Genomic DNA, 57,171 nt, shown 5'->3' on the forward strand with positions numbered 1-57,171 from the left:
GTCGCGGCCAAACTTGCTGCCCATGGCGTCTTCGGAGAGGTAGGTAATGTGCCCCACCATGCGGGCGAGTTTTAGCCCTCGCTTGGGGACGGTGTCGTGCTCGGCATACCAGCCATCAAAAAACTCAGGGTCAGAGCGTATTGCTTGACGGGCGACTTCGTTAAAGGCGATGTTTTGTGCAGAAAGACGCGGCGTCGCTGCGATTACCACCGCGTTAGCAACGCGCTCGGGATAAGTGATCGTCCACTGCAGCACCTGCATGCCGCCCAGGCTGCCGCCCACCGCCGCAGCCCACCGTTCAATGCCCAGATGGTCGGCTAAACGTGCTTGGCTGGCCACCCAGTCACTGACGGTAACCATGGGGAAGTCCGGCCCCCATTGGCGGCCCGTTTCCGGGTTATGGCTCACCGGACCCGTACTGCCGTGGCAGCCGCCTAGATTATTGAGTGACACCACGAAAAAGCGGTTGGTATCGATGGATTTGCCGGGGCCGATATGAGCATCCCACCAGCCTGGCTTGCGGTCATCAGCGCTGTGGTAACCCGCCGCATGATGATGTCCTGACAGTGCATGGCAAATTAATACGGCGTTCGTACGCTCGGCGTTCAGCGTGCCGTAGGTCTCATAAATAAGCTCGTACTCGGGCAGTGCCTTGCCGCAGGCAAGCGACAGGGGGGTGTCAAACTTGGCCACATGCGGCGTGATAAGGCCAACGGAGTCCGCTGGCCAATCGCTTGATACAAGCGTGTCTGAAAGAGTGTCTGAATCAGGCATCGAAAGCGCTAGTCCTGCAAAAATAAGTCCCGCTGAAAATAAGTTCTGCTGAACTTGGCGTTAAATTTAAAGCCCTAACATTTAAAGCCCTACCAGTGTTCCAGGCATGCCAGCAGCGCGAATTAACGACCCCACCACGACGCCATCTACGATGTTAATAGCGATAAATACGACGATCGGCGATAGGTCTATCATTCCCAATGGCGGGATAACTTTGCGCACAGGCGCCATAATGGGCTCAACGAGTTGCATGACCAGCAGCGCACCAGGGTGACTAGCGTTAGGCGCTACCCAGCTCAAGATGATCATTACGATCATGGCAAAGAAGTAGATCTTCAAAATGGCATTGGCTAAAGCGGCGACGCCTGCAATTAAGACCCCGGCGATGGGTGGCATTCCCATGCCAATCACCATGAAGATACCTATAATACTGGCTATTTTAAGCACAAAACCCGCGGCCAGCGTTGCCAAATCAAACCGACCGCCAACGGGGCCTAAAAAACCTTGGAATAGGCCTACCACTGGCTGGGTGATTTTCACTACCGATTGGCTTAGCGGATTGTAGTAATCCGCTCGCGATGCCTGCAGCAGAAAGCGCAGCATTAATAAGAATAAATAAATGTTGATCAGGGTGTTCACTAACAATAACCCGGCACTACCCACTTGGCTGCCCATGGCGGCGTCTCCGTTGCGTTAAATTTGGCTTAGCTTGCGCTGAGTTCCTTGGCCATTGCTTGGGCACGGTCGGCGCAGGCCTGCATGGCATCGGCAATGGTGGTGCGCAGCTGCGCATCTTCCATGTGTTGTATGGCGCGTTCGGTGGTGCCGCCCGGTGACATCACATTCTGTTTAAGCGTAGCGGGATCTTTGTCGCTCGTTTGTGCCATGGTGGCGGCACCCAGGGCGGTTTGGATCGCTAGGCGTCGTGCCGTGGCAGCAGGCAGACCAAGTTTAACGGCGGCTTCTTCCATCGCCTCAAACATCAAAAAGAAATAGGCGGGCGCGCTACCTGATACCGCGGTGACGGCATCCAGCAGGTGCTCGTCGTCAACCCATTCGGCAATGCCAACCGCTTCCATTAGCTGGGTAGCCAGTGTGCGCTGCGTATCGCTTACCGCCGCGTTCGCATAAAGGCCGCTAGCGCCAATGCCGACAAGTGACGGGGTGTTGGGCATGCAGCGTACCAGTGCGTTACCGCCGCCTAGCCACTGGTCAATAGTGTCGGCATCGAGACCTGCTGCAATAGAAATAATCAGCGGGGCTTGTTGCTGCACGCTGTCGCGCATGGCGTCACACACGTCGTGCATAATTTGTGGTTTGACCGCGAGGACGACCACATCAGCCTGTTCAATAGCAGCGTTATTGTCAGTCTGAGTATTTATCCCCAGGCGCTGCTTTAACGCGGCCAGTTCACTCTCGTTAGGGGCTGTGGCGGTAATGTCTGATGGGGCAGCGCCGCTTTCGATGAGTCCGCCGATAATGGCACTGGCCATATTGCCTGCGCCAATGAAGGTGATCTTGCTCGCCATATGGGTATCCTATGTTGAAAGTGGGCCGCACTCAGCGGCTGTGTTGTAAGCGTAACGGTTGCGGCTACCCGAGTGCACTAAGTGCTTCACCGGGCACCAAAAATAGCCGTTCCTAAGCGTACCAGAGTCGCGCCCTCAAAAATGGCCGCTTCCAGGTCATCGCTCATGCCCATAGAAAGCGTATCCAGAGGGGCTTCAGGCAGCACGGTTTGCAGTTCTATGAGGAGTTGACGCAGCTCTGCAAAGGGTGCCCGTTGCGCAGAGAGGCTATCAGCGGGAGCAGGAATTGCCATTAAACCTCGCAGCTGTAGCCGAGGCAGGGCGGCAACCTCGCGAGCCAGTGCGACAACCTCTTCAGGCATAACGCCTGACTTGGAAGCCTCGCGACTGATATTAACCTGTAGGCAAATATTGAGCGGCGCGAGATGTTCCGGACGCTGTTCGCTCAAGCGTTTGGCAATTTTTACGCGCTCGACGCTGTGCATCCAGGCAAAATTTTCGGCGACTGAACGGGTTTTGTTAGACTGCAGTGGGCCGATGAAATGCCACACAATATCGTCTAGGTCGGCGAGTTCAGCCTGTTTCTCCAGCGCTTCTTGAAGGTAGTTTTCACTAAACTCCCGCTGACCAAGCTGCCAAGCCTGCCGAATCAACGAGGCCGGTTTGGTTTTGCTCACTGCCAGTAACGTCGCGCTATCAAGCGGGCGGTTAGCGTTTTCTAGTGCCTTCTGTAGGCGCTCGCGCGCAGCGGCGAGTGTTTCGGGGAGCGCGATGTCTGTCATACTCAAGCACCTTAACGCAGCTGGGAAAGAGAGATGGATATTACCGAACTGCTGGCATTCTCGGCAAAGCAGAATGCATCCGACCTGCACCTTTCTGCGGGTCTCCCCCCCATGATACGTGTTGATGGCGATATTCGTCGGCTTAATGTGCCGGCGATGGACAACAGCGAAGTAAGGCGGTTGATCTACGACATCATGAACGATCAGCAGCGCCGCGACTATGAAGAGCACTTGGAAACCGACTTTTCATTTGACGTGCCGGGGGTGGCGCGGTTTAGGGTCAATGCGTTTAACCAAGCGCGCGGCGTGGGCGCGGTTTTTCGTACTATCCCGAATGATGTGCTTTCTATGCAGGCGCTGGGCCTTGGTGAGGTGTTCGAGCGCCTGGCGATGCTGCCCCGTGGGTTGGTGCTTGTGACGGGGCCAACTGGGTCGGGTAAAAGCACGACGCTCGCCGCGATGATTGATTACATTAACGATCATCGCTTTGAGCACATTCTGACCATCGAAGATCCGGTGGAGTTTGTGCATGCCAGTAAGCGCTGTTTAATCAATCAACGCGAAGTGCATCGCGATACGCGCAGCTTCAACAGCGCACTACGCAGCGCCTTACGTGAAGACCCGGACGTTATCTTAGTAGGCGAGCTGCGCGATTTGGAAACGATTCGCCTAGCGCTGACCGCTGCAGAAACGGGGCACCTCGTGTTTGGCACGCTGCATACAACCTCCGCTGCCAAAACCATCGATCGGATTATTGATGTGTTCCCAGGTGAGGAAAAATCCATGGTGCGCTCGATGCTGTCGGAGTCGCTTCAGGCCGTTGTGTCGCAGGCGCTATTAAAACGCCAGGGCGGCGGGCGCGTGGCGGCCCACGAGATATTGATTGCGACCGCTGCCGTTCGAAATCTCATTCGTGAGGATAAAGTGGCGCAGATTTATTCGGCCATTCAAACGGGGGGCAACCTGGGTATGCAAACCTTAAATGCCTCGCTGGCTAAATTGGTCAAAGAGGGGGTAGTGAGTATGGAGGATGCTCAAGCACGTGCAAAAGGGACGCTTTCGTTAGGGGACGAGTAACGCATGAGTGAGCCAACAAACGGTATGACAGCCTCCCAGTGGTTGCATCAACTGCTGGCCATTATGATTGAACAGCAGGCGGCGGACCTATTGATTTCGGTAGGCGCGCCGCCAAGTTTGAAAACCTCCCAGGGGCTGGTGCCGTTGGGCCGGCAACCGCTTTCGCCCAGCCAAGTACGCAGTCTGGTGATAAGCGCAGTACCGGACATGCAGCGGGAGCGGTTTGCGTTAGAGCACGAGGCAAATTTCGCCCTAAGCCTTGAGCACAAAGGCCGCTTTAGGGTCAGCGCTTTTCAGCAGCGTAATGAACCGGCCATGGTGGTGCGCCGAATTGCTCAAGAAATTCCCACACTCACGGCACTGGGTGTGCCCAGTAAGCTCGCTGAACTCGCTAACGCCAAGCGCGGGCTGGTGCTGGTAGTGGGGGGAACAGGCACGGGTAAATCAACCACGCTAGCGGCCATGATTCAAGAGCGCAACGTCTCGGTGGGTGGACACATCATCACCATCGAAGACCCTATCGAGTATTTGCATCCGCATCAGCGCGGTATCGTTAATCAACGTGAAGTGGGGGTGGATACGGAGTCCTTCGAGGTGGCGCTGAAAAACACACTTCGCCAAGCGCCGGATGTGATCTTGATTGGCGAAGTGCGTACTCGGGAAACCATGGAGCACGCCCTTACCTTTGCTGAAACGGGGCATCTTTGCCTTGCCACGCTGCATGCTAATAATGCTAATCAAGCGTTAGAGCGCATCCTCCACTTTTTTCCTCATGAGCGGCATGAGCAAATACGCATGGATCTATCGCTCAACCTTCGTGCAGTGGTGGCACAGCAGCTGTTACCGACTCAGCAGGGAGGGCGCTGCGCAGCGATTGAAATTATGCTCTCTTCCCCTCGTGTGGTGGACCTCATACGAAAAGGCCGTATCGATGAGCTGAAGTCAGCCATGGCAGCTTCTCAAGATGCGGGGATGCAAACGTTTGATCAAGCCCTTTACGCGCTTTACCAAGCGGAGCAAATCAGTCAGCAGGTCGCGCTGGCGCACGCGGACTCTGCCAATGACCTGCGGCTGATGATTAAGCATGGCGATGCGGCGACCAGCGGTACATCGCTGGCCGCGCAGGTATCCCCCCATTTGGCGTTGCGCGACGGCGATGATTATTAACGCGTGACGCTGCTAGGGAGCGTAAATGCCGCCTAATACGCGCGGGCCACTGGCGCCGGTTACAGACGGTAAATTGCCCGGCAGTCCATGCAGGCGCTGGTGAGCTAGCCAGGCAAAAGCCCCGGCTTCAATCCAGTCTTCCGGCCAGCCCAGCGTAGCAGGGGAAAGTAGCGTTAATTGAGACAGGTGCGCGGCTAACCTTTCCATCAAATACGCATTGTGAGCACCGCCGCCGCATACCAAAAGGGCCGCGGAGGGCTGGCTAAGCGGCAGCTGCGTAACGCCCTGTGCCACGCTGACCGCAGTGAGTTCAGCCAGTGTGGCTTGAACGTCCTGTGGGGTCTCGTTACCGCTTAAGTGTTGCTCTAACCACGCCAAATGAAAGAGTTCACGACCCGTGCTGCGGGGTGGCGGCTGATGGAAGAAGGGTTCCTTCAGCAGGCGGGCGAGCAGCGCTGGGTCAATGTGGCCGCTGGCAGCCCATGCGCCGTTGTCATCAAAGCGCCCTGGGTAATGCTTGGCAAACCAAGCGTCGAGCAGCACGTTCGCTGGGCCGGTGTCGAAGCCTACCACGGTGCGCTCCTGCTCCTGAGGAAGCCAAGTGAGATTGGCAAAGCCGCCTAAATTCAGCACCAGTTGCTCACCTGGGCGCTGCCCAAACAGCGCTTGATGAAAGGCCGGGGCCAGCGGTGCCGCCTGGCCGCCAGCGGCAAGATCGCGGCGTCGAAAGTCGGCGACCACGGTGCAGCCGGTGAGCTCTGCCAAAAGGCTTGGGTTATCTAACTGTAGGGTATAGGCAGGGCCACCTTGGTGACCTTGAGGAGCGTGCTCAATTGTCTGGCCGTGGCTGCCGATTGCCGTTATCTGTTTCGGGGTCAGCTTTTGTTCCGCTAATAGCGTTTGAACAGCCTTGGCTTGCACTCGGCAAAAGGCATCCTCGGCGTCAGCCAGCTCGGCAAAGCTTGCAGAGGGTGCGTGACAGAGGTGCAGCAGCTTCTCATGCAATGTGTCTGGCATAGCGATGGCCGCGGTGGCCAAAAGCTGAGGCGTATGATCAGGTGCGATGGCAACCAGCGCTGCATCAATACCGTCCAGGCTAGTGCCAGACATTAAACCAATATAGTAGGCGGGTGACGAAGGGTGCGAGGTTTTCATAGTCCGGGTTATCCAAAACGGAGTGAAGGCTCAACCAAGGCGGTAGGGCGTGGTAATATCGCCCACCAGTCATCATTTAAATGTTTTTAACGGCACATAGTACATGGAGAGAGGCAATGAGTGAGGTGGATCAGGCGTTAGCGCTGCTGTCGCGGGGTACGCATGAAATCCTGGTAGAAGAGGAGCTGCGTAAAAAGCTCGCGTCCGGTCGTAAGCTGCGTATTAAAGCTGGGTTCGATCCCACGGCACCTGATTTACACCTGGGTCACAGCGTACTGCTGACCAAAATGCGTCAGTTTCAAGACCTCGGCCACACCGTCATCTTTCTGATTGGTGATTTCACCGGCCGCATCGGTGACCCAACCGGTAAAAATGTGACCCGCAAGCCGCTGACAGAGGCTGACGTCAAAGCGAATGCGGAAACGTATAAAGAGCAGGTGTTTAAAATCCTCGATCCAGAAAAAACCGAGGTGCGCTTCAATGCGGAATGGTTTGGCGAGTTAACCGCGGCCAAAATGATTGAACTGGCAGCGCAAAGTACCGTTGCGCGTATGCTGGAGCGTGATGACTTTGAAAAACGCTACAAAGCCAATCAGCCGATTGCGATTCATGAGTTTCTTTACCCGCTGGTGCAGGGCTATGACTCCGTCGCACTAGAAGCCGATATCGAATTGGGCGGTACCGATCAGAAGTTTAATCTGCTCATGGGTCGTGAGATTCAAAAGCACTTTGGCCAGGAGCCCCAGGTGGTGATTACGATGCCACTGCTGGAAGGTTTGGACGGCGTGCAGAAAATGTCCAAGTCACTGGGTAACTATGTCGGGGTCGATGAAGCACCGGGCGCTATGTTCAATAAGCTGGTCTCTATGCCGGACAGCTTAATGTGGCGTTACTTCGAACTGCTCTCGCTGAAATCAAACGAAGAGATTGAGGCGCTTAAGCAGGGCGTTGAGCAGGGGACTAATCCGCGCGATGTGAAAATGGAGCTGGCACGCGAACTTATCGCCCGCTACCACGGCGATGAAGCCGCTGCGAATGCGCACAAGTCGGCGGGCAACCAGCTGGCCGACGGTGAGCTGCCGGAAGACCTGCCAGAAGTAGACGTCGATTTTGAAGGCAGTGAGCAGGCTCCGATTGCGACGGTGCTTAATCGCTCAGGCTTAACCAAGAACAGCGCCCAGGCGAAAGACATGCTGAAAAACGGCAGTGTCAAAGTGGATGGCGAAGTCGTTGCTCAAGACACTATGTTGGCGACCGGTAAGGTGTACGTTATCCAGGCAGGTAAGAAACGTTACGCCCGTGTGACGCTCGCTTGAACCTTTTAAAAACTTTTTCACAAAAGCCCTTGCCAACCCGGCCGCGAATCCGTAAAGTACGCATCCGCTGCCGGGGACGCCAAGCGTTACCAGCGGTGCATGAAGGTGAAAACCTTCGGTTTGTCAGTAGGTTAGAGTCGTTAGTTAGCTCGCCTCGTTCGCTGAATTCAGTCACTGAAAACAGCGGTTGACAACCACCAGGAAATGCGTAGAATACGCCTTCCTCGCTGAGGCAACACGGTTCAGGTCATCGAGCCAGCACAGCGAAACAGCTCTTTAACAATTTGATCAGGTAATTCATGTGGGCGCTTGCCGATGAGGGTGGTAAATCACCAAATATCAAGGCAAGCGCACAAGAAAGATGTTCACATCTTTTGAATTCGTTTGAACCTTGAGCCAAGTTTGATGCGCTTCTGTTGCTTTCGAGTGACAGGTAAGCATCACAATGATTTTAAACTGAAGAGTTTGATCATGGCTCAGATTGAACGCTGGCGGCAGGCCTAACACATGCAAGTCGAGCGGTAACAGGTCTAGCTTGCTAGATGCTGACGAGCGGCGGACGGGTGAGTAATGCATAGGAATCTGCCCGGTAGTGGGGGATAACCTGGGGAAACCCAGGCTAATACCGCATACGTCCTACGGGAGAAAGGGGGCTCCGGCTCCCGCTATTGGATGAGCCTATGTCGGATTAGCTAGTTGGTGAGGTAATGGCTCACCAAGGCAACGATCCGTAGCTGGTCTGAGAGGATGATCAGCCACATCGGGACTGAGACACGGCCCGAACTCCTACGGGAGGCAGCAGTGGGGAATATTGGACAATGGGGGCAACCCTGATCCAGCCATGCCGCGTGTGTGAAGAAGGCCCTCGGGTTGTAAAGCACTTTCAGCGAGGAAGAACGCCTAGGGGTTAATACCCCCTAGGAAAGACATCACTCGCAGAAGAAGCACCGGCTAACTCCGTGCCAGCAGCCGCGGTAATACGGAGGGTGCAAGCGTTAATCGGAATTACTGGGCGTAAAGCGCGCGTAGGTGGCTTGATAAGCCGGTTGTGAAAGCCCCGGGCTCAACCTGGGAACGGCATCCGGAACTGTCAAGCTAGAGTGCAGGAGAGGAAGGTAGAATTCCCGGTGTAGCGGTGAAATGCGTAGAGATCGGGAGGAATACCAGTGGCGAAGGCGGCCTTCTGGACTGACACTGACACTGAGGTGCGAAAGCGTGGGTAGCAAACAGGATTAGATACCCTGGTAGTCCACGCCGTAAACGATGTCGACCAGCCGTTGGGTGCCTAGCGCACTTTGTGGCGAAGTTAACGCGATAAGTCGACCGCCTGGGGAGTACGGCCGCAAGGTTAAAACTCAAATGAATTGACGGGGGCCCGCACAAGCGGTGGAGCATGTGGTTTAATTCGATGCAACGCGAAGAACCTTACCTACTCTTGACATCCTGCGAACTTGTGAGAGATCACTTGGTGCCTTCGGGAACGCAGAGACAGGTGCTGCATGGCTGTCGTCAGCTCGTGTTGTGAAATGTTGGGTTAAGTCCCGTAACGAGCGCAACCCTTGTCCTTATTTGCCAGCGGGTAATGCCGGGAACTCTAAGGAGACTGCCGGTGACAAACCGGAGGAAGGTGGGGACGACGTCAAGTCATCATGGCCCTTACGAGTAGGGCTACACACGTGCTACAATGGCCGGTACAAAGGGTTGCCAACTCGCGAGAGTGAGCTAATCCCGAAAAGCCGGTCTCAGTCCGGATCGGAGTCTGCAACTCGACTCCGTGAAGTCGGAATCGCTAGTAATCGTGAATCAGAATGTCACGGTGAATACGTTCCCGGGCCTTGTACACACCGCCCGTCACACCATGGGAGTGGACTGCACCAGAAGTGGTTAGCCTAACGCAAGAGGGCGATCACCACGGTGTGGTTCATGACTGGGGTGAAGTCGTAACAAGGTAGCCGTAGGGGAACCTGCGGCTGGATCACCTCCTTAAACGATGCATCATCCTCGCGGTAAGCGCTCACAATGAATTACCTGATCAGAATGCTGTTGATACGCAGTGATAAGCGAATGCTTTTTTCACATTAAAAGAAAAGAAAGGTCTTCTCTCTTTTTTTAACGTGAAAGAACGCTTATCACTGCGCATAGCAGTCGCTCTTTAACAATGTATATCATGCTGACATAAACACTTCTAAGAAGTGTTTATACGTAAATTGTTTTGTGATACGTCTCAAGCGTATCCGGCAATCGTTATCATTGTGAATCCCAGACTCCTTCGGGTTATAGGGTCAAGCAATGAAGCGCACACGGTGGATGCCTAGGCAGCCAGAGGCGATGAAAGACGTGGTAGCCTGCGATAAGGCTCGGCGAGGTGGCAAACAACCTGTGACCCGGGCATCTCTGAATGGGGAAACCCACTCAGCATAAGCTGAGTATCTTGCGCTGAATACATAGGCGTAAGAGGCGAACCAGGGGAACTGAAACATCTAAGTACCCTGAGGAAAAGAAATCAACCGAGATTCCCCTAGTAGCGGCGAGCGAACGGGGACCAGCCCTTAAGCATGAGACTGATTAGGCGAACACGCTGGGAAGCGTGGCCGTAGCGGGTGATAGCCCCGTAGTCGAAAATCTGATCATGTGAAATCGAGTAGGTCGGGGCACGAGAAACCTTGACTGAAGACGGGGGGACCATCCTCCAAGGCTAAATACTCCTGGCTGACCGATAGTGAACCAGTACCGTGAGGGAAAGGCGAAAAGAACCCCGGAGAGGGGAGTGAAATAGATCCTGAAACCGTGTGCGTACAAGCAGTAGGAGCAGACTTGTTCTGTGACTGCGTACCTTTTGTATAATGGGTCAGCGACTTATATTCAGTGGCGAGGTTAACCGTTTAGGGGAGCCGTAGGGAAACCGAGTCTTAACTGGGCGACACAGTCGCTGGATATAGACCCGAAACCGAGCGATCTATCCATGAGCAGGGTGAAGATTGAGTAACATCAATTGGAGGCCCGAACCAGGATCTGTTGAAAAAGATTTGGATGACTTGTGGATCGGAGTGAAAGGCTAATCAAGCTCGGAGATAGCTGGTTCTCCTCGAAAGCTATTTAGGTAGCGCCTCACGTATCACCGCCGGGGGTAGAGCACTGTTTCGGCTAGGGGGTCATCCCGACTTACCAACCCGAGGCAAACTCCGAATACCGGTGAGTGCGAGCGTGGGAGACACACGGCGGGTGCTAACGTCCGTCGTGAAAAGGGAAACAACCCAGACCGTCAGCTAAGGTCCCCAAATCCTGGTTAAGTGGGAAACGATGTGGGAAGGCTCAGACAGCTAGGAGGTTGGCTTAGAAGCAGCCATCCTTTAAAGAAAGCGTAATAGCTCACTAGTCGAGTCGGCCTGCGCGGAAGATGTAACGGGGCTAAACCAGGTACCGAAGCTACGGGTGCATTCTTAGGAATGCGCGGTAGAGGAGCGTCGTGTAAGCCGATGAAGGTGAATTGAGAAGTTCGCTGGAGGTATCACGAGTGCGAATGCTGACATGAGTAACGATAAAGGGAGTGAAAAACTCCCTCGCCGGAAGACCAAGGGTTTCTGTTCGACGCTAATCGGAGCAGAGTGAGTCGGCCCCTAAGGCGAGGCCGAAAGGCGTAGTCGATGGGAAACGGGTCAATATTCCCGTACCGGACATGATTGCGATGGGGGGACGGAGAAGGCTAGGTGAGCCAGGCGTTGGTTGTCCTGGTGAAAGTGAGTAGGCTGGGGTCTTAGGTAAATCCGGGACCCTTTAAGGCCGAGACACGAGACGAAGACACCACGGTGTCGAAGTCATCAATGCCACGCTTCCAGGAAAAGCCTCTAAGCTTCAGATCATGTGCGACCGTACCCCAAACCGACACAGGTGGTCAGGGTGAGAATCCCAAGGCGCTTGAGAGAACTCGGGTGAAGGAACTAGGCAAAATGGTGCCGTAACTTCGGGAGAAGGCACGCCGGCGTAGGGTGACGAGACTTGCTCTCTCAGCCCGAACCGGTCGAAGATACCAGGTGGCTGCAACTGTTTAGTAAAAACACAGCACTCTGCTAACTCGTAAGAGGACGTATAGGGTGTGACGCCTGCCCGGTGCCGGAAGGTTAAATGATGGTGTTAGCCGTAAGGCGAAGCTCTTGATTGAAGCCCCGGTAAACGGCGGCCGTAACTATAACGGTCCTAAGGTAGCGAAATTCCTTGTCGGGTAAGTTCCGACCTGCACGAATGGCGTAATGATGGCCACGCTGTCTCCACCCGAGACTCAGTGAAATTGAAATCGCCGTGAAGATGCGGTGTACCCGCGGCTAGACGGAAAGACCCCGTGAACCTTTACTATAGCTTCACACTGGACGCTGATGTTGCCTGTGTAGGATAGCTGGGAGGCTTTGAAACCCGGACGCCAGTTCGGGTGGAGCCAACCTTGAAATACCAGCCTGGCATCATTGGCGTTCTCACTCAGGTCCGTTATCCGGATCGAGGACAGTGTGTGGTGGGTAGTTTGACTGGGGCGGTCTCCTCCCAAAGAGTAACGGAGGAGCACGAAGGTACCCTCAGCACGGTCGGACATCGTGCAATGAGTGCAAGAGCATAAGGGTGCTTGACTGCGAGACAGACACGTCGAGCAGGTGCGAAAGCAGGTTCTAGTGATCCGGTGGTTCTGTATGGAAGGGCCATCGCTCAACGGATAAAAGGTACTCCGGGGATAACAGGCTGATACCGCCCAAGAGTTCACATCGACGGCGGTGTTTGGCACCTCGATGTCGGCTCATCACATCCTGGGGCTGAAGTCGGTCCCAAGGGTATGGCTGTTCGCCATTTAAAGTGGTACGCGAGCTGGGTTTAGAACGTCGTGAGACAGTTCGGTCCCTATCTGCCGTGGGCGTTGGATGTTTGAGAAGAGCTGCTCCTAGTACGAGAGGACCGGAGTGGACGACCCTCTGGTGTTCCGGTTGTCACGCCAGTGGCATTGCCGGGTAGCTATGGTCGGACAGGATAACCGCTGAAAGCATCTAAGCGGGAAGCCCCCTTCAAGATGAGACATCCCTGAGGCCTAGAGCCTCCTAAAGGGCCCAGCGAGACCAGCTGGTTGATAGGCACGGTGTGGAAGCGCTGCAAGGCGTTGAGCTAACGTGTACTAATGGCCCGTGAGGCTTGACCCTATAACACCCAAGGGGTCTGGTCGCAGTGATAACGAAAACCGGATACGCAGCAGCAAGCCACGCCGCTTGCTGACAAGAGACGATCACAAAACACGCATTACCTGTTCAGCATGATATGCATTACCTGTTACGCCTGACGACCATAGCGAGCGTGAACCACCTGATCCCTTGCCGAACTCAGCAGTGAAACCGCTTAGCGCCGATGGTAGTGTGGGGTCTCCCCATGCGAGAGTAGGTCATCGTCAGGCACTTATACCGCAAAAAACCCAGCCATCCGGCTGGGTTTTTTGTTGCGTGCTCGATAAGTGCGCCATCACGTTCAAGCCCCGTACGCAGCCAGCGCGGGGCTTTTTGCTTTTTCTGATCTATGTAAGGATATACGCGAAGCTGCCAATTTTTCTTGAAACAGTCGTTTTAAGAAATTAAATAACAAGAGGTTACTAGGCTGTGGTGGCAGTAGGCGTGTCGAGCAACTAATATGAGAAGGTACCTATTATCGAAGTAATATCTCAGGAGGAGAGGCAATATGAGTACCCCGTTAATGAAGAAGCTTGCACTAGCATTGCTGATGGTTGCGATGATGGGCGGGTTGGCTGCCTGTGATAACCAAGGCCCTGCAGAAGAGGCTGGCGAAAGTATTGATGAAAGCATGGAAAGCGCTGGTGAAAGTATTGAAGAGATGGGCGAAAACATTGAAGAGGCAGCTGAAGAATAACCTGTCTGGCCGAACGCGTACCCCCAAGTAAAATTTTGTGTGGTGTATAAGCAAAACAGCCGCTAAAGCGGCTGTTTTGCGTTTAAAGCATTAATTCGTTTACATGCCTGCACTATGCGCCGGGGTTTTGCTCAATCCCTTGTAAGTACCAGGGCGCCTGGTCGCGCATTAAGCGGGTTAAGTGCCAAGTCTCATTGAACTCTGTTTGCTCGCCGTTTTCCTCTAAAATGCCGTGGAAAATAACAGTGGCTTCGGCAGTGTCATCGTACTCATTGATATCACCAAGCTCAGCGAATAATTTAACGACCATTGTGCTGTTATTAGCGGGCTCTTCAGCACGCTCCTGGCGTAATAGGTTATAAAGCTCAGGCGTTACGTACTCCTGGATCTGAGTGAAGTCGTTGTTATCCCAGGCACGCTGAAGCGTCATAAAGTGCTCTTTAGCACCGCCGAGAAAACGCTCTTTATCAAACCATGCAGGGGTGCTCTGTAAGCCGCTAGCCAAGCTGCCGGGGGCAGCGGCGAAGTTGTGAGGTGCAGGCTGGGTCTCTTGATGCTCACGTTGATAGCCTGCCGCAGTGGCCGAGGCAGGGCGTCGCTGCCGCATAAAGACGCGAAAAGCGAAAATGGCTAAGGCGGCCACGCCTACCATCACCAATAAGTCCATGATGCGCAGCTCATCGAAGGCGCCGCCAAAGAAGAGCGCCGCTAGCAGGCCACCTGCGAGTAGGCCGCCCATCATGCCCCCCATACCGCCTCTACGTGCCGCTGCTGTACCCGCTTGGTTCTGTTGTTGCTGTACCTGCTGCTGTTGAGCAGGAGTGCTCGCAGGACGATCCGCTGAACGAGACATGCTTCCTGTGTTGCCACCACCGCCCAGGCGGCGTGCTTCTGCGTGCTCAATAGCGGCGCTGAAGCCTATAACGCTGACCAGCAGCATAGCGAAAAATTGTCGTAACATTTTGATTCTCCAATGAGCTCGGTGGAGTTGGGGGGTATGCGCCAAGAAGCGCTAGGTGGAAAATAAGGAGTGGCTAGTTTACCGTGTAACTTGGTAAGTAGGTTATGCTGCATAACATTTATAAAGACAAAAACAAGGTGAAAAAGTGCGCTTACATCATCAACAAAGTCTGCTGTTAATTGTCGATTTTCAAGCGGGCCTATTGCCCGTTATTGAGGGTGGCGAAGCCGCTATAGAAGAGGCTGCCTGGTTGGCAGGCGTTGCCGAGGCGCTGCAGGTGCCAGTATGGTTAACCGAGCAGTATCCAGAACGGTTAGGAAGCACGGCGCCTGCGTTATTGAGTGCGCTAGGCGAGCAGCAGGTGTGGCAAAAACGTCATTTTTGCGTAATGGAAGAGCCTGAGTTTGCCAATGCTTTACAAGCCCAGAAAGCACGGCAGATAGTGATATGTGGAACAGAAGCGCACATCTGTGTATTACAGAGTGCGCTTGGTTTGCTGGAAGCGGGCTACGAGGTGTTTTGGCTCAGTGAGGCGACGGCTAGCCGTCGTAAAGACGAAGCAAGGTTAGCCCGAGAACGCGCCTGTGCCCGCGGCGCCGTAGCGGTCACGGCTGATATGGTCGCTTATGAGTGGCTGAACCGTTGCGACACAACCACTTTTAAAGAAGTGCACCAGCGCTTCTTAAAGCCTCGCTCACCGCGTGACGTGACATTTTTCTGATATTAGCGGTCAGCTTCTTTGCGTATAAATACCAGCGTATCGCCTTCTGAGGCTGCAGCATCAAAACGATAGCCTTCGATATCAAATCCAGTTAACGCATCGGGGTCATTAATTTGCTGCTGAATAATCCAGGCGCTCATTAAGCCGCGCGCTTTTTTGGCATAGAAGCTGATGATTTTGAAAGTGCCGTTCTTCTCATCCTTAAATACCGGTGTAATGACCCGGGCATTCAGCTTCTTCGCATCCACGGCTTTAAAGTACTCATTTGAGGCTAGGTTAACCAGCACGTTCGAGCCACTGTCTTGAATAGCGCTATTGAGCGCGGAAGTTAGCGTGGGCTTCCAGTAGGCATACAGATCTTTGCCCGCCTTGTTAGGCAGCTTGGTGCCCATTTCCAATCGATATGCCTGGATAAGATCCAGTGGACGCAGCAAGCCATACAGCCCCGACAAAATACGTAAATGCTGCTGGGCGAACTGGTTATCCGCTTCGCTAAAGGTCTTCGCTTCAAGCCCGGTATACACATCCCCCTGAAAAGCTTGAACCGCAGGTTTGGCATTTTCAAGCGAGAAGGGCGGCTGCCAGTCGGCAAAACGGGCGGCATTCAGCCCCGCCAGCTTATCGCTAATACCCATAAGCTCGCTCAGCTGCTGTGGCGAGTAGCCACGCAGAATATCGATCAACGGCTGGCTATGGCCGAGGAAGTCAGGTTGGGTAACGTTCTCGGTGGTGGAGGGCGTTTCAAAATCTAGCGTTTTGGCAGGGGAAATAACGCTCAGCATGGCGTGCTCCTAAGGCCGTGACAAAAAAAGAATTGTCGATGGGGCGATTATATCAAGCCTCGGCAATGGCCGAGGCTATCGGTGCGATAGGAGCCGTTAAGGGCAGGGGGTGGGCATGCGACGATGGATGTCGTCGATAGCGGTTAAGACCTCCTCATCCAGCTTCAGGCTCTCACTGGCTAGGTTGCTTTCCAGCTGATCCATGGTTGTCGCGCCAATGATATTGCTGGTGAGGAAGCTTCGTGAGTTAACAAACGCTAGCGCCATTTGCGCCGGGTCGAGCCCGTGCTCTTTGGCCACATCAACGTACGCCTGGGTCGCTGCTTCAGCCTCTGGTGAGGTGTAGCGCTTAAAACGTTCGTACAGCGTCAAGCGGCCTTTGGGCGGCTGGGCACCGTTAAGGTACTTACCGGATAGCACACCAAACCCCAGCGGCGAATAGGCCAGCAGACCCACATCTTCACGGTGGGCAATCTCCGCCAAGCCCACCTCAAACGAGCGGTTCAGTAGGTTATACGGGTTTTGGATAGAAGCGACGCGAGGCAAGCCCAACTGATCAGAGAGCTGCAGCATGCGCATCACGCCCCAAGGCGTGTCATTGGAAAGGCCTACGGCGCGAATCTTACCCGCCTCTACCAGCTCTTTAAGCGCAGAGAGTGTCTCTTCAAGTGGCGTGGCATCTTCTTGCTCTGAGTGGGTATAGCCCAGCTTGCCGAAAAAGTTAGTGTTACGGTCAGGCCAGTGCAGCTGGTAAAGATCAACATAGTCAGTGTTCAGCCGTTCAAGGCTTGAATCGATGGCCTGATGAAGATGATCCCGGCTCATCTTGGGGCCACCACGAATATGATCTAAGCCCGGTCCAGCGGCTTTGGTGGCGACGATGACATCATCGCGTGACCCGCGAGCCTTTAACCAGCTGCCAATATACGCTTCGGTTAAGCCCTGAGTGTCTGCTTTTGGCGGAACCGGGTACATTTCAGCGGTGTCGATGAAGTTGATGCCGAAAGCCACTGCTCGATCGAGCTGTTCATGGGCTTCTGCTTCACTATTTTGTTCGCCAAACGTCATCGTGCCTAAGCAGAGTCGGCTGACCTCCATCCCAGTTCTACCCAGTGGGCGAGTTTGCATATTGATCTCCTTAATAAGGCGAAATCGCCTCAGGATAAGCGTTATTTCCGCTGGAAATATCAGCGCGTGAGAGGCATGTTAGCGAGGCTCTCCTAAAGCAGCAAATCAATGGGGTTGAGTCATTGCGAAGGCAGGCGTATGCTTGCCAGCCCATCGACCAGCCGAGCGCTGGTTAATCGTAGGGTTAGCGGTCCAAAAGTGTCATCGATTGCTAGCCGAAAATCTCAACAGACAGGCAGGGTGGTTTGCCATGCCGCAGGCATCATCATTGTTTACTCGTCTAGAATTTCGTCTTGCTGAGCAGCTGTTCCATACGCGTTGGTTACTGCCGCGTTCTCCGCGTACACAACGTTTAACAATGCAGTTATTCAAACGCTGTGCCGAGGCGGGGCATCCCGATGCGCTGTCTATTTATGGCCATATGCTGTTTCATCGTAGTTTGTCACCTCACGACAAGGCACGTGGAGCGCGCTATGTGTTAGAAGCTGCTCAAGCGGGCGATATTAAGTCACAGTTCCAAGCCGCCCAAATTCATGAGCATGGCTGTGTGCAGTATCCGCGTCGTGAAGATTATGCGGTAACGCTGTATGCCCGTGCCGCTCAATCGGGCCACTTTCTAGCGGCTGAAAGGCTAGCTCGTGCTTATCGCCTTGGCGAGCTAGGCTTGGCAATAGATAATGATCAAGCGGCTTACTGGCAAGGTTTGGCCGATCGTCAGGCGCAGACTGAACTGGCGACGGCTTAGCCACAGTGATGAGTCAATGAGGAAGTCCGTGTCCGAGACGCTACCAACAGTGCTGGATATTGAAGCGTCCGGATTTGGGCGCGGCAGCTACCCCATTGAGGTGGGCATTGCTCGTGCTGACGGTAGCTGCTGCGCATTTCTTATTCAGCCATTAGATGAGTGGACGCATTGGGATCCTAAAGCAGAATTGCTGCACGGGATTTCCCAAGAGCGTTTGCGCCAGGAAGGCTATCCAGTACAACAAGTCGCACGCTGGCTGAATGACGAGCTGCGTGAAATAGGCAAAGCTTACAGTGATAGCTGGGGATACGATAATACGTGGCTATCGCTGCTCTTCCATCATGCCGGTTTATTGCCTCGGTTTCGCTTGGAGGCGCTGCGTATTTTGCTTAGCGAAGCGCAGCAGGCGCTGTGGAGCGATACGAAAGAGACGGTCATTGCCGAGCGTGGCATCCATCGCCACAGAGCTGGGGAAGACGCCCGCTTGCTGCAATTAACCTACCAACGAACGCTACAGCTTACTGGGGATTCGCGTTAATCCTCAGTAACGATCTGTCAGCTTTTTCTGCTTACGGTATCTGCTCTTCCAGCATTTCGAGTAGCTGGCTAGGTGTCGGTGCATCTACCAGCATATTGCGCGTTGTTTGGGCCAAAAAGCCATGGCTGACCGTGCTATCAAGAAACGTTAGCAGTGGTGCATAAAAGCTTTCGGTATCGAGCAGTCCCATGGGCTTATCGTGTAGCCCTAAATAACCCCAGGTCCAAATCTCAAATAGCTCTTCAAAGGTGCCAATGCCACCGGGCAAGGCAATAAAAGCGTCAGCGTTGGCGGCCATGGTGGCCTTACGCTCATGCATATTGGGTACGCGAATTAGCTCAGTTAAACCAAAGTGGGCCTGCTCGCGCTCCACAAGATGATCAGGCATCACGCCGATGACTTTGCCACCTGCCGCTAACACTGCATTCGCTAATTCGCCCATTAAGCCAATACGCGCGCCGCCATACACTAAGGTGTGGCCGCGCTCGCCTAAGGCTGTGCCGAGTGCGTTGGCGGCTTGGCGAAACGCTGGGCTGTTGCCCTCTCGTGAACCGAGGTAAACACAAATGCGTGACATAGTCAGGGCGTCCTTATCGCAAAAGAGAGTAGTGAGTTAGCGGGCGAGTTGAGCTGAACGGTTTAGCTTAGGCAGCGCTGAACGTCGTAGTGTTCGTCCATCCACTGGCCAATCACATTATTACCGCACAGATGGTGGGCGTACTGGGTGTGTAGGCAGCGTACCTGCTGCCAGTTGCTGATACCGCCAATGCCACGCTCTGTGAGTACATCGGTGTAGCCCCGTTGCGCAACGTCTTCGCGCTGAGCCTCACTCATCGCGCGCCAGCGGGCCTCGACATAGTCGCGATGACTCTGTTGGTAAGCGGCCAAAAAATCAGGCTCTTCTTGCAGGCGCTGCTCCAGCGACTTAATCACGCCGACGGCTTCAATACGTGAGATTTCAATTTTAAGAAGGTCGGAGCAGAGCCAGTAAAGCGTAGGGAAGGGCTTGCCATCCACGATAGGGGCCATGCGAAGAACCAAGGGAGTGCCCTGTGTGTCTGTGGCTGCAACGGCTTCAATACCGCGAGGTGCCCGTCCGAGCTGCTGCGTAATAATGGCCAGTTGGCGCTCGTCGGGGGCTTGGTCGGTACGAATTACCATTGCGTAGAAATCTCACTTTGGGTCGTCTTGAAGAAACTTATTGGAACGGCCAACGGCGCGGAAGAAGCAGCGATTGAGCTGTTCAGGAGTCGCTACATACCGCCACTTTTCCTCACTGTACTCAGCCGCACGGGCCATTAGCACGTCGTAGAGTCGATTGAAGGGAGCATCATAATCGTAGGGGTCGGCGCCGAACAAGCGGATATGCGGGTAATCGGCGAAGCGTTCCATAAAGAAACGCTCTAAATCGGCCTCTACGGCTTGATGCTGTGCCGTATTGTCGGGGTCTAACCAAAGGTTATAACGGATCGCCATAGCAGGCTCCCAGCGTACCGCGATGCGCGGTGGGAAATGAACGTTACGCAGGCTCTGGTGCATCGTGCAGGTGGGCAAGTAGCGCCTCGCGGAGCTCGCCCTCTATGGGCATCGCGCACTTTGCTTGATGGTCAAACTGCACCAATACGGTGTGGCCAAGGTTCGTCAGCTTTCCGTGCTGTCGTGCTTCCTGAGTCACCGTAAACGAGCTAGTGCCTAAACGTGTCAGATAGGTACGTAATTCGATATCGTGACCGTAAAACAGTTCAGCGCGGTAGTCGACTTCCATGCGCGCCATAATTAGGCGCCACTGCTTGGGGTTGAGGTTTGGGGTGAATAGCTTAAAAAGATCGTTACGCGCCCACTCAAACCACGCAGGCAAACGAGTATTGTTAATATGGCCGAGCGCGTCGGTGTCGTAAAAAGCAGGCTCAATAGTACGCGTAAACATTGGGTATCCTTATTGTTAATGGCTTAGGCTTGACAGAATTACCCCTAGCGAGCGCTTGGTCAAGTGGCGCGGCGTTTAAACCAAGCGGTTAACTGCATCCAGCCAAGTAGCCACAGGGTCGCCGTGGCGAACCCCGCCAAAGTGCCCCAAAAAAGCCCCATAGTGCTGTAGGTGTATGAAACACATAAAGTGTAGCTAAGCAGCGAACCCAGACCCATAGGGTAGTGCTTAATGACCGTTGCGACCGGAGCATGGCCGTTATTGAGGTGCAGAATTAGCAGAAACGGCAGCATCGTGACGGGAAACGCAGCTAGTGTGCCTGCCCACTCCGGCGGTAGCCAATGTGCCAGACGGGTGATGATAAAAATGATGACCGTTGCAAGCCCTGCGCGCGTGGCCAATGCCGGCCAGGAAAATGCCCGGCTAGCTGGGCTTTTAACGTCAGGCACTTTACGAAACAGCCAGCTAAATATGGCAATCGCCGCGAGGGTCACCAACGTGCCGCTGACCCGTGTAAAGCTGAATTGGGCAAGTACACTGCTCACTGCAAACCAAGCAATAAGGCCTCCCGCTACGCCGCTTAAGATCCCCTTTAGCCCTGGCGGGCGGCCCATCACAAGGTAGCCAGCCCCCAGCGCCATAGAAGCGGTAAAGCCCGCAAGGGTATGTACCGCGCTTTGGGTCGCAAATTCGGGGGATAGCTCTAAGCCGATAAAAAACAGGGCCAGCGCGGTTCCTAAGGGATAGCCTGCTAGTAACCCGGCCATGCGCGGGCTAGCCCGCACTGCAACGGCGCCTAACCCGAGCACCATGCCTATTGAAAGGCCCAGTTTAGCCAGCTGCCAGGTAAGTGGAACTTCTATCATTGGGTGTTTTCCTTCACATTATTGTGCCGTTATTATCGCTGTGTCGTCATGGTGTAACACTATTTGACGCATTACTTCATGTTTTGCGCTGCCTGTATGCGAGGTTGCCACGATCGTGACGTGCTCTAATAAGTCAAAGGCTCATCTGCTCTCGCCACCGCCAAAGCCTGCCGGCTGTGAGCTTTGCCTACGCGCTGCGCCGCTAACAAAGCACCATCTGATACCGCGGACCTTGCATAACAAGCCGCGCTATCAAAAGCGCCATAGCCGCGAGGAGCGCCTAACGGCGATTGTATGGCTTTGCCACCCCTGTCATAAGCATATCCATCGCTTATATAGCGAGCGGGAATTGGCCGACGATTTTGCCACGCTTGACGCTTTGAAAGAGGATGCTGAGATCAGTGCCTTTGTCACGTGGCTGGCCACCAAACCTGCCGGCTTTAAACCTAAATCGTCGGGGCGCAAGCGTCGTTGATATTAGACTAAGCGCAGTCCTTGCTGGTCACGCCAGGCGGCTTCCAAGGCCTCTTGTAAAGGCACTTTTAAGTGAGCAGGTAATGCCTCTTGAGCGGCCGGAAGTGAATCAAAAGAGCGGTTGCGCAGCCAGCAGTATGCCCATGCGCAGGCCTCTGCCTCGCTTTTTGGAATGGGGCGGGCAGGCATTTGATTGAGTAGGAATACCGCGGTCCGGGGTGCCCATAGGGGTATCTCGCCCTGCTCATCTTGACTCCACTGCTCAAGGATCGCGCCGCTAGGCGTAGCATCAGGGGTGCCGAGCTTGGCGACCCGGGCGGTTTCGGCCAGGATGAGCGCTAGCTGGTCGGCGTCCGCCTGCCCTAGCGAACGCCACTGCCGCAGCAGCGCCGAAAGCCCCGCGCGCATCTTGGTATAAAAGTCATCTTGCGGCATGCTCGGTATCTACTCCCATCAATAAGTGAGATTCGTTATGGCGTTTGATTTTGCCACGCCCGTTGAGCGGCGCCACCCCGACGGCGGTTATGCATCGCAAAAGTGGCACCGCTATGAGGCGGAGGTACTGCCGTTATGGGTAGCGGATATGGATTTTCGCTCCCCGCCAGCGGTGATTGATGCGTTAAAAGCGCGGGTTGAGCACGGTGTTTACGGCTATGGCGAAGTTCCCGCTACGCTAACAGAAACCCTGTGCCAGTGGAGCGCTCACCATTACGATTGGCCCATTGACGCGGACTGGCAGCTGTGGCTTCCCGGGGTCGTACCAGCGCTGCATTTTGCGGCCATGGCACTGACTCAGCCCGGTGAGGGCGTGCTTACCATTACACCCATCTATCCGCCGTTTCTGGCGGTTGCCGAACGCACGGGGCGGCTAGCCCAGCAGGCGATGTTAGCCGAGCCAACGGCCCCTGGCGAGCCTTGGCAGCTGGATATTGACGCGCTGGAGGCGGCAATTACCCCACAAACGCGGCTGCTGCTATGGTGCCATCCGCATAACCCCACTGGGCGGGTGTGGCGGGAGGAAGAGCTTAGCCAGCTGGCGGCGCTGATAGAGCGCCATGATCTGTGGGTTGTCTCTGACGAACTGCATTGTGATCTTCTGTTGGATCGGGGTGCTCGTCACCGGCCCTTGGCCGCAATGTTTCCTGAGTTAGCCAAGCGAACCATCACGCTATGGGCGCCGTCAAAAACGTTCAATCTTGCAGGGCTTACCAGCGCCTGTGCCATCATTCCGGATGCTGCGCTGCGTAAGCGCTTCGCTGCTGCCACGAAAGGCTTTTTGCCAGATGGCAACGTGCTGGGTTTAGTGGCCGCGGAGGCGGCGTATCGTGACGGTGAGGCTTGGCGTCAGGCGCTTTTAGAGGTCTTGCGGGAGCATCGCGCTAGCTTAGAGGCGCGCGTCGCGTTGTGGTCTGGAGTAGCGTTAAGTCCGCCTGAGTCCACTTATTTAGCGTGGCTCGATATGCGTCAAGCGGGGTTAGGGGAATCGCCCGCCAAGGCGCTACTTGAGCAGGCGGGCGTTGCGCTTTCTGACGGTGCTGCGTTTAGCAGCCCAGGCTTTGTGCGGCTTAACTTTGGCACCACCGCTTCCCAGTTGGAAGCGGCGTTGGCGCGCATGGATCGGTTGTTAAAGCCTGCTCAGAGCTAACCGTGCTCATTAGTACAACAGAGCAAATAGCTTGCGCCGATAGGTGACGGTCAGCGGATGGTCGGCGCCTAGTGCATCAAAGACTTGCAGCAGGGTTTTGCGGGCCGCATCGTCGTTGTAGGCGCGATCCTGCTTCATTAGCGCGAGCAGTGCTTCCAGGCCTGCGTCGTACTGGCCGTCGGCCACTTGGCGCAGCGCTCGCTGGTACTGGGCATCGCTGTCTGTACGATTACCGAGCGCAGCGATTTCATCACTGGAAAGTGCTTGTTCGCTGAATTCAATGCTGGCACGCACACCGCGTGCAGGCGCAGCATCGCGCTCTTCGGGGGGTAAGTTATCCAGCACGCTGCGCGCATCCTCACCACGGCCTTCGGCGACCAGCGCTTTCGCTAAGCCCACCTGATAGGCGTAGTGCTCCGGATACTGGCTGACCAGCGATTGATAAATCTCGCGTGCGGCGGGTGCATCGCCTGCCGTTAGCGCTTCTTCTGCTTGCTCTTCGGGGCTCGGTGGCGCATCGCCGGGGGCGGGGAAGTAACGGTTTAGCCACTCGCGCACCTCTTTTTCCGGCAGCGCGCCCTGGAAGCCATCCACTAAGCCGCCTTGGCTCACCAGTTTGACATCGGGAACCGAGCGCACGCCAAGTTGGCCGGCAATCTCTGGGTTAGCGGTGATATCTAGCTTAGCGAGTAAAAACGCACCCGCATAATCAACCGCGAGTTTCTCTAGCAGCGTAACAAGGGTGCTACAGGCGCTGTCACTGGGGGAGTAGGCGCCTAGCAATACAGGAACCTGCATAGAGGCTTCTAGCACCTGCTGAATATTATTCGCGTTCAGCTCAATGATGACGTCTTCAGGAGCTACGGAAGGGCGTTCAGTGCCTGCCTGAGCATTTTGGGCATTACCGGTATCAGCGGGATCTGCGGTAAGCGGATTCCCTGTGCGGGGATCAATAATCGACATGGGTAGACTCTGTATCGCATGAAAAAAGGTTACCGAGTGATATGCAGGCAGTACGTGGCGGATTCAAGGAAGCAGGCATAAATAAACCCCCGGCACTGCTCAGCGAGTCCGTTCGTTCTATTTCTTTGACGTACCTCATGCTTTTGTCGAGTGACAACGCGCCACAGTTGCACATAGCCCGCATTCTACTAGTATATTCAAAATAGTTACTTTGATAGAGGATTTCGTTATGAATGGTTATGCTGCTAACGGTGTTTATAAAAACGCTCTGCTTTTACGGCCCTCTTCTTCGTTGCCGCGTCGCTTAGTGGGGATAGCGGCTGCATGCGCTCTGCTGGCCGGAGGCGTCAGCGTTGCTGTCGCAGAGGAGGCGCCCGCCTACAGAGAGACGAACTTAGGCCTCTATGTGACTGCTAAAGAGGCCTTTGAACTGATGCAGCACGACGAAAGCGCACTGCTTATTGATGTGCGTGACCCTGTTGAAATTAAATTTACCGGATTTGCTGAGCCGACCGATATCCACGTGCCGTGGGTATTGGCTGATCGTTCGCAGTTTGATAGTGAAAGTCAGACATGGCCCATGGCGCGTAACAGCGATTTTGCGGCACAGGTGGCGGCTGCCCTGGAGGCGCACAGTGCCGATGCTGACACGCCGATTATTGTGATGTGTCGCTCTGGTGCGACACGCAGCGCGCCTGCCGCTGATGTCATCACAGAAATGGGGTACTCAGAGGTTTATTCCGTCAGCGATGGTTTTGAAGGCGGCACACTGGCGGACGGTGACTCTAAAGGAGTGCGCGCCCGTAACGGCTGGCGCAACTCGGGCTTGCCCTGGAGCTATGAGATTAACCCAGACGTGGCATGGTACGAGGCGCAATAACGCTGCCACGTCAAGCCATGCGTTTAATACCCATGTAAGGAGAAGATGATGCGTAAACTCACATTAATGGCCGGTTCGCTGGCATTAGCGCTACCGACACTGGCTCTGGCGGATCACCACGGTGAACAGAGCGAGCAGGCACTGATGGTGCTCACCAGTGATGCTGTGCAGACACAAGCGATGGCAATGATTCTAGGCAACGCCATGCGCCAGCAAGGCACGGACCTGCATATTCTTTTATGCGATGCGGCGGGCGATTTAGCGGTAGAAGGCTATGCCAGTGAAGAAGCAGTGAAAACGCCACCAAGCAATCCAGCTGGGGAAGTGAAGCCCGAAGGCATGCTGCAAATGCTAATGGGTGAGGGTGTTGGAGTAGAGGTGTGCGCCATTTACCTACCCAATACCGACTATACCGAAGAAGACTTGCTTGAGGGGGTAGGCGTGGCTGCACCAGGCGGGATTGCAGAAATGATGCGTGACCCTGCGATCCCTGTGTATAGCTTCTAAAAGCGATTGACAGCTGCTAGTAAGGCCGCTTTGCGCGTGATAGACTATGCCATCCTCTCAGACAAGACCCGTGAGCGGGCAGCTTTTCAGACTGCTCGTTACACTGTTTGGAAGTGCTTAAAATACTTTCAAATCAATTGGTTGTTACGGAAATGTCGTGCTGAGGCAAATGCCTGGCCGACAAACACATAGTTAATTCGTTGCCGTTTATAGGCAGCCCTTATTCTCCAAGGAGATACCTGTGGCGAACAGCAAGCAAGCACGCAAGCGCGCCCGCCAGGCCGAGACTCGTCGCGTCCTGAAAGCCAGCCAGCGCAGCATGGTCCGCACCTACATCAAGCGTGTGATCAAAGCGATCAACACTGGCGACCATGGCAAAGCAATGGAAGAGTTCAAAGTCATGCAGCCGGTTGTCGACCGCATCGCTGACAAAGACGTTCTTTCTAAGAAGAAAGCAGCACGTCTAAAAAGCCGCTTGAACAAGCGCATTAAGGCTCTGGCGGCGTAAGTCGGCAGGCGCCCTATAAAGAACCGGCTGCGGCCGGTTTTTTTGTGTCTATACGTCGCATTGCCCGCGGCGGCTTTGGGTTTCTTGTTTTTAGTCGCTATGTTTTTTAGTCACGATGGATTGAGTGATGACCGTCAACACGCCACCACAAGCAAATATGTCGCCTGCGCGCCGTGGGCTGATGCGCTCTGGGTTAGTGGTCAGTGCCATGACCATGCTTTCGCGCGTCATGGGGCTGGTGCGCGATGTCGTGGTTGCCACGTTTCTGGGTGCGGGCAACGGTGCTGATGCGTTTTTTGTGGCATTTAAGATCCCCAATTTTTTACGGCGCTTGTTTGCCGAAGGGGCGTTTAACCAAGCGTTTATCCCTGTCCTTTCGGAATACTCTACCCAGCGCAGTAAGCAGGAAATTCGTGAGTTGTTAAATGCGGTAGCGGGCAGTTTAACGGCGATGCTAGCGCTCATCACCGCCTTGGCGATGCTGGGGGCGCCTTGGCTGGTATGGGTGTTTGCCCCTGGCTTTGGACGCGACCCTGAAAAGCTGGCGATGACCGCTGATATGTTGCGGCTCACCTTTCCCTATTTGCTGTTGATTTCGTTAACTGCCTTTTCTGGCAGCGTGCTGAACACGTGGAACCGTTTTGCGGTGCCCGCCTTCACCCCCGTGCTGCTGAATATTTCGCTGATCGGCGCGGCGCTGCTGCTAATGCCGTTAATGGAAGAGCCCGCCATGGCACTGGCCTGGGGGGTATTAATTGCCGGTGCTGCCCAGTTAGCGTTTCAAGTGCCGTTTTTGCTGCGCCTGGGGCTGCTGCCGACGCCCTGGCCTAACTTTGCCCACGAGGGCGTTAAGCGTATTCTTAAGCTCATGGCGCCCGCGCTGTTCGGCGTGTCGGTATCGCAAATTAACCTGTTGTTGGATACCGTACTGGCGTCGCTGTTAGTAGCGGGCAGTGTGTCTTGGCTCTACTACTCAGATAGGTTGGTTGAGCTACCGCTTGGGGTGTTTGGCGTTGCGATTGGCACGATTATTCTACCCGCGCTTTCCAAGCGCCATGCGGAGAAGTCGACCGAGCACTTCTCTGCGATGCTTGATTGGGCGATTCGGGTGGTGCTGCTGCTTGGCGTGCCTGCGGCGCTGGCGCTGGCAATTTTAGCGGAGCCGTTTTTGATTACCCTGTTTCATTACGGTGCAATGACGGATCACGATATCCAAATGGCGGCCATGAGCCTGCGCGCTTACGCGTTTGGCCTGCTGGCATTTATGCTCATCAAGGTATTAGCACCGGGTTTCTTTGCTCGTCAGGATACCAAAACTCCAGTGAAAGTCGGCATTATCGCTATGGTGGCTAACATGGTGTTTAACCTGATACTGGTGTGGCCATTAGCCCATGCAGGCCTAGCCCTTGCCACCGCGCTGTCGGCGTTTTTAAATGCCGGGCTGTTGGGTTACCTGCTTTACCGCCAGAAGGTATTGATCTTTCAGCCCGGATGGGGGCGTTACGCCGTTCAATTGGGCGGTGGCAGCGCGCTGATGAGTATCGCACTTTATCTAATCGCACCTGATTGGCAGGCTTGGCTGGCGTTTGAGCTGTGGCAGCGCATCCGCTGGGTGGCAGGGTTAGTGGTGTTGGGTGGCGGGCTCTACTTTGCCTGGCTAACGGCGTTTGGCCTGCGGCTGCGTCACTTTAAAATGAATAGCTAATCGGCAGCCTGCAGCAATAGGGTGAAAAAGAGCGCCATGCAAAGAGAGCCATGCCATGTTGAAGGTCATCTTCTCCTGCACCTGGTCAGAGCGTTCGTTATAATCAAACGCTTTTAAACGGCAAACGCTTTTAAAAAAGAGGTGCCATGCACGTCATTCGAGGTCTGCACAATCTGACAGAGGCTCATCGTGGCTGCGTTGCTACCATCGGTAATTTTGATGGTGTGCACCGCGGCCATCAGGCGATCCTGGAGCAGTGCCGTGAGCATTCGGCGCGCTTAAATGTGCCGTTGACCGTGGTGGTGTTTGAGCCTCAGCCGCGGGAGTTTTTTGCCGGTGACCAAGCACCTCCGCGCTTAACCCGCCTGCGCGAAAAAGTGCGCCTGCTGCGTGACCATGGTGCTGAGCAGGTACTCTGTCTGCCGTTTAATGACGCCCTGCGCAGCCTGACGGGACGCGAGTTTATCGATCAGGTGCTGATCGACGGTTTGGGTGTGAAGCACTTGGTGGTAGGCGATGATTTTCGCTTTGGCTGCGACCGCCGAGGCGACTTTAACTTGCTGGAAACCGTCGGCCAGGTGGAAGGGTTTGGCGTAGAGCACACGCGGACGTTTAAAGTCGATGACGAGCGAGTCTCCAGCACCCGTGTACGTACCTTGTTAGCAAGCGGTAACTTTGAAGTGGCGGCTCGTTTGCTAGGTAGGCCCTACTCGCTTCATGGACGCGTGGTGCGTGACCAGCAGCTAGGGCGTACTATTGGGGTGCCTACTGCTAATTTGCCGCTGTTGCCCCAGCCATTAACGCTGCGTGGTGTGTTTGCCGTTGTGGCCGAGCTGGCAAGCGGCGAGCGTTATCCAGCGGTGGCTAACGTCGGATTCCGGCCCACGGTGGGTTCTGAAAGGCCCACGCTGGAAGTTCATCTATTGGAATTTTCAGGCGACCTTTATGGTCAGCGGCTGACGGTTTACCCCTGCGCGCGGCTGCGTGGGGAAGTGAAGTTTGACGATTTTAATGCGCTAAAAACGCAAATTGAACACGATCAAGCCAGAGCGCGCCGCTACTTTGCGGCAGCGGCGACTGGCTGTATGAATACTCTTCCGCTGGCCTCGGCCCCGCTTGGGCGTGAGTCGATGTCTTCAAATACGATTTCTTCTGATTCTTCTTCGGCGGATGACGCCGCCGATACTAACGACGGCTGACCGGACTATGGATTATAAGCATACGCTAAACTTGCCAGAAACCGACTTTCCCATGCGCGGCATGCTGCCGAAACAGGAGCCAGGGCGCGTTTCAAAATGGCAGGATATGAACCTGTACCAGCGCCTGCGCGACACCCGTGCGGGTGCGCCGCTGTTTGTTCTGCACGATGGTCCTCCCTATGCCAACGGCAGTATCCATATTGGTCACGCCGTTAATAAAATCCTTAAAGATATTATTGTTAAATCCAAAAACCTAGCCGGTTTCGACGCACCTTACGTGCCCGGCTGGGACTGCCACGGCCTGCCCATTGAGCACAAAGTTGAAACCACCCACGGTAAGCACTTAGCCGCTGATAAAGCCCGCGAGCTTTGCCGTGAGTACGCCGGTGCGCAGATCGAAACGCAGCTAGCCGATTTTGTACGCCTTGGCATTATCGGTGACTGGGATCATCCGTACCGCTCAATGGACTACACCAACGAGGCGGGAGAGATCCGCGCGCTGGCCGATATGGTCGATGCGGGCTATGTGTTCAAAGGCTTAAAGCCGGTTAACTGGTGCTTTGACTGTGGCTCGGCGCTGGCAGAGGCGGAAGTTGAGTACGCCGATAAGAAATCTGATGCGATTGATGTGGCCTTCCCGGTAGAAGATGGCGACAAATTAGCGGCGGCTTTTGGCCTTAGCGAATTGCCCAAGCCAGCGGCGGTCGTGATCTGGACCACCACGCCCTGGACCATTCCCGCCAACCAAGCGCTGAACGTTCACCCAGAGTTTACCTACGCACTGGTGGATACTGGCGAACGCCTGCTGTTGCTAGCCGAAGAGCTGGTAGAAAGCTGTTTAGAGCGCTTTGGTTTACAAGGCAACGTGGTCGCAACTACTCAGGGCAAACAGCTTGATCTGATCAACTTCCGCCACCCGTTTTATGAGCGCCTTTCGCCGGTGTATCTTGCGGATTACGTTGAGTCTGAAGTCGGCAGCACGGGCATCGTTCACTCAGCGCCTTCTTACGGTATGGATGACTTTATCACCTGCCGTGAGCATGACATGAGCTTTGACGACATGCTCAACCCGGTGCAAGGCAACGGTGTCTACGCCGATGATCTGCCGTTCTTCGGCGGCCAGATGATCTGGAAAGCTAACCCGCATATCGTTGAAAAACTGCGCGAAGTGGGTGCGCTGATGGCGCATACACCCATCAAGCACAGCTACATGCACTGCTGGCGCCACAAATCACCGGTTATTTACCGTGCTACCGCCCAGTGGTTTGTGGGCATGGATATCAAAGGTAAAGACGGCAAAACCTTGCGCGAGCGGGCATTGGAAAGCATTGAAGCCACCGAGTTTACGCCTGCCTGGGGTCAGGCGCGACTGCACAGCATGATTGCCAACCGCCCGGACTGGTGTATCTCTCGCCAGCGTAACTGGGGCGTGCCGATTCCGTTCTTCCTGCATAAGCAAACCGGCGAGCTGCATCCTAAGACGGTTGAGCTAATGGAAGAAGCGGCTAAGCGCGTAGAGCAAGAGGGTATTGAGGCGTGGTTTAAGCTCGACCCTGCCGAGCTATTAGGTGCCGAAGCGGCGGAGTATGAAAAAGTCACCGATACCTTGGATGTCTGGTTTGACTCCGGTACCACGCACCGCCACGTGCTGCGTGGCTCGCATCCTCATGGTCATGAAAGCGGCTCGCGTGCTGACCTGTATCTGGAGGGGTCTGATCAGCACCGTGGCTGGTTCCATTCGTCGCTACTGACCGGCGCAGCGATTGACGGCCATGCGCCGTACCGTCAGCTGCTCACGCATGGCTTCACCGTCGATGCCCAGGGCCGCAAAATGTCCAAGTCCATCGGTAACGTGGTTGCACCGCAAACCGTGATGGACAAGCTGGGCGCCGATATTTTACGTCTGTGGGTGGCGTCGACGGATTACTCTGGCGAAATGGCCGTTTCGGATGAAATCTTGAAGCGCACCGCCGATGTGTATCGACGCATCCGTAACACCGCACGCTTCTTGCTTTCCAACCTGAACGGTTTTGATCCCAAGCGGGATCAGGTGGCGTTTGGCGATATGCTGGCACTGGATCAGTGGGTGGTCGACCGCGCAGCGCAGCTGCAAGCACGCATTGAAACCGCCTATGAAGAGTACCGTTTCCTGGATGTGTACCAGCAAGTGCATGGTTTCTGCGCACGCGAGCTGGGCGGTTTCTACCTGGATGTAATCAAGGACCGCCAGTACACGACTCAAACGGACTCGCTCGCTCGCCGCAGCGCGCAAACCGCGCTGTATCATGTGGTAGAAGCGCTGAGCCGCTGGGTGGCGCCGATTCTGTCGTTCACCGCCGAGGAGATTTATGAGCATATCCCCGGTGAGCGTGGCGACAGCGTCTTGCTAGAAACTTATTACACGGGGCTGGGCACTCTGGAAGACGGGGCCGACATGGGCCGTGCTTTCTGGGAGCAGGTGCTGGAAGTGAAGCACTCGGTGAACAAGTGCCTGGAAGATGCCCGTAATGCCAAAGTGATCAAAGGCAGCTTAGCGGCGGAAGTGACGCTTTACGTCAGCGACGAGCTGAATGCTACGCTCACCAAGTTGGGCGATGAACTGCGCTTCGTGATGCTCACCAGTGAAGTACACCTAGCGCCGCTAGCGAGTGCCGCTAACGCAGAGAGCACCGAACTTGACGGTTTGAAAGTAGCGGTGAGTGGAAGCGAGCATCAAAAGTGCGAGCGCTGCTGGCACCACCGAGCGGATGTGGGCGCTCATGCTGAGCATCCAGATCTATGTGGTCGCTGTATCAGCAACCTGCCCGAGGGCAGCGGCGAGATTCGTTACTATGCCTAAGGGTGCGTCCACCATCGATAACCCAAGCCAGCCGCCGCCCATGCGGCGGCCGCTACGCTGGCTATGGCTGGCAGTGGCGGTCGTCGTGTTGGACTTACTGACCAAATACATGGCGAGTCACTTTTTAAATTACGCCCAGCCCGTTGAGGTGCTGCCGTTTTTTAACCTTACGTTGCTGCATAATACCGGGGCCGCGTTTAGCTTTTTAGCGGATCACCCCGGCTGGCAGCGCTGGTTTTTTGCGTTAGTTGCCATTGGTGCCAGCATTGGCTTAACCGTTTGGCTCTCCCGCGTGAAGGCAGATGAAAAGCTGCTGGCCGTAGCACTGCCGCTGATTATTGGCGGTGCGTTGGGCAACCTGTACGACCGCTTAGTGCATGGCTACGTAGTGGACTTTTTATCGTTCCACGCTGCTGGCTGGTACTATCCCGCCTTTAATGTGGCGGATATCGGCATTACCTTGGGAGCGGTAGGATTAATATGGGAGTCGATAATGGGTGATCGACGCCGTAAGAAAGCCGCGCTATAGCAGCATGACTAAAAGCCATAGAGTGACGAGTGAGGAACCATGGACTACCTAATTGATGATGGTATGGAAATTACCCTGCACTTCACGCTGAAGCTGGAAGACGGCACGGTTGTCGATTCCACCAAAGAGAAAGCCCCCGCCACCTTCCAGTATGGCGATGGCAACTTGCCGCCCGGTTTTGAGCATCCTATTAAAGGCATGGCCGCTGGCCAGAGCGGGGCGTTTCAGATTACCCCGGAGCACTCTTTTGGGCAGCATAATCCGCAGAATATCCAAACGCTGAAGCGCGCTGATTTTGGTGATGAAGAGCCGGAGATTGGCATGGTGATGTCATTTGCCGATAAAGCAGGAACGGAATTGCCTGGCGTGGTCAAAACCATAGACGGCGACCGTGTGGAAGTGGACTTTAATCACCCGCTCGCAGGACGTACGTTAACGTTTGAAGTGGACGTGCTGAACGTAACGCCCGTCACCAAGCACTAATTGTCAGAACAAGTTGTAGAAAGAATATTCACTTAACCGGCGATGCAGGTTGCATCAAGGCGCTTTTATGCAGTCAACAGAGTCCTCTCAGCCCATACAGATTAAGCTGGCAAACCCGCGCGGGTTTTGCGCTGGCGTGGATCGTGCGATCGACATCGTCAACCGCGCGCTCGACGTCTTTGGCCCGCCCATTTACGTGCGCCACGAGGTGGTGCATAACCGCTTTGTGGTTGAAACCTTACGCGAGCGGGGCGCTGTGTTTGTTGAAGAGCTGCATGAAGTGCCCGATGACGTGATTGTGATTTTCTCGGCCCACGGTGTTTCTCGTGCAGTGCAACAAGAAGCTGAGCAGCGCGGTCTTAAAGTCTTCGATGCGACCTGCCCGCTGGTTACCAAAGTACATTTGGAGGTTCTGCGCTACGCGAAGCGCGGTCAAGAGTGCATTCTGATCGGGCACGAAGGTCATCCGGAAGTTGAAGGCACGATGGGGCGTTACGACACGTCTCACGGTGGCCAGATTTACCTTGTAGAAGATGAGCGGGACGTTGCCAACTTGGTGGTGAACGATCCCTCATCACTGGCGTTTGTCACGCAAACTACGCTCTCGATGGACGACACTGCCAAAGTGATTGATGCGCTGCGTGCAACCTTCCCAGAGATACAAGGGCCGCGTAAAGACGACATTTGTTATGCCACTCAAAATCGGCAGGATGCGGTGCGCGAACTGGCAGCGGACAGTGACCTAGTGCTCGTCGTGGGAAGCCCCAATAGCTCCAACTCCAATCGTCTGCGTGAGCTTTCCGAGCGGATGGGCACGCCTGCTTATTTAGTAGATAACGCCGAGCAAATTGAAGCAGCTTGGCTTGAAGGCGTAAGCCGGATTGGCGTTACCGCCGGTGCCAGCGCCCCGGAAGTGCTGGTGAAAGGTGTAATTGAAAAGCTTCAAACGCTTGGCGCAGAAGCGCCGATTGAACTGCAAGGGCGTGAAGAGAATATTACGTTCTCGATGCCGAAGGAGCTGCGAGAACAAGTGATTGTAAGCGGGTGATGCAAACGGTATCAGTTTACGACATACTCAAAGTATGAGTTAACTGATACGGGAGCATCGCTTAGTGTCTTACGTTTTTGATTACCGTGAAGGTCATGTCAGTAGGCGCCAGCGCGGCTTTACTCTCATCGAATTATTGATTGCGGTGGTCATCGTTGGGATCATCGCAAGCATCGCCTATCCCAGTTATACCCGCTATGTTGAGCGCTCTGTTCGCTCTGATGGCCAGACGGCACTCTTGCAGGCGGCTTCAGAGATGGAGCGTTGTTATTCCCGTGATTACACCTACGAAGAGTGCGATTTGGAGATGACGGTCTCTCCGGGCGGCCATTACAGCATCTCATCCGACACCTCCAATGGAGGCTACGTATTAACCGCTGCGACCTCGCGTTCCGATGGTTGCAGTGAAGATGAAGATCAAAACCTCACCTTGAATTCAAAAGGTGAGCGCTCTCCAGAGGTTTGCTGGTAATGAAGCACCAGCAAGGGTTCTCACTGATTGAAGTGCTGATAGCGCTGGTAGTACTTGCCTTTGGTCTAATGGGGGTGGCAGCCATGCAAATGAAAGCACTGCAAAGCGCGACCGAAGGGTATCAACGCTCTATTGCTGTCGTTGCCGCTGTCGACGCACAAGAGAGGGTTTGGGGATTATTAGAGGGTAATGGCAACTGCGAAGACATAGATGCATCAGCTGTTAGCGCCCTTGAAGGCGATTGGATAAAACACTGGTCAGAAGATACAAGCGTTAATCCGTTACGAGGCGCAAACTGGGGCAACAGTGGTGTAAGTACGTCTGAGGGTTGTGAGTTTACGATTGTGATTGCCCTGAATAGCGTATCTAGTAATAGTGAGGAAGAGTACCGCTACCGTTTTAACCTTCCTAATACGGTAGATGCGCCATGAAAGCAGTTAAGCATCAACTTGGCGCTGGCTTAGTTGAATTAATGGTGGCGATGGCGATCGGCACTGCGATTGCGTTGGGAGCTGGTCAGCTCTTTTTGTCTACATTTTCTACCTTTAACTCGGTGGACGAGCTAAGCCGAAAGCAAGAATTAGCGGTGTTTTTAACGCAAATATTAGCAGAGGGTTTGCGAAAAGAAGGTGATACTGACCGCTATGAGCTTTCCTGCGGTATTCAGAAAGCCATGTGTCTATGCACTATCAGGGACACTGCTGAAGGAAACCAGCCTGTTATAGATTTTTATAAAGACTATGAAGATGACCACCCAATCAGCAACGCTGAGTGTAGCGAAGACCAAGAGCCGTTGGCGAGTCCAGTGGTAGGTAAAGACCACCAATATTTCGTCAGTGTCCCTATTATGAAGAGTGGCGAGTCGCTAATGTTTTATGTCACTAATCGAGATGTCGTTACAACCACCCACATTGAGAGCGAGTGAGATGAAAAAGCAGCAAAATGGCGCAGCACTCTTTGTTGTCATGGCCTTGTTATCGGCCTCCATGGTGGTGGGTATGAGCGCTATGCAGTCATCCCTTGTAGATGAGCGGTTAGCAGGTAATTTTCGCTCCTCTGTTGAAGCGCAGATGACCGCTGAAAACACCTTGTCAGCATTAGTAAATCCTAATAATAACTCAAATCGCAACGACTTTTTAGGTCAATTAGTAGCAGATCCAGAGCTACTTAAAGAGACGGATGGAAAACTGACGGGTGAGGCGATTGCCCAATTGCTTCAATCGGGTACGTTGGATCAATTTATTGCGGATCTATTGCCCGCCAATTTTGACGAGCTAGATGAGGATGAGCAGCGACAAATAAAAGAAGAGCTGCTGGCTAACCTGGAGCTTCAATTTGAAGTTGATACGGAGGTGCAGACGGTAACAATCACCTCCTGGGATCGCGGGTTGCGCAATAGTGCCGTGCGTGATTCGGCTTTGGTTTATCGTTACGAATTTGAAGGTGCCAACCTTAGTGGCATTTTAAGCAATGGTATTATCACTTGTTACGGCGCGTCTTTTGAAGGAGGGGGAGGCGTTGCTGTTGATAGCTTTGATTCACAGTTAGGTGCTTATGGCCTCATGGGGAACAGTGGTGGGAAAGCCTCACTGGTATCTCTTCACGAAAATAGCCTGCTGAAATTTAATATGGGGTCTGCTCCAGGTGTTACGGGAGACATATTTACAGCAGGGAGTATGGAAGTCACCAATACTATGCCTATAGATGGTGATGTATATAGTGTGGGTGAAGTCACTCTAAAAGGTAATAATGCGTTAATCACAGGCAATATATACTCTGAAAGTAGTGTGTTCTTTCAGGTTGGTACCAGGGTAGACGGCAATATTCTGGTCAATACTTCTGTGCAAGTGTTAGGGAACTGGGGGGATGTTAATCCTTTGCAACCAAATGGCGTCTATAGAGGACCCACTACCTATGCCATTGGTGGTGATGTGACCTCGCCAGAAATTTATACGGAAATAGGTAACAGAATTGAGGGTGATCAGAGTCGCAGCTTTCCTGGAATCGTCTTTGAAGACTATTTAAGTGAAGGGTTAGCGGTGGTGTCGGAGGGGCAAGCCTGTCCTGATTATAGTGTGGAGGAGGTTTATAATGAATATAGCTTTAAAAGCAATCCTAGAAATGTAAGCGTTCTAAACTGGAATGGCCCGGAAGATTCAAAGGTGCTAGGAGAGTCCCAGTTTATAGGCGGATATGAAGTTTTCCATGTTAATAGTTTGACCATAGGCGGGGAGGGCTTGGTTATAGGCAAGCCCACGGTGATTGTTGCAGATTCCAATGTGTCACTAGTTCTATGGGGAGACTCTGCTATTACCCTGCGTGAAGGTGCTTCGCTACGTATTATTTCCAAGGGTAAGTTTGATTTCAACGGGTCAAATGTTTTTGAGATGAATGGTTTTAATCCTGTTGTTGAAGTTGAAGGGGAATTGGTTCCTGCATTTTCTTTTATCTCGTTATATGAGGGTGGAGGTAGCGCAGTTGCAATGAATTCTGATGGAGATATGTATGGTGAAGTACTTGCCCCGTTTGGCAATGTCTCAATCAGCGGCTCAGCTAGTTTGATGGGGCGCGTTTTCTCGGAAAGCTTGAGCGTAAGTGGTGCCGGTTCAATACACTATGATCGTGCTTATGAAGATGTTGCCATTACATCTTCGGCTGCTAGCCCCGAGTGGTGCAGTTTTAATGATTTATCCCCTTTGACGATTGCAAGCCCTGTTGGTCAGATAAGGCTTCCTAGCTCTCAAGCAGAATTTAATGGCAAAGGCAGTGTTCCTGATATTACAGTGACCCAAGACGACCTTGATAAGTTCTCCGGCGCTAATGCTGCCAATAATAACATTCAGGGAGGCATTCCTGATGGTTTGTTCAATCGTGGTGAAAGCGCTGAAAAATTTCATACCTTCATCGAAATGCTCCGAACCCGAAATGAAACTGTCCACGTGCAAGGGAGGAGTGTCAAAAACAATACGTCTTTTGGAAGCGAGGGGAATGAACAGATTACGTTTGTGACTGGCACTATCGATGCAAACAATATATCCGGTGCTGGCATTTTAGTTGTTAAAGGTGATTATGCAGCAGGAGGAAATCCCGATTTTAATGGGTTGATTATCGTATTAGGCGATTATTCACAGAAAGGGGGCGGCGGCAGAGATTTAAATGGTGCCTTATTAGTGGCACCTTATGATGAAAGTCTTTTAGAGTTCACTGCTGCCGACATTGAGTTTAGGGGTGGGGGTAGTAATAATTTTAATTATGATGAGGCAGCTTTGCGCACTGCTTTTAGTTTGCTTGATTCTGAAGAACAAGCCAGCTGGGGGAATTGTACTGTTCCACCGTCGTCTGGTGATGGTGAGCTGACTTGGTCGTTAATAGACTGGCGCTGAAGCTGTTCGCCACTCGTCTAGCAACACGTTATGATAGGCCTATTTACCTAAGAGCTAGAACATCATGAGTCAGACAGCCAAAACCCGCGTTCTTACTGGGATTACTACAACCGGAACGCCGCATCTTGGCAATTATGTTGGGGCCATTAAGCCTGCCATTGAGGCCAGCCAAGACCCCAACGTGCAGTCGTTCTACTTTCTGGCGGATTACCACGCGCTGATCAAGTGCCAAGACCCTAAGCGTGTGCAGGAGTCTCGCCTGGAGATCGCCGCAACGTGGCTGGCGCTGGGTCTGGATACCGATAACGCTATTTTCTATCGCCAGTCGGATATCTTAGAAATCCCCGAACTGATGTGGATGCTCTCTTGCGTGTGTGCCAAGGGCCTGATGAACCGTGCCCACGCTTACAAAGCCGCGGTGGCGGAGAATGAGGAAGCTGGTAATCAAGACCCAGACAAAGGCGTTACCATGGGGCTATTTGGATACCCCGTGCTAATGGCGGCTGATATCCTTATGTTTAACGCTAATAAAGTACCGGTCGGGCGTGACCAAATTCAGCATATTGAAATGGCGCGTGATATTGGCAACCGCTTTAATCACCTGTTTAAAGGCCAGTATTTTGTACAGCCAGACGCCGTCGTGGATGAAAAAGGCGAAGTATTAAAAGGGCTGGATGGACGCAAAATGTCCAAAAGCTACAACAATACGATTCCACTGTTCTCTGCTGAGAAAAAGCTGCAAAAGCTGGTGCGCAAAATTAAAACCAATTCGTTAGAGCCGGGTGAGCCCAAAGACCCGGACACCTGCACGCTGTTCCAGATATTCTCGGCGTTCGCCAGCGATGAAGAAACAGCCGCCATGCGTGCGCAGTATGCCGAAGGGATTGGTTGGGGCGACGCTAAAAATCACGTCTTTGATTATTTGAATGACCACCTAAGCGCCCCCCGTGAGCGCTACAATGCGTTAATGGAAGACCCTGGGCATATTGAAGCCGTGCTTCAAAAAGGCGCTGAGCGTGCCCGAGAGGAAGCGGCCGTGACCATGGATCGTTTACGCTCCGCGGTGGGGTTAGGTCGGTTTATTTAATTTCCAATAACTTTAGCCTAACACCAGAAGGCCCTCCCATGTGGGAGGGCCTTCTGCGTATAAAAGACCGCTTCGCCTTCAATGGGCTAGGGGGTAGCATCCGACCGTCCTTTAGGGTGTAAGCACTATTCGTTCAGACGACGCTGCAACGCGTTCAGCTCTTCGGTGTGCTCCTCAAGTTCGCGGGTGGCTTCTTCTAACTTTTCGCGGCTTTCCTGAATATCATCTTCATCACCGTCGTGTAAGGCTTCGTTCAATTCATCACTGCGCCCCCTTACTTCTTCATGGCTTTCACGTACTTCCTCCTCTGCTTCTGCAAGGACGCGTTCATTGGTACAGTTTTCGCTAATGGCGTGTAGCGCTCGCTGTAGCCCCTCGGCGCGGTGTTGATTGCCATGTGCCTGCGCGTGCTCGAGTTGATGGCGTAACGCTGCGGTTTTGTCTTCGCATAATAGGTCGGCAGCGTAGGCGAGTTGTAACGGTAATACACCCAATGCCGCGACGAAGGTAACGCAACTTAACCACTGTGTTTTCATGGTTTACTCCTCATGTAATGTCCCTAATTAGCAGTGCCTTATGCGTAATGGAGAAACGCTTTCATAAGTAGTGTGGCGATACTGTCCGTTGGCGGTCTCGCCATAGGCAGGCAAACATCCACAAAAATACCGGTACGTTCATTAATAGCCCATAAAGCAGAGGCACCAAGCCGATGCCGGGCTGCTGCAGGAGTGCAAAAGCGACCATCATGGCGACTCCCGCGTTTTGCACGCCAACCTCAACGGTAATGGCGCGGGCACTGGCATGGGGTAGCCGTAAGCGCCTTGCTGTTTGATGGCCTAAGGTCATGCTTAATATGCAGAGTAGCAGCACCGACAGCGTTTCTACGCTGCGTAGTGATGGCAGTCGCTGGGCATGGCTTACAAACAACGCAATGACCACGCCAATCATCGCTACACCAGTTAATACCTTTATTTTGGGCAGCAGCCAGTCCAGCAGCGTTTCCTTCAGTACGCATCGCAGCAGCATACCGGCGAGCACGGGCACCAGGGTCACCAACAGCAGCTTGCCGACGGTTGGCCAGTAGGGCAGGCTTAACCCAGCAGTGCTTAAACCGAGCAATTCTAGGTTCCAGCCCATAATTAGCGGTAGCGTAAAGGGGGCTAACACCGCTGCAATGGCGGTTAAGCTAACGGACAGCGCTAAATCCCCCTGGACGAGATAGCTAAACATGTTCGAAGTTGCCCCTCCCGGAACCAGCGAAACCAGCAGCAACCCCGCAGCGGCTAGTGGCGAAAGCGGCAGCAAGGCCACGATACCCCAGGCCAGCAACGGCAAGGCCAGTATCTGTAGGCTGGTGCCCAGTAGTAAACGGCCCGGGTTGCGGAAGGTGTGTATAAAGTCACGTTTTGTTAGGTTCAGGCCCATGGTCATCATCACACCAGCCAATACCCAGGGAAGCAGTACGTGGGATAACCACTCCGACAACATAGCAATTCCTCAAAATAGGATAGGCGAAAAGCTTATACCCTCTTAACACACGATTACCAAGGCACGGTACGGCGCCCGGTTTGAAACGCCACTACCTTTTGATAAATATCTTTCGCGCGTTCAATAGCGTCTTGTTCCATTTCATCCGTGGTGATGGCGCGGTTGCCACTGCTGCCGTTACTTTTAAGTAGCGTCTGAACATCGGCGCGGTAGCGCTCCAACAGATGTTCTAGATTGGTGAGGGTGGCCTGCAGTTCCAGCGTGAATGCTCGACGCTGCTCTAAACGGGTATGTAAATCGTTAGGGTGCTTAGCCGTATTAATCAACGCGTCTAGCGTATTGTTGACTAGTTTTTGCGCGCGATGTAGCCGGGGGATAATAATGTACACGACGTCATACAGGTGAACGGGTGAAGCATAATTATTCATAAGATGCAGGTGCTTATAAGCATTGAGTGAAATAGCAGGTAAGGTTGGCATTCTACCTGCCCGCAGCCGTTACGCTAGCGCAACCAGGCAAAAACTAAACGAAAAGAACGCCAAAAGAGCGCGGCGCGGCGCAGCACGCCCCTGGATATTACGTCTGCATGTTGGTTGGCGTGACGCGCGCGAGCGGTATAAGCGTTTAAGAGAAGTGTAGGGGAGCGCTCATCAGCAGATTCGGTAGCTGCTGCAATTCCTGTAGCGGCATTGGGCGTGCAAATAAGTACCCTTGCAGCAGGTCGCACTGCCTGTTGGCTAAATCGTGCTGCTGTTCTGGCGTTTCAATGCCTTCGGCCACCACGACCATATCCATGTGATGTGCCATTGTGATGACACCTTGTACAATCGCCGCCATCCGCCGGTTTGTTTGAGCTTCTTGTATAAATCTACGATCTAGTTTTACTTTGTGGGTGGGCAGGTCGCACAAGTAGCTTAGGCTTGAGAAGCCTGTGCCAAAGTCATCTAACGCGATACGTACGCCCATTGCGGTCAGCGTCTCCATCAGCGCGATGATTGGGCCAGTACCGTCCAGCAACACGCTTTCTGTGACCTCAAGTTCAAGCTGTTCTGCGGATAATCCGGAAGCCTGTAGCGCGTGTTTCACGTCATCTAGAAAGCCATCCCGACAAAACTGTAGTGAAGAAATGTTAACGGCAACGGATAGTTTATGCTCGCTCTGGGCGTTGAGCGCTGCCATATCTCGGCAGGCTTGCAGGAGTACCCAACGGCCTAGTGGAATAATTTGTCCGGTTTGTTCTGCGAGGGGGATAAACTCACCGGGGGATACCAACCCCAATGTGGGATGCTGCCAACGAATAAGGGCTTCAACGCTGCGTATGCAACCGCTCACGGCATCGACAATGGGCTGGTAGTGCAGCACGAAGTTCTGCGCACTTAGCGCGGTATGCAGCTCGTGGCGCATGGCAACATTATACTTAACACGTTCGACTTTGCGGCCACGGTACCACTGCCAGGTGTTTCGCCCCTGCCGTTTGGCTTGCTCTAAGGCTAAATCAGCGTGCTGTAGCAGGCTGTAAGGCTCTTGAATGGAAGGCGTATGGCAGGCGATACCAATGCTGACGCTTATGTGCACCAGTTGACCCTCAATAGCAACGGGTTCTGCCAGGGTGGTTAAAATACGCTCAGCTAAGCTAACAATCGCAGAGGTGTGCCCCTGTTTAACTGCTAATAGAATGGCAAACTCGTCTCCTACCAAGCGGGCAAGCATATTAGGAGGGGTAATCATCTCTTCAAGACGGCGAGCAACGGTTACTAACACTTGATTAGCGACGAGGTGTCCTAGGCCATCGTTAATGGCTTTAAAGCCATCTAAATTAAGATGCATAACGGCCAAGGTGCCGTGTCGCCTTTGCTGGTGTTGCTCAAACACGTTGCACAGCTGTTCGGTAAACGCTGAGTAGTTGGGGAGATGGGTGAGCAAGTCATGAGTGGCGTGGTAGGCAAGCTGCGCTTCTTGCTCTTTTTCGTGCGTAATATCTTGATGGATGCCGATAAAGTGAGTGCATTGACCCTCCGGATCAACAACAGGGCTAACTACAAGGTGATTCCAGAAAGGCTGGCCATTTTTACGGTAATGGCGCAACGTAATACTGATATCGCGCTGCGCTCGCATCGCGCTTTTAATCGCATCCGATGCTTCTGGTGCCGTATCCGGTCCTTGTAAAAAACGGCTATTGCGACCGATAACCTCGGCAGGGGAATAGCCTGTAATACGGTAAAAAGCCGGGTTAGCAAAGACAATCGGCATACCGTTTTGCTTTGCGTCTACCATGATGATGCCGCTGGGGCTGGCTTCCATACCTCTTTTAAGTAGCCGTAGCTCATCAGTCTGCTTATTACGGTCAGTAACATCTCGGCATACGCCGTAAACACCCACAATGACATCATCAATCATCACCGGGAAATTCGTGGTTTCCAGCGAGTAGTGGTGCCCCTTAGCGTGTTTTCCCAGAGTTTCATAAGTGATGGCTTCGCCACGGCAGGCAGTGTTAAACGCCTGCTGCGTAAGTTCACGAAAATTAGGCACAATGAATTGGCTAAAGTGCAAACCAATAAGTTCGGATGTCTTATAGCCCGTAATGCGTTCCAGTGCGGTGTTACAGCGCTGAAAATGACCGTCGAGATTAAATTCGTACACGCCGTCTGGATGGTTAACAAACAGTGAACGGTGCCACTCTGATTGCATGCGGTGCTGCTGTTTATCGCGATGGCGCAGGAGCACAAGGGCCGCGAGACTGGCGCTACGCTCAAGATGGTGCTGCTCTTGTTGCGAGGGCACAGCGGGATGCCGGTAGTAAGTGGCGAAGGTGCCGAGCAGCTCCCCTTGCGTAGAGAGTATCGGCACCGACCAGCAGGCGCGTAAGCCCTCGGCGAGGGCTGCCTCCCTAAAGGCTGCCCAGCGAGGCTCCAAACGAATATCCTCAGTTACCACGCGCTGTTTTTCAAACGCGGCTCTTCCGCACGTGCCCACCGCAGGGCCAATCATAAGCGTTTGCATGAGTGCGGTGTAGGCAGGTGAAAAATGGCGATTAGCAACTAAGCTCAAGGTGTTAGTTGCTGGATCAAAACGCATGATCGAAACCAGCGCTTGGGGAAGCATGCGCTCTGCCCATTCAGCCACCGCTGCCAATGTTTGGGTAAGCGGTGCACCCGCTGCGGCAAGATCGTGGATTTCCTGCTGTGCTTCGAGTAAGGGATATTCGTAGTACATAAAATGCCCCTGGTATTTAAAGCCTAATAATTCTCATTGTTTTAGAGGTTGGCTGCAGAAACCACGATTAACATCATGTAATTAAGCTCAAAGGATGGCAAACAAAAAATACAATAACTTCTAATTTAGTTACTTTAGTCTAAAGCGTACTCATATGCTCTAGTGCTGATGAGGCATTAGCTTCCCATAAAAAAACGCCCTATGCAGTCCATAGGGCGTTCTATTAAGCAGCAGGTATTTATCTATTTCACGGCTTAAACATTAAGCAGTGCGTTAAGGCTCTGAACATCTCACGAAACAAGGCTAGTGTGTGGTGATCAGCATCACTACGCTGAGCGCCGCGGAGACCCACATGGCCGGTTTGATCTCTTTAATGTTACCGGTGAAGAACTTGATCAGCACGAAGCTGAGAAAGCCGAAGGCGATACCCAGGGTGATCGAGTAGGTCAGTGGCATCAGGATGATGGCCAGAAAAGCCGGAAAGGCCTGGTCGAATTTCGCCCACTCGATTTTGCTAATCGGTGCCAGCATGAACAGCCCCACCAGCACTAGCGCAGGCGCCGTGGCGATACCCGGCACCAGGGAAAGCAGCGGTGAGAGGAAGAGGAAAGGCAAGAATAGCAGGGCGATGACCACGGCCACCAGGCCAGTTCGACCGCCCTGGGCGACGCCAGCGCCGGATTCGATAAAGGTCTGGGCCGCACTGGTGCCCAACGGCGCCGCGATCATTGAGGCGAAGGCGTCGACGGTCATGGAGCGTTTCAGGTTGCGCGGGTTGCCATCCTTGTCCTTGAGGTCGGCCGACTCAGAAAGCGCCATGAAGCAGGATAGGGCATCGAAGAAGTTGGTAAACAGCATCACAAAGATGAACGGCAGGTAGGCAACCTTCAGCGCCCCCCAAATATCCACCTGCATCACCGCGCTGAAGTCAGGCCAAGCCGCCAAGCCGCTCCACTCCACAACTACGTCACCGCCCCACAGCCGGCCCATGGGCGATGCCAGCAGAGTGGTCAGGGCGATACCCAAGATCAACGCACCGTTGAAGCGCAGGATAACCAGAATCGCTGTCGTCATCATGCCGATGAAGAAGGTGACCATGCTGGCATCCATAGAGCCTAGCGTCACCAGCGTCGCGTCGCTACCGACAATGAAACCCGCATTCTTGAAGCCGATGAAGGTGATAAACAGGCCAATGCCGCAGGTGATAGCGTAGCGCAGCGAAGGGGGAATGGCTTCAATGATCGCCTTGCGGACGTTGAACATGGCCAGTACGGCGAATAGCACCCCGGACCAGAACACGCAGCCCAGCGCCACTTCCCAGGAGAGCCCCGCGCCCTGTACCAGGGTATAGGTGAACAGGGCGTTCATGCCCATGCCAGGGGCGACCAAAATCGGGTTGCGGGCATAAAGCCCCATGGCCAGGCTGCTCATAAAACTGATTAACACCGTGGCCGAGAGCGCGGCGGAGAAGGGGATGCCCGCATCGCTGAGAATCGCCGGGTTGACCACAATGATGTACATGGACGCCAGAAACGTCGCGATCCCGGCGAGGATTTCAGTGCGCATCGATGAGCCGCGCCGGGTCACGCCAAAATAGTGGTCCAGCCAGTTGGCAGGCCGAGCGGCCTGCTCATCAGGCCGTGCAGTGCTGTTATCGGCAAGGGAGGAGGAGTTCGGTTCCATATAGGTGATCCTATTGTTGTTGGAGCTCGTGGTTAAACATTGTTATTGGAAATCGTTATTGGAAATCGTTGTTGCTCGCTGGAGTGATCAGATCCGTCAGTCCCGCGTGTGTTGGCGCCTTCCCCCCGCCCAGGTTTCCAGCACGCTGCGGTCATCGCCCAGCATCATCAGCGCGAACAGACGCTCGCTAAGGGTGCGACAGCGTGCCTGACGTCTTGACAGCAGCGGTGTGGCATCAGGATCGAGTACCACGAAGTCGGCTTCCATGCCGGGGGCTAGGCGGCCAATGTTGCTATCCAGTGACAGGGCGCGCGCATTGCCCAGTGTCAGGCCGTAGAAGCCTTGCCAGGCGGTTAGGGGCTGTCCGCGCAATTGGCCGACCTGGTAAGCGGCTTTGAGCGTCGCTAGCCCAGAAAGGTCGGTACCGCCGCCGACGTCGCTGGCATAGGTCACGTTGAGCCCGACATCGTGTGCGGCGTGGCGGTCGAAAAGGCCGCTACCAAGGAACAGATTAGAGCTGGGGCAGAAGGCGATGTTGGCGCCACGTTCCGCCAGTCGGCGGCGCATTCCCTGGTCAAGATGGATGCCATGGGCAAAGGTGCTGCGTGGCCCTACTAGGCCTGACTGCTCGTAGACCTCAAGATAGTCGTGGCTCTCGGGGAACAGCTCGGCCACCCAGTCCAGCTCGCCGGTGTTTTCGGACAGGTGCGTTTGCAGCCATAGGCTCGGGTCAGTGCGCAACAGCCCGCCCGTCGCGTCGAGCTGCTCCCGGGTTGAAGTGGGAGCAAATCGGGGCGTCAGGCTGTAGCCGAGACGAGCCGTGCCGTGCCAGTCGCTAATTAGCCGCTCGGCGTCGCGAATGCCACCCTCGGTGTCGTCGCACAGCGCTTCGGGGGCGTGACGATTCATATGCACCTTGCCCGCCAGCATGCGCAGGTCGCGCTTGCGGCTGGCGGTGAAGAAGGCGTCCACCGAACTGGGGTGGCTGGAGCAGAACACCTGGGCCGTGGTGGTACCCACCCGCAGCATCTCATCAAGAAAAGCATCAGAGAGCGCCAAGGCATGCTCGTACTGAGCGAAACGACACTCTTCAGGAAAGGTGTAGTCGTTGAGCCAATCCAGCAGCTGGCGCCCGTAGGAGGCCATGATCTCGAGCTGGACGTAGTGCACGTGGCTGTCGATGAAGCCGGGCATCAGTAACTTGCCACGGTGGTCGATCACCTCGATTCCCGGGGGCAGGGTCGGCTCGAGTCGCGCATAGTCATCGGTGGCGCGGATGCGGCCATTCTCGATCCACAGGGCAGCGTCTTCGATATGGCGAACGCTGCCCTCGGCGGGGGTATCGCCCTCGCCGGGGTCAGCATCAAAGCTCAGCACTTCAGCGCGTATCACGCGCGAGTCGTTGGTCGTCATGATAGGGGCTCTTTTTTCGAATGTTTATGAAGGATGCTGGTCGATTAGGGTACGTAGTTCGCCTGGGTCGAGGCCGCGTTGGTCGGCCCGCTCATGGGCGCCCATCAGGGGCAGTAGCTCGGCCAGGGCGGCCAGTGCAATGGCATAGGGCGTCTTGTCGCCGCCGGTGCCGCCGCTGGCCATGCCAATAGGGCAGCGCACCCTGGTTAGCGCCGCTTCATCATGCCCGGCATCGCTCAGCCGCGAGCGGAAGCTGGCCCATTTGCTCTTTGAGCCGATCAGGCCAATTGAGGCTATATCGTTACGGCTTAGCAGGGCATCCACCAGCTCGCGGTCCTCGGCGTGGTCGTGGGTCAGCACCAGCGCGTGGCTGTTCGCAGGCAGCGCCGCGACGGCGGCACGTAGGTCAGTCGCGTGGTGACAGGTTAGACGCGGCTGCGCCTCAGCCCAGGCGGGAAAAATAGCGTCGCGGCTGTCGTGCCACAACACCTGCCAGGGCAGCGGGGCGGCCAGGCGAACCAGCTCGGTACCGACATGACCGGCGCCGAAGAGGGCCAGGGTCGCCGCACTGCCGGGGAAGACCTCCAACAGCACGTTGACGAAGCCGCCGCAACACTGCCCGCTGCGCCCGCCTAGGGAGAAGGCTTCAAGGCTCATGCCGATTTTAGCGCTCGCCAGCCGATCCCGTGCCGCGTCGATCACCTGAAACTCAAAGGTGCCGCCGCCCAGGGTGTCATGGACGGCGTCCGCTGTGATCACCATGCGAGCGCCGGGCTCACGGGGGGTGGAACCGGCGGTGGTCACCACGGTGGCTAGCGCATGGGGTAGGCCGTCCCGCTGCAGGCGGTGCAGGGCCTCATGCCAGCTTTCGGGGCGCTGGGTGTTCATCACTCGTCACCTTTTTCCAGCGGCCGTTTGTTGTGCAGGGCGTCGTGCTGGGAACCGTATTGGGCGCGTAGAGACTCAGCCGCCATCAGCACGCGCTCGGGCGTGGCCGGGGTATCGAGTCGCGGTGCTTCGGCGTAGTCGGCAAGGCTCGCTAGGGCATCACGTAAGGCTGACCACACCGCCATGCCAAGCATGAAGGGAGGTTCGCCCACGGCCTTGGAGCGATAGATGCTGGCCATGGAGTTGGGGTGTCCCTCCAGCAGCTTGACGTTGAACACCGGGGGTAGATCGCCGTAGGTGGGGATTTTGTAGGTGGCCGGGCCGTCGGAGATTAGTCGGCCGGCCTCGTTCCACTTCAGCTCTTCGCTGGTGAGCCAGCCCATGCCCTGAATGAAGCCGCCCTCCACCTGACCAATATCGATAGCTGGGTTCAGCGAGTTGCCCACGTCTTGCAGGATATCGACCCGGTCAACCTGGTATTCGCCGCTAAGGGTATCCACGCTGACTTCTGCCACGGCAGCGCCGAAGGCGTAGTAGTAAAAAGGGCGGCCCTGGCCGACGTTACGGTCGTAGTGGATCAACGGCGTAGCGTAGAAGCCTTTCTCCGAGAGCGAGATGCGATTCAGATAGGCTGCCTGGATCAATTCGCCCCAGGGAATGCGGCGTTCGCTCTCGCCGTGGCCGGCGATCAGGTGTCCGGCTTCCAGGCGCATGTCTTCGCGATCAAGCCCCTGATCCTGATAGAGGTGCTCATGGGCGAAATCGAACAGCCGCTGCTTGAGCTTCAAGCAGGCATCGCGTGCTGCTTGGCCATTGAGGTCGGTGCCACTAGAGGCGGCGGTGGGCGAGGTGTTGGGCACTTTGTCGGTGCGCGTGGCGGTGATGCGGACTTGCTCGGTATCGAGTCCCAGCTCACGGGCGGCCACCTGACAGATCTTGGTGTGCAGGCCCTGGCCCATTTCGGTGCCGCCGTGGTTAATCATCACGCTGCCGTCGGTATAGACGTGCAGCAGCGCGCCGGCCTGATTGAGGTGCTTAGCGGTGAAGGAAATACCGAATTTCACCGGCGTTAGCGCTAGGCCACGCTTGATGATGGGGCTCCCGGCGTTGAATTCGCTGATCGCACGGCGCCGTTCCCAGTAGTCGCTGCTGGTCTCAAGCTGTTCGACCAGATCATGGAGCAGACCTATCTGATCCACCTGCTGGCCATAGTGGGTCATGTCACGGCGGGTTCCTTGGGGAGCAGCGCGGTAGAAGTTGCGCTTGCGTACCGTCAGCGGGTCCTCGCCGATGCGCCGGGCGATGTCATCCATGGCCGCCTCTATCACCATCATGCCCTGGGGGCCGCCGAAGCCGCGAAAAGCGGTGTTCGATGCGGTATGGGTGCGGGCACGGTGGCCGGTCACGCGGGCATCGCCCAAGGAGTAGGCGTTGTCGCTGTGGAACATGGCGCGGTCGACGATGGCGTCTGAGAGATCCGGCGAATAGCCGCAGTCGCCAATCAAGGTGATCTCGCCGCCCTGAATCACGCCCTGTTCGTCAACGCCCAGCCGGTAGCGGTTATGGAAGGGGTGGCGCTTGCCGGTGGCACGCATATCGTCGCCACGCGGCAGACGCACCCGGGTGGCGCGACCGGTACGCCGGGCGAAAAGCGCGGCGATGCAGGCCCAGGGCGAAGCCTGGGTCTCCTTGCCGCCGAAGCCGCCGCCCATGCGGCGCACTTCCACGGTCACCGCATGAAACGGAATGCCCAGCACCTCGGCTACCAGCTTTTGGGTTTCGCTGGGGTGCTGATTGGAGGTGAAGACCACCACGCCCTCATCCTCGGTGGGCTGCACCAAGCAGGCCTGGCCTTCCAGGTAGAAATGTTCCTGGCCGCCGACGAACTGCTCGTCTTCCACCACCAGGGCGGCGTTCTTCAGGGCTTGCTCCCAGTCACCGCGCTGCTGAACATGGCTAGGGCGCACGAATTCTTCCCGTTCGGCGGCGGCGACCGGGTCGAGACAAGCCGTCTGCTCGTCGATCTCCACGACGGCCGCCTGGACGGCTTCTCTGGCAGCGCGATGACTCTCGGCCGCCACGGCGAACAACACCTGGCCGACGTAGCTGATCTCTTCTTCTACAAAGATGGGGTCGCCAGGGAAGACTGGGCCGATATCGGTATGGCCGGGCACATCGCCCACGGCGATCACATCCACCACGCCGGGCATGGCACGCACCTTGTCCAGGTCGAGGCGGGTCAGGCGGCCATGGACGACGGGAGAGAGGCCTAGGGCCACGTGCAGCGTGTTGGCCGGGGCGCTCAAATCATCGATGTAGGCGGCTCGGCCGGTGACATGCTTGACCGCGCTTTCATGGGCCTGGGAGTGCGGGTGAGTATTGGTATAAGGAAGCGTGTCACGTGCCAGGGGGCCAGAACCTTTGATGCGCCCATCGAGTTCGTGACGGGCCGTCGTCGACTCGGCGCTTACATCGGCGACGGCTTGTTTGTTGGATGCTGGCGCGGCATCGGGCGCCTTAGAGAGCTTAGTGAGCGTACGCATGGAGCATCACCTTCCGGGGGCTGTTGGTGGCGTCCTGGGCCTGGTTTTCATTAATCAGCACCAGACGCAGGCGTTCGAGCAGGTTGGCGGCGGAAACCTGACGATAGTGGGCGCTGCCGCGCACATCCGACATCGGCTGGAAATCCTGGGACAGCGCCAGCCGTGCTGCCTGGAAGGCTGCCGATGAGGGCGCTTTGCCCTCAAGCGCTGCTTCGGCCTGGGCCGCACGCTTGGGAATGCCGGCCATGCCGCCAAAGGCCAGGCGCACGTCGCGCAGGATTCCATCCTCCAGGCGCCAGGCGAAAGCCCCGAGCACGGCGGAAATATCGTCTTCACGCCGTTTGGAAAGCTTCCACACTTTGAGCGTTTCTCCTTCGACGGGATGAGGGAGGAACACCGCGCGGATCGCTTCACCCTGCTGAAGGGCGGTACGTTTGTAGTCGAGGAAGAAATCGCTTAGCGGTAGTTCGCGCTCACCCGTAGGGCCAACCAGGCGCAGACGCGAACCCAAGGCCAGCAGTACTGGTGGGGTATCGCCGATGGGCGAGGCATTGGCCACGTTGCCGCCCAGGGTGCCCCGGTTGCGGATCTGGGAAGAACCCAACCGATGCAGCAGGTGGGCAAAGGCATCAAAGTGCTCTTGGAGCAGCGGTTCGATCCGGCTATACGTCACCGCCGCGCCAATCCACCAGCCGCGTCGGCCATCGTCGAGGGTGGTCTCTTCGATGACGTTCAGCTCGGCGACGCGCGTGAGATCGATAAGCCGCTCGAAGCGGGTCAGGCGCTGGGTGCTTTCCAGCCACAGGTCGGTGGCCCCGGCAACCAGCCGCGCTTCGGGGTGGCGCTCCAGGCACTCGACCAATTCGGCGAGCGTAGTGGGCTGGGCAAAGAGGCTTTCAACTGCGGCTGGTGCGGCTTTCGGCTCAGGGGCGGCCGCGTCCATCCAAAGCGGGCGATGTTCGGGATGCTCGTTCATGCTCAGCGCGGCGTCGCGGATCGGGCGGTAGCCGGTACAGCGGCATAGATTGCCCCCTAGAGCGGCCTCAAGGCGCTGTGGCGTCAGCGGCGCCAGGGACTTGCCTGGTTCCCTCCGCTGCTGCTCGTGAAGGGTGAACAGCGACATGACGATGCCCGGCGTGCAGAAGCCGCACTGGCTTCCATGGCATTCGACCATAGCGGCCTGGGCGGGGTGTAACTGGTTGCCATCGGCGAGGCCATCTACGGTCACCAGATGGCGTCCATTCAATTGATAGGCCGGGGTGATGCAGGCATTGGCGCTGTGATAGCGCAGCTCGCCGTCAGACCCTGTTTCGCCAATGGCGACGGTGCAGGCGCCGCAGTCACCGGAGGCACACCCCTCCTTAGTCCCCGTAGCGCCTAGGGTTTCGCGTAGCAGTTCAAGCACGCTGGTTTCGGGGGGCGCCTCGCAATGGCGGGGCTGCCCGTTGAGCAGGAAGTCGATCATCGCCGTGTCTCTTGTTGAACTTGTTAAAGGGGAGTGGTTGTCGTGATTGACCGATTGGTCAAGATTTTTTCAGCATGTGCCAGGATGTCGCACTTTGCAAGTCTAAGAGAGGACTTTATTGGAGGTAGTTAGAGGTGTAGTGGCAGCGGCCGGATTAGCTCTGGCTGTAACAGCCGTTAATAATCAGCAAGCTGCGAATATGGGAGCGGTTAGTGCCTTGATCTACCGCTGCTCACCGAAGCGACATGGCGACATAACCGAGAGCTAGAGAAGAGGGCCGCAAAGCAGATAGGCTGCGCCGCTGAAACGGAGAAGCTGAAAGAAAAAGGGCGCCCGCGAAGGAGCGCTTAGGGGTTGGTATCACACTAGGGTAGTGGGTTTTGCTGCTGCGCGCTCCCTTCTTGAAGGCGCTCAATGGAGGCATTGCCCTGTTTAGCCAACGTCGCTAGGCGCTCGATCTGTTCATCCAGGCGGGGCAGCGCTTCCTGACGGTAGCTTGAAAGATCATCGATGGCACCCATTACCTCACTAAACGCTTCTTCAAGCACCTGCATGTCGAGCATTGCGCCGGATGCTCGCTTCTGGATATCGACGCCTTGCTGGCGAAGAGCCTTGGCGGTTCCGCCAATCAGCTGGGATGTGGTGGTGTTGAGGGCTTCGACACGATCTAGCACCAGGCGCTGATTCGCCATTGCCATCGCGACCGTTACCGCAACGGTAAGGGCCGAGACGGTCACATTGATAGCTCTATCGACGCCGCGCATCAACTCCCGGTTGTTGCGGATGATGACTTCTAGCGCCAGTATGCCTTGCTGGCTTACCGCCAGCTGCTGCTGAAGGTCGACAACGCGCTGGCGCAGGGGAAATAGCAGTTCTTCTTCTAAAAAGTGGCGCCGTGGATCATCGTCATCACGTGTGGTGATTTCGTCGCATAGTCGGCGGTCGATCGCGCGGCCTAGCGCAATCTGGCGGTTCAACTCGTTAAGAACGTGCGTTAACGCCTGCTGGTCATCGCTAAGGGTGAGGTTGTCACGGTGGAGCATGTCGCGGCCGCTTTCCAGCTCCGCAATGATCGCATCTAGCGCCTGCTGCGTATTTTCAAACTTACGAAAGTAGCGCTGTAGACGGCTATCAAGACCGGGAATGACGGAAAGGATGCGATCCAGGGCGGTTGGCGCCAAACGATGACGCGCGGGATCTAGCCCTTCCATGCGCCCGCGCAGATCCGTCAGCGCTTTGGCGACCGGCCCGCCTTCGTCGCCCTGGTGGGCTAGTTTTTGTAGCGGTGTTTGCAGCATGGCACTGCGATGAGCGGCCTGCTGCTGCAGTTCAAGCCCCATTTCGTCGATAGCGCGGCGCTGGCGAGCCGCCGATGTCTCGTCACTCTCAGCAAGGATATCTTCGACAAAGTCGTCAGCCATCGCCTCAAGCTCAGGGTCGATGTCACGGGCATCAAAATTGTCCGAATCGGCCTGACGCGCACCGAGTGGGCTAGCCCCTAACTGGTCGGCTATTTCGTCTACCGGCGGCAGGGAGAGACGACGATTGTCATCAGATTGCTGAGCCATGGACAACTCCTGAACTATGAAAAAACCGGTTAAATAAAACTGGGTGAAAAATGCACAGTAGCATTAACCACTTACTCCTTGCGCGCGTAACGATCCGCACCGTCTACAAAGCGGCGTAGTTCTTCCAACGCTCGCTCGGTGGTGACCGACGCCTGCGGGCGCACTGTTTCAATGCGTGCCATGGAAACCGCCGTATCGTCGAGCACGGTGAGGGCGGATTCGATACGGGCAGATAGCTTATTTAGCCGGTGTTCGGTTTCCACGAGTAAATCAAGACGGCGTACCAGAGCAGCGCGCTCTTCATCACTGATGCGCCTGCCCTCACGCTCCAGCCTGCTGCGTACGTAGCTGCCGTCCACGCTTACCACTCCGCGCGCCTGCGAGGCCATGGTGGTTAGCGTATCTACCGCGCCATAACAAACTTGAGTGACCAAGCCTTTTGAGCGTTCAAACGCTAACTCGCCCGTTGTGAACCGTTCGCCCAGCACGTCCATTACATGACGATAGCGGCTATAGAGGCGGTCTGTAAGGATCGCTAGGTCGGGGCGCTGGACGTCGAGTAGGCTCTGTTTGGCTTTGCACATCGCTAACACGAGGTCGTCGGCTCCTAGGGGTGGCCTTGCTGGGTCAAGCACTAATACACCGGCTTCATAGGCGTTGCGTTCCTCTTGAGCACGGCGCTGCTGTGTTTCGGCCTCTCTTTGAACCTCCTGGCGCTGCATATGGCGGCGGGCTAGCCAGCCACGCAGCGATCGTTCAGCGGGCAGCGCAACAGGAATGGCAATAATGCCCGCCAGCCAGCCAAACAGGCTGGGGCTGAAACCACCCCAGAGAGAGGTCAGCCACAGCAGCATGCTGATCGAGGGAACCACCAGGCAGTAACGGCCGATAACCCGTAAGCGGCTTGGCGCCGTTATTGGAAGCGCCAAACCAGGATTAAAAAGGCCGACCACCAGCCAGGGTAAGCAGGTCATAAACAGGCCATAGGAAAATCCTTGCAGGAATCCCAGCATAGAGATGGCTATCCTTCAGTCATGGAACGCGAATGCGGCATTAAGAGTAAATCAGCAAGCCCCCGTGAACTAGCGGGCCAGTTATCGGCAACCACAAGAGGCCAATACAAACGACCTCTAAAACGGCTTAATAGTTTCAATTGTCTGTTCGGACGCTAACGCGAATATGGGGATAACGTTTCAGATGCGGGTTTGGTTTGGTTGAACGGTAGTCGTAGGGGAGAGGCGTTTTGAGTGGTGACAAGGCCTGCTATCGGTTGAGAAAAGTTTGCTAAGCTAGCCAGCGGTTTTCTTTGCGGGTACGCACTAGCATGAGTTCGCTTCACTCCTCGTTTCGCCCTGCGCGGTGGCTACCCAGCGGGCATTTGCAAACGCTGTTTAGCCCGCTGTTCCGCGCTAAGCCCAAACTACAGCGCCAACGTGAGCGCATCACGCTGGAAGATGGCGACTTTATTGATCTGGACTGGTACGGCCCGCAAGGTGAACAGACGCGTTGCGCGATTCTTCTCCATGGCCTAACGGGCAGTTCATCGTCGCTGTATATCTTGGGCCAGCAGCAGGCGCTGGCAGCGAAGGGGTGGCAGAGTGTGGCGGTCAATTGGCGAGGTTGTTCCGGCGAGACTAACCATCGCGCCAGGGGCTATCACTCTGGTGCTAGCGAAGACCTTGCTGATATCGTCAAGCAGCTCGCAGTTCGATACCCCGATAAGCCGCTAGCGGCGGTGGGGTACTCGTTGGGCGGCAATGTGTTGCTCAAGTACCTCGGCGAAACCGGGCGTCATAACCCGCTGCGTGGCGCCGTGGCGGTTTCGGTGCCGTTTCGTTTAGACCACTGCGCCGACCGGATTAGCCAGGGCTTTTCTAGAGTGTACCAGGCACGCTTTCTGCGCGATTTGCGCCGCTATGTGGAATCCAAGCAGAGTGCGTTCCGTCAGCAGGGCAGACAAGAAGAGCTGGCGAGATTAAGCGCGCTTGAAACGCTGGAGGGCATGAAAACGTTTTGGGACTTTGATGGCAGGGTCACAGCGCCGTTACATGGTTTTGAGAGCGCCGATGCGTACTATCAGCGTTGCAGTAGCGCCTTTTTTGTTGAGGCTATTCAGGTGCCTACCTTGATTGTACATGCTGAAGATGATCCGTTTATCTACCCGCTCAGCGTACCAAAGGCCGCAACGCTGCCTGACTGCGTTGCCTTGGAACTCTTTCCCGGCGGTGGGCACGTGGGGTTTATTGAAGGCAGCCCCTGGCGGCCACGCTACTATCTTGAACATCGGTTGCCTGCGTGGCTAAACGCCCAGGTGCCACATGCATCGGCGCCCCATCGCCCGCAGGTGCTAGCATCGTAACCCACCACCCTTAGCGAGGTTTTCAATGTCTGCGTTCTATGATCGTTTAAAAGAAGTGTCGTCGCCACGTATTGGTTTGGGGTGTATGAACCTTTCCCATGGCTATGGGCAGCATGTGCCAGAAGAGGAGGGCGTTAAGGCACTGAACGACGCCTTTGAGATGGGGTATCGCCATTTTGATACGGCCACGCTTTACGGCGGTACCGCTAACGAACGGCTGCTGGGCAAGGCGCTGGCCTCGAAGCGCCATGAGCTGCTGCTGGCTAGCAAGTGCGGAATGGCCATCGACCCAGAGAGCGGTAAGCGAGTGATCGATGGGCGGCCTGAGACGCTGCGACGTCAGTGTGAGGAGAGTCTGGCTCGCCTGAAAACCGATCATTTGGATCTCTACTATCTCCACCGCATGGATCGCCAAGTGCCCATTGCAGAGAGTGTTGGAGCGCTTGGCCGGTTGGTGGAAGAGGGTAAACTGCGCGCGGTGGGGTTATCGGAAATCTCCGCAGACACGCTGCGCAAAGCATACGCTGAGTACCCAATAGCGGCGGTACAGTCGGAATACTCACTGTGGACGCGTAACCCCGAAATTGCCCTCAGCCAGGCGTGCAAAGAGCTGGGTACGGCGCTGGTGGCCTTCAGTCCGTTGGGTCGCGGGTTTCTCTCTGGCGCTATCCACGCCGATACCGACTTCGCCGAAGGCGACATGCGCGGGGGTATGCCGCGTTTTAATGGCGATAACCTCATCCACAACCTGACGCTACTAACGCACTTTAATAACACGGCGAAAGATTTGGCCATCACCCCCGCTCAGCTGGCGCTTGCTTGGGTGAAGGCGCAGGGTAACCATGTGATTCCCATTCCTGGGTCGCGCTCTGTTAACCATATGCAGGAAAACCTTAAGGCCGAGCAGGTAGTGCTAAGCGAGGCGGAGCTAGCCAAGCTCAATAACATGATGCTACCCGAAGAGGTCGCGGGTGCCCGTTATAATGAGGCACAGCAGGCTGATATCGACACAGAAGATTTTGCCCATAAGGAATAATGACGTGCTGTTGAAAGCAGCGCCTACGGTAGCCCTCATGTCCAGCATCATGCAATTGACCGCATTCAGCATTCGAGACGTGACGTCGTCTCCTGGCGCAGGTTACATGATTGCTGGCAAGGCCTAGGGCGACGATCCGAAGTCCTTTTGTCTCGATGACGTTGAGCAACTTTTGTTACTCATCGCCAGCGTTGCTAGGCCTCAGGCCTTAATCTGTTACTTTTCCGTCTTGAATTTTGCTTTGCAATTACCGCTCATACACATTGTACAGTAGTGCTCCCTATCTTCGTGTTGAGTACCCTCAGCAATGGCAGTGCCGCAGTTGTTGCAAAGCAGAGTGCTAATGCCGTCTTCGACTTTCACAATTGCATATTCGTAGTCCATAAAATGCTCCGTTATGTCCCCATGCTGCAAGAGTGGAGAGTAATACCTTGTC

At 55.2% G+C, this 57,171-nt stretch carries 51 protein-coding genes and 3 rRNA genes; 28 read left to right on the forward strand and 26 right to left on the reverse strand.

Features of this window, described 5'->3' with window-relative positions:
- The 4 genes from metX to LOS15_RS00020 form a co-directional block, all read right to left on the reverse strand.
- A partial coding sequence (gene metX, locus LOS15_RS00005; RefSeq protein ID WP_263067276.1) for a homoserine O-acetyltransferase MetX occupies positions 1 to 774 on the reverse strand: 774 nt, incomplete at its 3' end.
- 81 nt (positions 775 to 855) lie between these two features.
- A complete protein-coding gene (locus LOS15_RS00010; protein WP_263067278.1) occupies positions 856 to 1,449 on the reverse strand; it encodes a YggT family protein in 594 nt (197 codons plus the stop codon).
- A 29-nt stretch (positions 1,450 to 1,478) separates the two neighbouring features.
- On the reverse strand, positions 1,479 to 2,303 hold the full coding sequence (proC, locus tag LOS15_RS00015) for a pyrroline-5-carboxylate reductase (protein WP_263067279.1): 825 nt from the start codon (positions 2,301 to 2,303) through the stop codon (positions 1,479 to 1,481).
- 86 nt (positions 2,304 to 2,389) lie between these two features.
- Positions 2,390 to 3,085, reverse strand: a complete 696-nt coding sequence (locus LOS15_RS00020) for a YggS family pyridoxal phosphate-dependent enzyme (RefSeq protein WP_263067281.1) — start codon at positions 3,083 to 3,085, stop codon at positions 2,390 to 2,392.
- 33 nt (positions 3,086 to 3,118) lie between these two features.
- Here LOS15_RS00020 and LOS15_RS00025 point away from each other — a divergent pair, with 33 nt between their 5' ends.
- On the forward strand, positions 3,119 to 4,162 hold the full coding sequence (locus LOS15_RS00025) for a type IV pilus twitching motility protein PilT (RefSeq protein WP_263067282.1): 1,044 nt from the start codon (positions 3,119 to 3,121) through the stop codon (positions 4,160 to 4,162).
- A gap of 3 nt (positions 4,163 to 4,165) precedes the next feature.
- Complete coding sequence (locus LOS15_RS00030) at positions 4,166 to 5,329, forward strand: PilT/PilU family type 4a pilus ATPase (protein WP_317629618.1); 1,164 nt, start codon at positions 4,166 to 4,168, stop codon at positions 5,327 to 5,329.
- A gap of 12 nt (positions 5,330 to 5,341) precedes the next feature.
- Here LOS15_RS00030 and LOS15_RS00035 read toward each other — a convergent pair whose 3' ends face one another.
- Entirely contained in the window at positions 5,342 to 6,484 is a 1,143-nt protein-coding gene (locus tag LOS15_RS00035; protein WP_263067284.1) for an anhydro-N-acetylmuramic acid kinase, read from the reverse strand.
- Positions 6,485 to 6,600: 116 nt separating this feature from the next.
- Here LOS15_RS00035 and tyrS point away from each other — a divergent pair, with 116 nt between their 5' ends.
- From tyrS to LOS15_RS00060, 5 genes are all read left to right on the forward strand, one after another.
- Complete coding sequence (tyrS, locus tag LOS15_RS00040; protein ID WP_263067286.1) at positions 6,601 to 7,800, forward strand: tyrosine--tRNA ligase; 1,200 nt, start codon at positions 6,601 to 6,603, stop codon at positions 7,798 to 7,800.
- A 453-nt stretch (positions 7,801 to 8,253) separates the two neighbouring features.
- A 16S ribosomal RNA gene (locus tag LOS15_RS00045) occupies positions 8,254 to 9,786 on the forward strand.
- Between the two features lie 294 nt (positions 9,787 to 10,080).
- Positions 10,081 to 12,974: ribosomal RNA gene (locus LOS15_RS00050) — 23S ribosomal RNA — on the forward strand.
- A 132-nt stretch (positions 12,975 to 13,106) separates the two neighbouring features.
- Positions 13,107 to 13,222 (forward strand): 5S ribosomal RNA (gene rrf, locus LOS15_RS00055).
- The 16S, 23S and 5S rRNA genes sit together here, the layout of an rRNA operon.
- Positions 13,223 to 13,500: 278 nt before the next feature.
- On the forward strand, positions 13,501 to 13,689 hold the full coding sequence (locus LOS15_RS00060) for a hypothetical protein (protein WP_263067288.1): 189 nt from the start codon (positions 13,501 to 13,503) through the stop codon (positions 13,687 to 13,689).
- 112 nt (positions 13,690 to 13,801) lie between these two features.
- On the opposite strand, the gene LOS15_RS00065 is transcribed toward LOS15_RS00060, so the two are convergent.
- Positions 13,802 to 14,650: a Tim44 domain-containing protein gene (locus LOS15_RS00065; protein ID WP_263067289.1), complete on the reverse strand. Its 849-nt coding sequence runs from the start codon at positions 14,648 to 14,650 to the stop codon at positions 13,802 to 13,804.
- Positions 14,651 to 14,795: 145 nt separating this feature from the next.
- Between LOS15_RS00065 and LOS15_RS00070 the strand changes: the two genes are divergently transcribed.
- Complete coding sequence (locus LOS15_RS00070; RefSeq protein ID WP_263067290.1) at positions 14,796 to 15,371, forward strand: isochorismatase family protein; 576 nt, start codon at positions 14,796 to 14,798, stop codon at positions 15,369 to 15,371.
- 2 nt (positions 15,372 to 15,373) lie between these two features.
- Here LOS15_RS00070 and yaaA read toward each other — a convergent pair whose 3' ends face one another.
- The gene (gene yaaA / locus LOS15_RS00075) at positions 15,374 to 16,153 is read right to left on the reverse strand and encodes a peroxide stress protein YaaA (RefSeq protein ID WP_263067291.1); all 780 of its coding nucleotides are present in this window, start codon (positions 16,151 to 16,153) and stop codon (positions 15,374 to 15,376) included.
- A gap of 96 nt (positions 16,154 to 16,249) precedes the next feature.
- On the reverse strand, positions 16,250 to 17,281 hold the full coding sequence (locus LOS15_RS00080; RefSeq protein WP_263067292.1) for an NADP(H)-dependent aldo-keto reductase: 1,032 nt from the start codon (positions 17,279 to 17,281) through the stop codon (positions 16,250 to 16,252).
- Positions 17,282 to 17,531: 250 nt separating this feature from the next.
- Between LOS15_RS00080 and LOS15_RS00085 the strand changes: the two genes are divergently transcribed.
- Both LOS15_RS00085 and LOS15_RS00090 read left to right on the forward strand, forming a co-directional pair.
- Positions 17,532 to 18,026 (forward strand): tetratricopeptide repeat protein, encoded by a 495-nt coding sequence (locus LOS15_RS00085; RefSeq protein ID WP_263067293.1) that lies wholly within the window; start codon positions 17,532 to 17,534, stop codon positions 18,024 to 18,026.
- Between the two features lie 28 nt (positions 18,027 to 18,054).
- Positions 18,055 to 18,564, forward strand: a complete 510-nt coding sequence (locus LOS15_RS00090; RefSeq protein ID WP_263067294.1) for a hypothetical protein — start codon at positions 18,055 to 18,057, stop codon at positions 18,562 to 18,564.
- Between the two features lie 31 nt (positions 18,565 to 18,595).
- Here LOS15_RS00090 and LOS15_RS00095 read toward each other — a convergent pair whose 3' ends face one another.
- The 5 genes from LOS15_RS00095 to LOS15_RS00115 all read right to left on the reverse strand — a co-directional run bounded on the left by LOS15_RS00095 (position 18,596) and on the right by LOS15_RS00115 (position 21,357).
- Positions 18,596 to 19,141, reverse strand: coding sequence for a TIGR00730 family Rossman fold protein (locus LOS15_RS00095; RefSeq protein WP_263067295.1), 546 nt, complete (start codon positions 19,139 to 19,141; stop codon positions 18,596 to 18,598).
- Between the two features lie 62 nt (positions 19,142 to 19,203).
- Positions 19,204 to 19,725 carry a DUF501 domain-containing protein gene (locus tag LOS15_RS00100; protein WP_263067296.1) on the reverse strand — a complete coding sequence of 174 codons (522 nt, stop codon included), beginning with the start codon at positions 19,723 to 19,725 and terminating at the stop codon, positions 19,204 to 19,206.
- A gap of 12 nt (positions 19,726 to 19,737) precedes the next feature.
- Positions 19,738 to 20,040: a hypothetical protein gene (locus LOS15_RS00105; protein ID WP_263067298.1), complete on the reverse strand. Its 303-nt coding sequence runs from the start codon at positions 20,038 to 20,040 to the stop codon at positions 19,738 to 19,740.
- A gap of 43 nt (positions 20,041 to 20,083) precedes the next feature.
- Positions 20,084 to 20,491, reverse strand: a complete 408-nt coding sequence (locus LOS15_RS00110) for an acyl-CoA thioesterase (RefSeq protein WP_263067299.1) — start codon at positions 20,489 to 20,491, stop codon at positions 20,084 to 20,086.
- Positions 20,492 to 20,550: 59 nt separating this feature from the next.
- The gene (locus tag LOS15_RS00115; RefSeq protein WP_263067300.1) at positions 20,551 to 21,357 is read right to left on the reverse strand and encodes a hypothetical protein; all 807 of its coding nucleotides are present in this window, start codon (positions 21,355 to 21,357) and stop codon (positions 20,551 to 20,553) included.
- Between the two features lie 232 nt (positions 21,358 to 21,589).
- Between LOS15_RS00115 and LOS15_RS00120 the strand changes: the two genes are divergently transcribed.
- Positions 21,590 to 21,832, forward strand: coding sequence for a hypothetical protein (locus LOS15_RS00120; protein ID WP_263067301.1), 243 nt, complete (start codon positions 21,590 to 21,592; stop codon positions 21,830 to 21,832).
- Positions 21,833 to 21,834: 2 nt separating this feature from the next.
- Here the strand turns inward: LOS15_RS00120 and LOS15_RS00125 are convergent, their stop codons facing one another.
- Positions 21,835 to 22,266, reverse strand: a complete 432-nt coding sequence (locus tag LOS15_RS00125) for a hypothetical protein (protein ID WP_263067302.1) — start codon at positions 22,264 to 22,266, stop codon at positions 21,835 to 21,837.
- Positions 22,267 to 22,303: 37 nt separating this feature from the next.
- On the opposite strand from LOS15_RS00125, the gene LOS15_RS00130 reads away from it, so the two are divergent.
- Entirely contained in the window at positions 22,304 to 23,476 is a 1,173-nt protein-coding gene (locus LOS15_RS00130) for a MalY/PatB family protein (protein WP_263067303.1), read from the forward strand.
- 9 nt (positions 23,477 to 23,485) lie between these two features.
- Here the strand turns inward: LOS15_RS00130 and LOS15_RS00135 are convergent, their stop codons facing one another.
- Entirely contained in the window at positions 23,486 to 24,439 is a 954-nt protein-coding gene (locus LOS15_RS00135; RefSeq protein ID WP_263067304.1) for a co-chaperone YbbN, read from the reverse strand.
- A 229-nt stretch (positions 24,440 to 24,668) separates the two neighbouring features.
- On the opposite strand from LOS15_RS00135, the gene LOS15_RS00140 reads away from it, so the two are divergent.
- The 14 genes from LOS15_RS00140 (at position 24,669) to LOS15_RS00205 (ending at position 39,079) form a co-directional block, all read left to right on the forward strand.
- A complete protein-coding gene (locus tag LOS15_RS00140) occupies positions 24,669 to 25,319 on the forward strand; it encodes a rhodanese-like domain-containing protein (protein WP_263067305.1) in 651 nt (216 codons plus the stop codon).
- Positions 25,320 to 25,367: 48 nt separating this feature from the next.
- Positions 25,368 to 25,826, forward strand: a complete 459-nt coding sequence (locus tag LOS15_RS00145; protein ID WP_263067306.1) for a hypothetical protein — start codon at positions 25,368 to 25,370, stop codon at positions 25,824 to 25,826.
- Positions 25,827 to 26,067: 241 nt separating this feature from the next.
- Positions 26,068 to 26,334 carry a 30S ribosomal protein S20 gene (gene rpsT / locus LOS15_RS00150; RefSeq protein WP_009097974.1) on the forward strand — a complete coding sequence of 89 codons (267 nt, stop codon included), beginning with the start codon at positions 26,068 to 26,070 and terminating at the stop codon, positions 26,332 to 26,334.
- A gap of 127 nt (positions 26,335 to 26,461) precedes the next feature.
- On the forward strand, positions 26,462 to 28,039 hold the full coding sequence (gene murJ, locus LOS15_RS00155; protein ID WP_263067310.1) for a murein biosynthesis integral membrane protein MurJ: 1,578 nt from the start codon (positions 26,462 to 26,464) through the stop codon (positions 28,037 to 28,039).
- Positions 28,040 to 28,185: 146 nt separating this feature from the next.
- Positions 28,186 to 29,238 (forward strand): bifunctional riboflavin kinase/FAD synthetase, encoded by a 1,053-nt coding sequence (ribF, locus tag LOS15_RS00160; protein WP_263067312.1) that lies wholly within the window; start codon positions 28,186 to 28,188, stop codon positions 29,236 to 29,238.
- A 7-nt stretch (positions 29,239 to 29,245) separates the two neighbouring features.
- Positions 29,246 to 32,077 (forward strand): isoleucine--tRNA ligase, encoded by a 2,832-nt coding sequence (gene ileS, locus LOS15_RS00165; RefSeq protein ID WP_263067314.1) that lies wholly within the window; start codon positions 29,246 to 29,248, stop codon positions 32,075 to 32,077.
- Positions 32,070 to 32,606, forward strand: a complete 537-nt coding sequence (lspA, locus tag LOS15_RS00170; protein WP_263067316.1) for a signal peptidase II — start codon at positions 32,070 to 32,072, stop codon at positions 32,604 to 32,606. Before ileS ends, lspA begins: the two co-directional genes overlap by 8 nt.
- A 39-nt stretch (positions 32,607 to 32,645) precedes the next feature.
- A complete protein-coding gene (gene fkpB / locus LOS15_RS00175) occupies positions 32,646 to 33,089 on the forward strand; it encodes an FKBP-type peptidyl-prolyl cis-trans isomerase (protein WP_263067318.1) in 444 nt (147 codons plus the stop codon).
- Between the two features lie 67 nt (positions 33,090 to 33,156).
- Positions 33,157 to 34,137, forward strand: a complete 981-nt coding sequence (gene ispH / locus LOS15_RS00180) for a 4-hydroxy-3-methylbut-2-enyl diphosphate reductase (protein ID WP_263067320.1) — start codon at positions 33,157 to 33,159, stop codon at positions 34,135 to 34,137.
- A gap of 64 nt (positions 34,138 to 34,201) precedes the next feature.
- Positions 34,202 to 34,609 (forward strand): type IV pilin protein, encoded by a 408-nt coding sequence (locus tag LOS15_RS00185; protein ID WP_263067321.1) that lies wholly within the window; start codon positions 34,202 to 34,204, stop codon positions 34,607 to 34,609.
- The gene (locus LOS15_RS16955) at positions 34,609 to 35,040 is read left to right on the forward strand and encodes a prepilin-type N-terminal cleavage/methylation domain-containing protein (protein ID WP_317629619.1); all 432 of its coding nucleotides are present in this window, start codon (positions 34,609 to 34,611) and stop codon (positions 35,038 to 35,040) included. Before LOS15_RS00185 ends, LOS15_RS16955 begins: the two co-directional genes overlap by 1 nt.
- Positions 35,037 to 35,534, forward strand: coding sequence for a PilW family protein (locus tag LOS15_RS00195; protein ID WP_263067323.1), 498 nt, complete (start codon positions 35,037 to 35,039; stop codon positions 35,532 to 35,534). The genes LOS15_RS16955 and LOS15_RS00195 overlap by 4 nt, the downstream gene beginning before the upstream one ends.
- Position 35,535: 1 nt before the next feature.
- Entirely contained in the window at positions 35,536 to 37,992 is a 2,457-nt protein-coding gene (locus LOS15_RS00200) for a pilus assembly PilX N-terminal domain-containing protein (RefSeq protein ID WP_263067325.1), read from the forward strand.
- A 64-nt stretch (positions 37,993 to 38,056) separates the two neighbouring features.
- Positions 38,057 to 39,079, forward strand: a complete 1,023-nt coding sequence (locus LOS15_RS00205; protein WP_263067327.1) for a tryptophan--tRNA ligase — start codon at positions 38,057 to 38,059, stop codon at positions 39,077 to 39,079.
- A 125-nt stretch (positions 39,080 to 39,204) separates the two neighbouring features.
- Here the strand turns inward: LOS15_RS00205 and LOS15_RS00210 are convergent, their stop codons facing one another.
- The 11 genes from LOS15_RS00210 to LOS15_RS00260 form a co-directional block, all read right to left on the reverse strand.
- Positions 39,205 to 39,615, reverse strand: a complete 411-nt coding sequence (locus tag LOS15_RS00210) for a DUF1090 domain-containing protein (protein WP_263067329.1) — start codon at positions 39,613 to 39,615, stop codon at positions 39,205 to 39,207.
- A gap of 61 nt (positions 39,616 to 39,676) precedes the next feature.
- Positions 39,677 to 40,567 carry a bile acid:sodium symporter family protein gene (locus LOS15_RS00215; RefSeq protein ID WP_263067331.1) on the reverse strand — a complete coding sequence of 297 codons (891 nt, stop codon included), beginning with the start codon at positions 40,565 to 40,567 and terminating at the stop codon, positions 39,677 to 39,679.
- Positions 40,568 to 40,620: 53 nt separating this feature from the next.
- Positions 40,621 to 41,046, reverse strand: coding sequence for a hypothetical protein (locus tag LOS15_RS00220; protein WP_263067332.1), 426 nt, complete (start codon positions 41,044 to 41,046; stop codon positions 40,621 to 40,623).
- A gap of 145 nt (positions 41,047 to 41,191) precedes the next feature.
- Positions 41,192 to 43,780, reverse strand: coding sequence for an EAL domain-containing protein (locus tag LOS15_RS00225; protein ID WP_263067334.1), 2,589 nt, complete (start codon positions 43,778 to 43,780; stop codon positions 41,192 to 41,194).
- 303 nt (positions 43,781 to 44,083) lie between these two features.
- On the reverse strand, positions 44,084 to 45,463 hold the full coding sequence (locus LOS15_RS00230) for an NCS2 family permease (protein ID WP_263067336.1): 1,380 nt from the start codon (positions 45,461 to 45,463) through the stop codon (positions 44,084 to 44,086).
- A gap of 96 nt (positions 45,464 to 45,559) precedes the next feature.
- The gene (guaD, locus tag LOS15_RS00235; protein ID WP_263067338.1) at positions 45,560 to 46,876 is read right to left on the reverse strand and encodes a guanine deaminase; all 1,317 of its coding nucleotides are present in this window, start codon (positions 46,874 to 46,876) and stop codon (positions 45,560 to 45,562) included.
- Between the two features lie 24 nt (positions 46,877 to 46,900).
- Positions 46,901 to 47,764, reverse strand: a complete 864-nt coding sequence (xdhC, locus tag LOS15_RS00240; protein WP_263067339.1) for a xanthine dehydrogenase accessory protein XdhC — start codon at positions 47,762 to 47,764, stop codon at positions 46,901 to 46,903.
- Positions 47,764 to 50,307, reverse strand: a complete 2,544-nt coding sequence (gene xdhB, locus LOS15_RS00245) for a xanthine dehydrogenase molybdopterin binding subunit (RefSeq protein ID WP_263067341.1) — start codon at positions 50,305 to 50,307, stop codon at positions 47,764 to 47,766. The genes xdhC and xdhB overlap by 1 nt, the downstream gene beginning before the upstream one ends.
- Positions 50,291 to 51,772, reverse strand: coding sequence for a xanthine dehydrogenase small subunit (gene xdhA, locus LOS15_RS00250; RefSeq protein WP_263067342.1), 1,482 nt, complete (start codon positions 51,770 to 51,772; stop codon positions 50,291 to 50,293). The genes xdhB and xdhA overlap by 17 nt, the downstream gene beginning before the upstream one ends.
- Positions 51,773 to 52,137: 365 nt before the next feature.
- Positions 52,138 to 53,340, reverse strand: coding sequence for a toxic anion resistance protein (locus LOS15_RS00255; protein ID WP_263067343.1), 1,203 nt, complete (start codon positions 53,338 to 53,340; stop codon positions 52,138 to 52,140).
- 71 nt (positions 53,341 to 53,411) lie between these two features.
- Positions 53,412 to 54,353, reverse strand: coding sequence for a cobyrinic acid a,c-diamide synthase (locus LOS15_RS00260; protein ID WP_263067345.1), 942 nt, complete (start codon positions 54,351 to 54,353; stop codon positions 53,412 to 53,414).
- A 311-nt stretch (positions 54,354 to 54,664) separates the two neighbouring features.
- On the opposite strand from LOS15_RS00260, the gene LOS15_RS00265 reads away from it, so the two are divergent.
- Together LOS15_RS00265 and LOS15_RS00270 are read left to right on the forward strand one after the other, a co-directional pair.
- Positions 54,665 to 55,699: a hydrolase gene (locus LOS15_RS00265; RefSeq protein WP_263067346.1), complete on the forward strand. Its 1,035-nt coding sequence runs from the start codon at positions 54,665 to 54,667 to the stop codon at positions 55,697 to 55,699.
- Between the two features lie 25 nt (positions 55,700 to 55,724).
- Complete coding sequence (locus tag LOS15_RS00270; RefSeq protein ID WP_263067348.1) at positions 55,725 to 56,735, forward strand: aldo/keto reductase; 1,011 nt, start codon at positions 55,725 to 55,727, stop codon at positions 56,733 to 56,735.
- The last annotated feature ends 436 nt before the right edge of the window (positions 56,736 to 57,171 follow it).

Source organism: Halomonas sp. 7T, from assembly GCF_025643255.1.
GTDB lineage: Bacteria > Pseudomonadota > Gammaproteobacteria > Pseudomonadales > Halomonadaceae > Vreelandella.

What these genes read in the sequence shown, in the direction of transcription:
- LOS15_RS00010 (WP_263067278.1), bottom strand. Translation starts at nt 1,449, where the DNA reads ATGGGCAGCCAAGTGGGTAGTGCCGGGTTATTGTTAGTGAACACCCTG.
- proC (WP_263067279.1), bottom strand. Translation starts at nt 2,303, where the DNA reads ATGGCGAGCAAGATCACCTTCATTGGCGCAGGCAATATGGCCAGTGCC.
- LOS15_RS00020 (WP_263067281.1), bottom strand. Translation starts at nt 3,085, where the DNA reads ATGACAGACATCGCGCTCCCCGAAACACTCGCCGCTGCGCGCGAGCGC.
- LOS15_RS00025 (WP_263067282.1), top strand. Translation starts at nt 3,119, where the DNA reads ATGGATATTACCGAACTGCTGGCATTCTCGGCAAAGCAGAATGCATCC.
- LOS15_RS00030 (WP_317629618.1), top strand. Translation starts at nt 4,166, where the DNA reads ATGAGTGAGCCAACAAACGGTATGACAGCCTCCCAGTGGTTGCATCAA.
- LOS15_RS00035 (WP_263067284.1), bottom strand. Translation starts at nt 6,484, where the DNA reads ATGAAAACCTCGCACCCTTCGTCACCCGCCTACTATATTGGTTTAATG.
- tyrS (WP_263067286.1), top strand. Translation starts at nt 6,601, where the DNA reads ATGAGTGAGGTGGATCAGGCGTTAGCGCTGCTGTCGCGGGGTACGCAT.
- LOS15_RS00060 (WP_263067288.1), top strand. Translation starts at nt 13,501, where the DNA reads ATGAGTACCCCGTTAATGAAGAAGCTTGCACTAGCATTGCTGATGGTT.
- LOS15_RS00065 (WP_263067289.1), bottom strand. Translation starts at nt 14,650, where the DNA reads ATGTTACGACAATTTTTCGCTATGCTGCTGGTCAGCGTTATAGGCTTC.
- yaaA (WP_263067291.1), bottom strand. Translation starts at nt 16,153, where the DNA reads ATGCTGAGCGTTATTTCCCCTGCCAAAACGCTAGATTTTGAAACGCCC.
- LOS15_RS00080 (WP_263067292.1), bottom strand. Translation starts at nt 17,281, where the DNA reads ATGCAAACTCGCCCACTGGGTAGAACTGGGATGGAGGTCAGCCGACTC.
- LOS15_RS00085 (WP_263067293.1), top strand. Translation starts at nt 17,532, where the DNA reads ATGCCGCAGGCATCATCATTGTTTACTCGTCTAGAATTTCGTCTTGCT.
- LOS15_RS00095 (WP_263067295.1), bottom strand. Translation starts at nt 19,141, where the DNA reads ATGTCACGCATTTGTGTTTACCTCGGTTCACGAGAGGGCAACAGCCCA.
- LOS15_RS00100 (WP_263067296.1), bottom strand. Translation starts at nt 19,725, where the DNA reads ATGGTAATTCGTACCGACCAAGCCCCCGACGAGCGCCAACTGGCCATT.
- LOS15_RS00105 (WP_263067298.1), bottom strand. Translation starts at nt 20,040, where the DNA reads ATGGCGATCCGTTATAACCTTTGGTTAGACCCCGACAATACGGCACAG.
- LOS15_RS00110 (WP_263067299.1), bottom strand. Translation starts at nt 20,491, where the DNA reads ATGTTTACGCGTACTATTGAGCCTGCTTTTTACGACACCGACGCGCTC.
- LOS15_RS00115 (WP_263067300.1), bottom strand. Translation starts at nt 21,357, where the DNA reads ATGATAGAAGTTCCACTTACCTGGCAGCTGGCTAAACTGGGCCTTTCA.
- LOS15_RS00125 (WP_263067302.1), bottom strand. Translation starts at nt 22,266, where the DNA reads ATGCCGCAAGATGACTTTTATACCAAGATGCGCGCGGGGCTTTCGGCG.
- LOS15_RS00130 (WP_263067303.1), top strand. Translation starts at nt 22,304, where the DNA reads ATGGCGTTTGATTTTGCCACGCCCGTTGAGCGGCGCCACCCCGACGGC.
- LOS15_RS00135 (WP_263067304.1), bottom strand. Translation starts at nt 24,439, where the DNA reads ATGTCGATTATTGATCCCCGCACAGGGAATCCGCTTACCGCAGATCCC.
- LOS15_RS00140 (WP_263067305.1), top strand. Translation starts at nt 24,669, where the DNA reads ATGAATGGTTATGCTGCTAACGGTGTTTATAAAAACGCTCTGCTTTTA.
- LOS15_RS00145 (WP_263067306.1), top strand. Translation starts at nt 25,368, where the DNA reads ATGCGTAAACTCACATTAATGGCCGGTTCGCTGGCATTAGCGCTACCG.
- murJ (WP_263067310.1), top strand. Translation starts at nt 26,462, where the DNA reads ATGACCGTCAACACGCCACCACAAGCAAATATGTCGCCTGCGCGCCGT.
- ribF (WP_263067312.1), top strand. Translation starts at nt 28,186, where the DNA reads ATGCACGTCATTCGAGGTCTGCACAATCTGACAGAGGCTCATCGTGGC.
- ileS (WP_263067314.1), top strand. Translation starts at nt 29,246, where the DNA reads ATGGATTATAAGCATACGCTAAACTTGCCAGAAACCGACTTTCCCATG.
- lspA (WP_263067316.1), top strand. Translation starts at nt 32,070, where the DNA reads ATGCCTAAGGGTGCGTCCACCATCGATAACCCAAGCCAGCCGCCGCCC.
- fkpB (WP_263067318.1), top strand. Translation starts at nt 32,646, where the DNA reads ATGGACTACCTAATTGATGATGGTATGGAAATTACCCTGCACTTCACG.
- ispH (WP_263067320.1), top strand. Translation starts at nt 33,157, where the DNA reads ATGCAGTCAACAGAGTCCTCTCAGCCCATACAGATTAAGCTGGCAAAC.
- LOS15_RS16955 (WP_317629619.1), top strand. Translation starts at nt 34,609, where the DNA reads ATGAAGCACCAGCAAGGGTTCTCACTGATTGAAGTGCTGATAGCGCTG.
- LOS15_RS00195 (WP_263067323.1), top strand. Translation starts at nt 35,037, where the DNA reads ATGAAAGCAGTTAAGCATCAACTTGGCGCTGGCTTAGTTGAATTAATG.
- LOS15_RS00200 (WP_263067325.1), top strand. Translation starts at nt 35,536, where the DNA reads ATGAAAAAGCAGCAAAATGGCGCAGCACTCTTTGTTGTCATGGCCTTG.
- LOS15_RS00205 (WP_263067327.1), top strand. Translation starts at nt 38,057, where the DNA reads ATGAGTCAGACAGCCAAAACCCGCGTTCTTACTGGGATTACTACAACC.
- LOS15_RS00210 (WP_263067329.1), bottom strand. Translation starts at nt 39,615, where the DNA reads ATGAAAACACAGTGGTTAAGTTGCGTTACCTTCGTCGCGGCATTGGGT.
- LOS15_RS00215 (WP_263067331.1), bottom strand. Translation starts at nt 40,567, where the DNA reads ATGTTGTCGGAGTGGTTATCCCACGTACTGCTTCCCTGGGTATTGGCT.
- LOS15_RS00220 (WP_263067332.1), bottom strand. Translation starts at nt 41,046, where the DNA reads ATGCCAACCTTACCTGCTATTTCACTCAATGCTTATAAGCACCTGCAT.
- LOS15_RS00225 (WP_263067334.1), bottom strand. Translation starts at nt 43,780, where the DNA reads ATGTACTACGAATATCCCTTACTCGAAGCACAGCAGGAAATCCACGAT.
- LOS15_RS00230 (WP_263067336.1), bottom strand. Translation starts at nt 45,463, where the DNA reads ATGGAACCGAACTCCTCCTCCCTTGCCGATAACAGCACTGCACGGCCT.
- guaD (WP_263067338.1), bottom strand. Translation starts at nt 46,876, where the DNA reads ATGACGACCAACGACTCGCGCGTGATACGCGCTGAAGTGCTGAGCTTT.
- xdhC (WP_263067339.1), bottom strand. Translation starts at nt 47,764, where the DNA reads ATGAACACCCAGCGCCCCGAAAGCTGGCATGAGGCCCTGCACCGCCTG.
- xdhB (WP_263067341.1), bottom strand. Translation starts at nt 50,307, where the DNA reads ATGCGTACGCTCACTAAGCTCTCTAAGGCGCCCGATGCCGCGCCAGCA.
- xdhA (WP_263067342.1), bottom strand. Translation starts at nt 51,772, where the DNA reads ATGATCGACTTCCTGCTCAACGGGCAGCCCCGCCATTGCGAGGCGCCC.
- LOS15_RS00255 (WP_263067343.1), bottom strand. Translation starts at nt 53,340, where the DNA reads ATGGCTCAGCAATCTGATGACAATCGTCGTCTCTCCCTGCCGCCGGTA.
- LOS15_RS00260 (WP_263067345.1), bottom strand. Translation starts at nt 54,353, where the DNA reads ATGCTGGGATTCCTGCAAGGATTTTCCTATGGCCTGTTTATGACCTGC.
- LOS15_RS00265 (WP_263067346.1), top strand. Translation starts at nt 54,665, where the DNA reads ATGAGTTCGCTTCACTCCTCGTTTCGCCCTGCGCGGTGGCTACCCAGC.
- LOS15_RS00270 (WP_263067348.1), top strand. Translation starts at nt 55,725, where the DNA reads ATGTCTGCGTTCTATGATCGTTTAAAAGAAGTGTCGTCGCCACGTATT.